The sequence below is a fragment of the Acidiluteibacter sp. genome (assembly GCF_055129545.1).
Window position 1 is genome coordinate 1 of sequence record NZ_JBSRUB010000036.1, and the last position, 57,671, is coordinate 57,671.

52 protein-coding genes and 1 tRNA gene (1 of these 53 running past the window's edge) are annotated in these 57,671 nt (G+C 36.6%); 35 read left to right on the forward strand and 18 right to left on the reverse strand.

What is annotated here, in order from left to right; genetic code table 11:
- The first annotated feature begins 257 nt into the window (after positions 1–257).
- The 4 genes from ACTB0X_RS17270 (at position 258) to ACTB0X_RS17285 (ending at position 5,315) form a co-directional block, all read left to right on the forward strand.
- On the forward strand, positions 258–1,208 hold the full coding sequence (locus tag ACTB0X_RS17270; RefSeq protein WP_463026297.1) for a helix-turn-helix domain-containing protein: 951 nt from the start codon (positions 258–260) through the stop codon (positions 1,206–1,208).
- A gap of 139 nt (positions 1,209–1,347) precedes the next feature.
- Positions 1,348–2,445 carry a T9SS type A sorting domain-containing protein gene (locus tag ACTB0X_RS17275; protein WP_463026298.1) on the forward strand — a complete coding sequence of 366 codons (1,098 nt, stop codon included), beginning with the start codon at positions 1,348–1,350 and terminating at the stop codon, positions 2,443–2,445.
- 251 nt (positions 2,446–2,696) lie between these two features.
- Complete coding sequence (locus ACTB0X_RS17280; protein ID WP_463026299.1) at positions 2,697–3,338, forward strand: hypothetical protein; 642 nt, start codon at positions 2,697–2,699, stop codon at positions 3,336–3,338.
- 102 nt (positions 3,339–3,440) lie between these two features.
- Positions 3,441–5,315, forward strand: coding sequence for a M14 family metallopeptidase (locus ACTB0X_RS17285; protein WP_463026301.1), 1,875 nt, complete (start codon positions 3,441–3,443; stop codon positions 5,313–5,315).
- Positions 5,316–5,635: 320 nt separating this feature from the next.
- Here the strand turns inward: ACTB0X_RS17285 and ACTB0X_RS17290 are convergent, their stop codons facing one another.
- Positions 5,636–6,028, reverse strand: a complete 393-nt coding sequence (locus tag ACTB0X_RS17290; protein WP_463026302.1) for a hypothetical protein — start codon at positions 6,026–6,028, stop codon at positions 5,636–5,638.
- A 145-nt stretch (positions 6,029–6,173) separates the two neighbouring features.
- On the opposite strand from ACTB0X_RS17290, the gene ACTB0X_RS17295 reads away from it, so the two are divergent.
- Positions 6,174–6,755 carry a hypothetical protein gene (locus tag ACTB0X_RS17295; RefSeq protein WP_463026303.1) on the forward strand — a complete coding sequence of 194 codons (582 nt, stop codon included), beginning with the start codon at positions 6,174–6,176 and terminating at the stop codon, positions 6,753–6,755.
- Positions 6,756–6,759: 4 nt separating this feature from the next.
- Positions 6,760–7,098 carry a translation initiation factor gene (locus tag ACTB0X_RS17300; protein ID WP_463026305.1) on the forward strand — a complete coding sequence of 113 codons (339 nt, stop codon included), beginning with the start codon at positions 6,760–6,762 and terminating at the stop codon, positions 7,096–7,098.
- On the opposite strand, the gene ACTB0X_RS17305 is transcribed toward ACTB0X_RS17300, so the two are convergent.
- Positions 7,095–7,331, reverse strand: coding sequence for a hypothetical protein (locus tag ACTB0X_RS17305; RefSeq protein WP_463026307.1), 237 nt, complete (start codon positions 7,329–7,331; stop codon positions 7,095–7,097). The genes ACTB0X_RS17300 and ACTB0X_RS17305 overlap by 4 nt on opposite strands.
- A gap of 40 nt (positions 7,332–7,371) precedes the next feature.
- Between ACTB0X_RS17305 and ACTB0X_RS17310 the strand changes: the two genes are divergently transcribed.
- Complete coding sequence (locus ACTB0X_RS17310) at positions 7,372–8,133, forward strand: TIGR02757 family protein (protein WP_463026308.1); 762 nt, start codon at positions 7,372–7,374, stop codon at positions 8,131–8,133.
- Positions 8,134–8,143: 10 nt separating this feature from the next.
- Here ACTB0X_RS17310 and ACTB0X_RS17315 read toward each other — a convergent pair whose 3' ends face one another.
- Positions 8,144–9,445: a T9SS type A sorting domain-containing protein gene (locus tag ACTB0X_RS17315; RefSeq protein WP_463026309.1), complete on the reverse strand. Its 1,302-nt coding sequence runs from the start codon at positions 9,443–9,445 to the stop codon at positions 8,144–8,146.
- A 192-nt stretch (positions 9,446–9,637) separates the two neighbouring features.
- Between ACTB0X_RS17315 and ACTB0X_RS17320 the strand changes: the two genes are divergently transcribed.
- The gene (locus tag ACTB0X_RS17320; RefSeq protein WP_463026310.1) at positions 9,638–10,039 is read left to right on the forward strand and encodes a VOC family protein; all 402 of its coding nucleotides are present in this window, start codon (positions 9,638–9,640) and stop codon (positions 10,037–10,039) included.
- A 2-nt stretch (positions 10,040–10,041) separates the two neighbouring features.
- A complete protein-coding gene (locus tag ACTB0X_RS17325) occupies positions 10,042–10,416 on the forward strand; it encodes a cupin domain-containing protein (protein WP_463026311.1) in 375 nt (124 codons plus the stop codon).
- On the opposite strand, the gene ACTB0X_RS17330 is transcribed toward ACTB0X_RS17325, so the two are convergent.
- The 4 genes from ACTB0X_RS17330 to glmM are packed head-to-tail and all read right to left on the reverse strand — an operon-like array spanning position 10,413 to position 14,966.
- Complete coding sequence (locus ACTB0X_RS17330; RefSeq protein ID WP_463026312.1) at positions 10,413–11,621, reverse strand: TCR/Tet family MFS transporter; 1,209 nt, start codon at positions 11,619–11,621, stop codon at positions 10,413–10,415. The genes ACTB0X_RS17325 and ACTB0X_RS17330 overlap by 4 nt on opposite strands.
- 12 nt (positions 11,622–11,633) lie before the next feature.
- Complete coding sequence (locus ACTB0X_RS17335; protein ID WP_463026313.1) at positions 11,634–12,410, reverse strand: MBL fold metallo-hydrolase; 777 nt, start codon at positions 12,408–12,410, stop codon at positions 11,634–11,636.
- Positions 12,410–13,549: a cysteine desulfurase family protein gene (locus tag ACTB0X_RS17340; RefSeq protein ID WP_463026314.1), complete on the reverse strand. Its 1,140-nt coding sequence runs from the start codon at positions 13,547–13,549 to the stop codon at positions 12,410–12,412. The genes ACTB0X_RS17335 and ACTB0X_RS17340 overlap by 1 nt, the downstream gene beginning before the upstream one ends.
- A 1-nt stretch (position 13,550) precedes the next feature.
- Positions 13,551–14,966 carry a phosphoglucosamine mutase gene (gene glmM / locus ACTB0X_RS17345; RefSeq protein WP_463026315.1) on the reverse strand — a complete coding sequence of 472 codons (1,416 nt, stop codon included), beginning with the start codon at positions 14,964–14,966 and terminating at the stop codon, positions 13,551–13,553.
- A 164-nt stretch (positions 14,967–15,130) separates the two neighbouring features.
- Between glmM and ACTB0X_RS17350 the strand changes: the two genes are divergently transcribed.
- The 11 genes from ACTB0X_RS17350 to ACTB0X_RS17400 all read left to right on the forward strand — a co-directional run bounded on the left by ACTB0X_RS17350 (position 15,131) and on the right by ACTB0X_RS17400 (position 27,455).
- Positions 15,131–16,543 carry a tetratricopeptide repeat protein gene (locus ACTB0X_RS17350; protein WP_463026316.1) on the forward strand — a complete coding sequence of 471 codons (1,413 nt, stop codon included), beginning with the start codon at positions 15,131–15,133 and terminating at the stop codon, positions 16,541–16,543.
- The gene (locus tag ACTB0X_RS17355) at positions 16,544–17,329 is read left to right on the forward strand and encodes a phosphosulfolactate synthase (RefSeq protein WP_463026317.1); all 786 of its coding nucleotides are present in this window, start codon (positions 16,544–16,546) and stop codon (positions 17,327–17,329) included.
- 5 nt (positions 17,330–17,334) lie between these two features.
- Entirely contained in the window at positions 17,335–17,625 is a 291-nt protein-coding gene (locus ACTB0X_RS17360) for a rhodanese-like domain-containing protein (protein WP_463026319.1), read from the forward strand.
- Between the two features lie 28 nt (positions 17,626–17,653).
- On the forward strand, positions 17,654–18,580 hold the full coding sequence (locus ACTB0X_RS17365; protein WP_463026320.1) for a polyprenyl-phosphate transporter: 927 nt from the start codon (positions 17,654–17,656) through the stop codon (positions 18,578–18,580).
- A 3-nt stretch (positions 18,581–18,583) separates the two neighbouring features.
- Complete coding sequence (locus tag ACTB0X_RS17370) at positions 18,584–19,318, forward strand: shikimate dehydrogenase family protein (RefSeq protein WP_463026321.1); 735 nt, start codon at positions 18,584–18,586, stop codon at positions 19,316–19,318.
- Between the two features lie 52 nt (positions 19,319–19,370).
- Positions 19,371–19,589, forward strand: a complete 219-nt coding sequence (locus ACTB0X_RS17375; RefSeq protein WP_463026322.1) for a hypothetical protein — start codon at positions 19,371–19,373, stop codon at positions 19,587–19,589.
- A gap of 606 nt (positions 19,590–20,195) precedes the next feature.
- Positions 20,196–20,708 (forward strand): RNA polymerase sigma factor, encoded by a 513-nt coding sequence (locus tag ACTB0X_RS17380; RefSeq protein WP_463026323.1) that lies wholly within the window; start codon positions 20,196–20,198, stop codon positions 20,706–20,708.
- 1 nt (position 20,709) lies between these two features.
- Positions 20,710–21,369: a hypothetical protein gene (locus tag ACTB0X_RS17385; protein ID WP_463026324.1), complete on the forward strand. Its 660-nt coding sequence runs from the start codon at positions 20,710–20,712 to the stop codon at positions 21,367–21,369.
- Between the two features lie 84 nt (positions 21,370–21,453).
- Positions 21,454–24,471 (forward strand): 2-dehydropantoate 2-reductase, encoded by a 3,018-nt coding sequence (locus ACTB0X_RS17390; protein ID WP_463026325.1) that lies wholly within the window; start codon positions 21,454–21,456, stop codon positions 24,469–24,471.
- A gap of 128 nt (positions 24,472–24,599) precedes the next feature.
- Positions 24,600–25,724 carry an ATP-binding protein gene (locus tag ACTB0X_RS17395; protein ID WP_463026326.1) on the forward strand — a complete coding sequence of 375 codons (1,125 nt, stop codon included), beginning with the start codon at positions 24,600–24,602 and terminating at the stop codon, positions 25,722–25,724.
- A 75-nt stretch (positions 25,725–25,799) separates the two neighbouring features.
- Positions 25,800–27,455, forward strand: a complete 1,656-nt coding sequence (locus tag ACTB0X_RS17400; RefSeq protein WP_463026327.1) for a serine hydrolase domain-containing protein — start codon at positions 25,800–25,802, stop codon at positions 27,453–27,455.
- A gap of 32 nt (positions 27,456–27,487) precedes the next feature.
- Here ACTB0X_RS17400 and bshA read toward each other — a convergent pair whose 3' ends face one another.
- The gene (bshA, locus tag ACTB0X_RS17405) at positions 27,488–28,621 is read right to left on the reverse strand and encodes an N-acetyl-alpha-D-glucosaminyl L-malate synthase BshA (protein ID WP_463026328.1); all 1,134 of its coding nucleotides are present in this window, start codon (positions 28,619–28,621) and stop codon (positions 27,488–27,490) included.
- Between the two features lie 11 nt (positions 28,622–28,632).
- Positions 28,633–31,623: a glycoside hydrolase family 3 N-terminal domain-containing protein gene (locus tag ACTB0X_RS17410; RefSeq protein WP_463026329.1), complete on the reverse strand. Its 2,991-nt coding sequence runs from the start codon at positions 31,621–31,623 to the stop codon at positions 28,633–28,635.
- Positions 31,624–31,931: 308 nt separating this feature from the next.
- Between ACTB0X_RS17410 and tnpA the strand changes: the two genes are divergently transcribed.
- The 3 genes from tnpA (at position 31,932) to ACTB0X_RS17425 (ending at position 33,902) form a co-directional block, all read left to right on the forward strand.
- Positions 31,932–32,393: an IS200/IS605 family transposase gene (tnpA, locus tag ACTB0X_RS17415; protein WP_463026330.1), complete on the forward strand. Its 462-nt coding sequence runs from the start codon at positions 31,932–31,934 to the stop codon at positions 32,391–32,393.
- Between the two features lie 574 nt (positions 32,394–32,967).
- Positions 32,968–33,345 (forward strand): nuclear transport factor 2 family protein, encoded by a 378-nt coding sequence (locus ACTB0X_RS17420; protein WP_463026331.1) that lies wholly within the window; start codon positions 32,968–32,970, stop codon positions 33,343–33,345.
- Positions 33,346–33,359: 14 nt separating this feature from the next.
- Positions 33,360–33,902, forward strand: coding sequence for a GNAT family N-acetyltransferase (locus tag ACTB0X_RS17425; RefSeq protein WP_463026332.1), 543 nt, complete (start codon positions 33,360–33,362; stop codon positions 33,900–33,902).
- Between the two features lie 185 nt (positions 33,903–34,087).
- Here ACTB0X_RS17425 and ACTB0X_RS17430 read toward each other — a convergent pair.
- Positions 34,088–34,163 (reverse strand) — tRNA-His (locus ACTB0X_RS17430).
- 189 nt (positions 34,164–34,352) lie between these two features.
- Between ACTB0X_RS17430 and ACTB0X_RS17435 the strand changes: the two genes are divergently transcribed.
- Both ACTB0X_RS17435 and ACTB0X_RS17440 read left to right on the forward strand, forming a co-directional pair.
- Entirely contained in the window at positions 34,353–36,485 is a 2,133-nt protein-coding gene (locus ACTB0X_RS17435) for a heavy metal translocating P-type ATPase (RefSeq protein WP_463026334.1), read from the forward strand.
- Positions 36,482–37,558, forward strand: coding sequence for a CaiB/BaiF CoA transferase family protein (locus ACTB0X_RS17440; RefSeq protein WP_463026335.1), 1,077 nt, complete (start codon positions 36,482–36,484; stop codon positions 37,556–37,558). The genes ACTB0X_RS17435 and ACTB0X_RS17440 overlap by 4 nt, the downstream gene beginning before the upstream one ends.
- Here ACTB0X_RS17440 and ACTB0X_RS17445 read toward each other — a convergent pair.
- The gene (locus ACTB0X_RS17445) at positions 37,555–38,109 is read right to left on the reverse strand and encodes a hypothetical protein (protein WP_463026336.1); all 555 of its coding nucleotides are present in this window, start codon (positions 38,107–38,109) and stop codon (positions 37,555–37,557) included. The two genes, ACTB0X_RS17440 and ACTB0X_RS17445, sit on opposite strands and share 4 nt — an antisense overlap.
- Before the next feature lie 117 nt (positions 38,110–38,226).
- Here ACTB0X_RS17445 and ACTB0X_RS17450 point away from each other — a divergent pair, with 117 nt between their 5' ends.
- Positions 38,227–39,063, forward strand: a complete 837-nt coding sequence (locus tag ACTB0X_RS17450) for a hypothetical protein (protein WP_463026337.1) — start codon at positions 38,227–38,229, stop codon at positions 39,061–39,063.
- Positions 39,064–39,129: 66 nt separating this feature from the next.
- Positions 39,130–41,364: a transglycosylase domain-containing protein gene (locus ACTB0X_RS17455; protein WP_463026338.1), complete on the forward strand. Its 2,235-nt coding sequence runs from the start codon at positions 39,130–39,132 to the stop codon at positions 41,362–41,364.
- On the opposite strand, the gene ACTB0X_RS17460 is transcribed toward ACTB0X_RS17455, so the two are convergent.
- Complete coding sequence (locus ACTB0X_RS17460) at positions 41,361–42,134, reverse strand: AMP nucleosidase (protein ID WP_463026339.1); 774 nt, start codon at positions 42,132–42,134, stop codon at positions 41,361–41,363. The two genes, ACTB0X_RS17455 and ACTB0X_RS17460, sit on opposite strands and share 4 nt — an antisense overlap.
- A 187-nt stretch (positions 42,135–42,321) precedes the next feature.
- Here ACTB0X_RS17460 and ACTB0X_RS17465 point away from each other — a divergent pair, with 187 nt between their 5' ends.
- The 6 genes from ACTB0X_RS17465 (at position 42,322) to ACTB0X_RS17490 (ending at position 48,586) form a co-directional block, all read left to right on the forward strand.
- The gene (locus tag ACTB0X_RS17465; RefSeq protein WP_463026340.1) at positions 42,322–43,299 is read left to right on the forward strand and encodes a fasciclin domain-containing protein; all 978 of its coding nucleotides are present in this window, start codon (positions 42,322–42,324) and stop codon (positions 43,297–43,299) included.
- Positions 43,300–43,384: 85 nt separating this feature from the next.
- Positions 43,385–44,716, forward strand: a complete 1,332-nt coding sequence (locus ACTB0X_RS17470; RefSeq protein ID WP_463026342.1) for an MATE family efflux transporter — start codon at positions 43,385–43,387, stop codon at positions 44,714–44,716.
- 296 nt (positions 44,717–45,012) lie between these two features.
- Positions 45,013–45,375 carry a heavy-metal-associated domain-containing protein gene (locus tag ACTB0X_RS17475; protein WP_463026343.1) on the forward strand — a complete coding sequence of 121 codons (363 nt, stop codon included), beginning with the start codon at positions 45,013–45,015 and terminating at the stop codon, positions 45,373–45,375.
- Positions 45,376–45,753: 378 nt separating this feature from the next.
- Positions 45,754–46,566, forward strand: coding sequence for a pyrroline-5-carboxylate reductase (proC, locus tag ACTB0X_RS17480; RefSeq protein WP_463026344.1), 813 nt, complete (start codon positions 45,754–45,756; stop codon positions 46,564–46,566).
- Positions 46,567–46,568: 2 nt separating this feature from the next.
- Positions 46,569–47,363 carry a glutamate 5-kinase gene (gene proB / locus ACTB0X_RS17485; RefSeq protein WP_463026346.1) on the forward strand — a complete coding sequence of 265 codons (795 nt, stop codon included), beginning with the start codon at positions 46,569–46,571 and terminating at the stop codon, positions 47,361–47,363.
- A gap of 23 nt (positions 47,364–47,386) precedes the next feature.
- Positions 47,387–48,586 (forward strand): glutamate-5-semialdehyde dehydrogenase, encoded by a 1,200-nt coding sequence (locus ACTB0X_RS17490; protein WP_463026347.1) that lies wholly within the window; start codon positions 47,387–47,389, stop codon positions 48,584–48,586.
- A gap of 75 nt (positions 48,587–48,661) precedes the next feature.
- Here ACTB0X_RS17490 and ACTB0X_RS17495 read toward each other — a convergent pair whose 3' ends face one another.
- The gene (locus ACTB0X_RS17495) at positions 48,662–49,711 is read right to left on the reverse strand and encodes a CNNM domain-containing protein (protein ID WP_463026348.1); all 1,050 of its coding nucleotides are present in this window, start codon (positions 49,709–49,711) and stop codon (positions 48,662–48,664) included.
- A gap of 80 nt (positions 49,712–49,791) precedes the next feature.
- Positions 49,792–50,883, reverse strand: a complete 1,092-nt coding sequence (locus ACTB0X_RS17500) for a chorismate mutase (RefSeq protein ID WP_463026350.1) — start codon at positions 50,881–50,883, stop codon at positions 49,792–49,794.
- A gap of 221 nt (positions 50,884–51,104) precedes the next feature.
- Between ACTB0X_RS17500 and ACTB0X_RS17505 the strand changes: the two genes are divergently transcribed.
- Complete coding sequence (locus ACTB0X_RS17505) at positions 51,105–52,049, forward strand: threonine ammonia-lyase (protein WP_463026351.1); 945 nt, start codon at positions 51,105–51,107, stop codon at positions 52,047–52,049.
- A 380-nt stretch (positions 52,050–52,429) separates the two neighbouring features.
- Positions 52,430–53,149 carry a 3-ketoacyl-ACP reductase gene (locus tag ACTB0X_RS17510; protein ID WP_463026352.1) on the forward strand — a complete coding sequence of 240 codons (720 nt, stop codon included), beginning with the start codon at positions 52,430–52,432 and terminating at the stop codon, positions 53,147–53,149.
- Between the two features lie 89 nt (positions 53,150–53,238).
- Here the strand turns inward: ACTB0X_RS17510 and ACTB0X_RS17515 are convergent, their stop codons facing one another.
- The 4 genes in view from ACTB0X_RS17515 to iadA are tightly spaced (at most 19 nt apart) and all read right to left on the reverse strand, a layout consistent with a single transcriptional unit that may run on beyond the window.
- Entirely contained in the window at positions 53,239–54,468 is a 1,230-nt protein-coding gene (locus ACTB0X_RS17515) for a hypothetical protein (protein WP_463026353.1), read from the reverse strand.
- Between the two features lie 19 nt (positions 54,469–54,487).
- Positions 54,488–56,029, reverse strand: coding sequence for a M14 family metallopeptidase (locus ACTB0X_RS17520; protein WP_463026354.1), 1,542 nt, complete (start codon positions 56,027–56,029; stop codon positions 54,488–54,490).
- Between the two features lies 1 nt (position 56,030).
- Positions 56,031–57,362, reverse strand: a complete 1,332-nt coding sequence (locus ACTB0X_RS17525) for a porin (protein ID WP_463026355.1) — start codon at positions 57,360–57,362, stop codon at positions 56,031–56,033.
- Positions 57,362–57,671: the 3' end of a beta-aspartyl-peptidase gene (iadA, locus tag ACTB0X_RS17530; protein WP_463026356.1), read on the reverse strand. The gene runs 827 nt beyond the window's last position; only the last 310 of its 1,137 coding nucleotides appear in the window; its start codon lies beyond the right edge, outside the window; its stop codon occupies positions 57,362–57,364. The genes ACTB0X_RS17525 and iadA overlap by 1 nt, the downstream gene beginning before the upstream one ends.

Genomic DNA, 57,671 nt, shown 5'->3' on the forward strand with positions numbered 1-57,671 from the left:
TCAAAAATTCTATATTTACAAAACAGCTAAGTTCGTTTTGAGACGAACTGGCGTTACCAGCAATGTGTCAAGGCATCTCGATCGACAAAAAAATATTTCGCCTAACGAATAATTTGTGCGCCGACAAAACAAGTAAACAAAATAACTTTATCTCAATGGACTTGCAAACATACTCGATTAATCTTACGGCAACACACAACTAAAATGTAATTGCCTTTTGATTTTTATGATTACATTTATTTATGCTCTAGAAAACAATGTATAGACTGATTCAACAAGAAAAACTCATCAAGTTAAATGACTTGCCAAAAGGTGAGAATATGACTAATTTTTCTATCCTGAATGATTTGTATGAGAATCATACTTTCAGGAGTTTCTCTATTAAATACGTTTTTGAGGGCTGTGAGCATTATCAGGTAAACGGCAACAAATACGATGTAAATGCAGGTGAATACCTACTTGCAAATACGTATTGTGAAGGCAAAATTGAAATTGATAGCAATAGCATGGTAAAAGGTATTTGCATAGATGTTTCACCAACATTGTTATCAGAGGTGTTCTTTAGTTACATTGCGCCTGACAGCCCTTCTCCAGAAGTTTTATTAGACAATTTTTTTAATAGTGAAGAATTTCTTGAAAATAAGTATGAAAGCAAAACTACAAAACTTGGAAAGACACTATCGGAACTTAGCAAATACTTCAACAAAAATCCATTCTACAACTATAAACTTGATACTGAATTTTATCTAACGCTAGCTGAAAACATTGTTGAAGATCATTTAACTATAATTAATCAATTATATAGGATAAATTCAATAAAACATAATACCCGAAAAGATTTATACCGAAGGTTAAGCAAAGGGAAAATGTTTTTGGAAAATAATTTTAATGAATCAATCAAAGTAAAAAATGCTTCAGATTATGCTAGCCTTTCTGAATATCATTTTTTCAGATTATTTAAAAACTCATTCGGAATTACGCCTCAACAATACCTGATACAATACCGTCTTTCAAAATCGGCAGAACTTCTTGCCACAGGAAATTATACTATTAGTGAAGCGTCCACTGTAGTTGGGTTCGCAGATGTTTATAGTTTTAGTAAAGCATTCAAAAAGCATTTCGGTATTTCTCCTTCGACTGCAACAAGAAATAAAGCGAACGGTTTTAAATTAAAAGAAATTGATTCTGACATAAATTTTCGCGCCTAATCTATGGGGTAATTTTCTACATATAGTTTTTCATAAATTCTATTTTTTATAAGGTATATTCTTTCCATTTATGCGAATTAGCAGGATTTGACAAATCCTCTTCTTCAAATAATGCTACTATTGTAAAAATTATTTATTTATGAAGACAACCATTCTATTAGCAAGCATTTTAATTATATTTGGCTTTGGTGGTCAAGCACAAGTAGTTTCAACCTTTTTTAATGACCCTTCTAAAAAAATAGATGATGCATTGGTTCTAGATCACCAAGGCAACTTGTACGGTTCTCATTTTATGGGGTCGAATGTTTATAAAATTACCCCTTCAGGTGTTGCAACTGTCTTTGCAAATGGATTTAATACTCCTAACGGCCTCGCTTTTGATTCTCAAAATAATCTTTATGTATGTGATTTATCAGGAAACCGAATTTACAAGTTATCAAGCATGGGTGTGTTTTTAGATACGATATATGTTTCAACGCCTTCAGGCATAATAAAATCTTTTCAAAGTGACACCATGCTTTTTACCCAATATACCGGAAATAAACTCAGTAAATTAGCTCCTGATGGAACGGTTACTTTGGTTGCTAGCGGTGCACCAATGTTAGGTTCAGTAGGTTTAGCATACAATAGTTCAGGTCAACTTTTTGTAGCCAATTTTACCGATAGGAAAATATTTAGTGTTAATTCAAATACGTTTACTTACGTTGCCAAAGTTCCAGGTCCTACAAATGGTGCTTTGGGATTCATCACTTTTGCAAATGGATTTTTGTGGGGAACAGGCTATGATGATTATAAGATTTATAAAATTAACCCTTATTCTATTGATGATGTAGTTGTATATGCTGGAACAAATTTAGGTAATACTGATGGAAGTCTAATGACGGCACAATTTAATCGACCAAACGGCATTATATCAAGTATAAGCGGCGATTCATTGTTCATTTCAGATTTTGGATCGGGAAGAATTCGTGTTATTTCATTTAATGCTATTTCTGGGACATTTGAACACGAAAGCACAATTGGTAACATTAAAATTTATCCTAGTCATACTTCTGACCTTTTAAATATAGATTACAATGGTGAGATTGATCAAATTGACATATATAATAGCCAAGGCAAGCTTATAAATTCTACAATTGAAAGGAAAATTTCAGTGGGTAATTTACCGTCCGGTGTTTACATAATTTCAATTAAAAACAAAACTAAAATAATAAATGGCAGATTTATCAAAAATTAAATTATTAGTTCCATTCGGGCACGGACAAATCCTCTGTGCGACACACAACTGGCAACAGCAAATAAACCCAAGCGGGCTGACTCGGTCATCGTTCGCGCGCAAAATTTCGGCCACTTCGTGACATTTATTTGCGGCTCACTAAAAAACATTTATCTTTAAATAACCTTTGGTCGGTTAAGACAGGTGATGCTTCGTAAGCCCGCCTGGGTCTATTCGCCAAACGTTAGCGCTCCTCAAAAGAATTTAACAGAATGAACAGAGAAATTATTTTACACATCCACTCAATATTAGGTGTCGTTGTATTTGTCACTGGATTTTTACAAATACTACTGAAAAAGGAAGGTTCAAGACATAGAATTACAGGACAAATTTATTTAGGCAGCTGGCTATTACTTCTTATATCAGGAGCTTGTCTTACTGGACTAGTGATAACAATAGTTGGGATATTTGGATTCTATTTTGCACTGACAGGCGCCAGAATCGGGCGATTGAAGAACAAAGAAATTACCTGGTTTGAGAAATCCATTTTTTTAGTAGGCGGATTATCAGCTATAGTCATGATATATTATTCGGTCTCACTTTATTTTAAAGGACAACAATCTTGGCCGATAATCTTGGCTGTCTTTGGAGTGATATTTCTCTGGTCAACATCTGGAGACATTTTTAAATATATCCTTAAAAAGCCTTTCAAAAAACAGATATATGGAAAGTCTGATTGGCTTTTTGAACATTTCACAAGAATGTCGATTTCATTTATTGCAGCTGTAACGGCCTTCACTTCAATCCAGAATGTATTTCAAAACAATACTCTTAACTTTCTATTACCAACAGCGGTCGGAATAATTCTTATTCGACTCACAACCAAATCATATTCAAAGAAATTATTGAAATAAAGCCGAACCGCTAGCAATGAACATGACGGTAGACTTTCTTCGGTCGTCCTCCGAATTTCCTCATCGTTACTAGCAAGTGAACATAAATCGTAAAAACACAGTATGCCAATTCAAAACACGTTAAAGTACTTCACCTTCTTTTTTGTTAGTGCGATAATAAATTCTGTCGCTGCTCAAGCTTTTCTGCCTCCAGTAATGGATTGGAATGGGAAAAGTGAATCATTAATCGCTAAAGCTAATGATCCATGGATAACCCCATCAGAAAAATCAAATTTTACAACGACTCCTAGTTATAATGAAACTGTCGAATGGTTTGAGAAACTAACGGCTGCGTCCCCTTTACTAACTATGGTGAGTATCGGCCAAAGTGCAGAAGGACGTCAAATTTACATGATTATAGCATCTTCAAATACGGATATAAGTCCAGTAGCATTAAAAAACTCTAAAAAACCTCTGATGCTTGCTCAAGCGGGCATTCATTCTGGAGAAATAGATGGAAAAGATGCTGGCATGATGCTTCTTAGAGACATCGCTTTTGGCAAAAAGAAAGAGTTGCTTCATAATGTAAACTTTCTTTTTATTCCGATTTTAAGTGTAGATGCACACGAAAATTCATCAGCCTTTAATAGACCAAACCAAAGAGGCCCAAAAAATATGGGCTGGAGAACCAATTCACAGAATTTAAATTTAAATCGTGATTATGCGAAACTTGATACTGAAGAGATAAGAGCGGTGGTAACCGTAATTAATGAATACAATCCTGTATTGTATATGGATATACACGTTACTGATGGTTCAGATTATCAATATGATATTACCTATACAGGAGCTGGCGTAAAAGGCAATTCCCCCGGAATATCCAATTGGTTAGAAACTAAATTTATGGTAACCGCAGATAAGGATCTAAAAGCCAACGGACATATCCCTGGTCCTTTAATGTTTACGATGAACGATAGAGATTTTTCGGAGGGTATGATCTCATTCGCCGGCAGTCCTAGGTTTTCAGATAGCTATGGAAACCTCCGTCATTTAACCTCTATTCTTGTAGAAAACCACTCTCTAAAACCCTACAAACAAAGAGTTTTGGGAACTTATGTATTGCTTGAAAGCACCTTGAGATTATTAGAAAAGGAAGGCCAGTCACTTCAAGAAATCACTGAGGCCGATAAATCCATAAGGGATGAAAAAATTCCAACAGCTTTTAAGGTTCCTCAAATGAAGAACAAAGTTGATTTTGAATCATCGGCGCTTCCGCAAGCTTCCAATGTAACTGCACCTCCTGATTCATTTTTATTGCTTGGAATAGAATCAAAAATTCACAAATCCACTGTTACAAATTCAGATTATATCGAATGGTTAGGTCAACCAAAAACTATGACAGTGGCATATTATAAACAAACCGAACCTATTGATTGGATCACAAGGCCAAAAGGTTATTGGGTTCCAGCTTCTTGTAAGGACGTCATTGAAAGATTGAAAATACATGGAATTGAAATGGAAGTTATTACTGAATCCAGTGAAGTGGAAGTTGAGATGTATCGGATTGAAGGCGCAAAATTTGAAAATGAAAACCATCAATCACTTCCTTATGAAGGACATATGCAAGTTAGCGGAACAACAAAAACAGAATTTCGCAAAGAGACATTTGCATCCGGTTCAGTTTATATATCTACTGACCAACCTTTGGGAGATTTAGCTATGACTTTATTAGAACCGAAATCAAAGGATTCTTTTTTCAGCTGGGGATTTTTTCTTAACATTTTCCAAAGAACCGAATACATAGAAGCTTATGTCATGGAACCAATGACAAAAAAAATGTTGGAAGATTCTCCAGAATTAAAAAAAGAGTTTGAACAAAAGAAGGAGCAGGATAAAGATTTTGCGAATAATCCGAATGCGATTTTTAGTTGGTTTTACAGCAAAACAAAATATTATGACGACAGGTATTTATTATATCCAGTTGCAAGAGAATTGTAAATCAATATCGATTGAAATCTAATGCCTGCTTCTAATTGAGTAGTTCGCTCCAACTAAAATTGCAGGAGTTCATAATTCGATAAACTCAGCAACCTCGCTTTTTCAAACGTTCAAATGTGATTGTAGTGTCAAAAACTAGATTGATCCAAGAGAGTTATTTTTTGGTTCTGTGAACTTCAATTAACCAAAGACAAAAAACGTCCGATAGCCAATCAGTTTTATAAAGGCTTGGAATTTAACACCTCTCATGAAAGAATGAAAATGCATTTCAAGTATGCATACCGTTCACTCTTACCATTCAAAATAAGCTTGTAAACAAACTATTCTTCATCCTGTTTTGGTGCGGTGATGTCGCTGAAAGTAGGCACATTCGTAGAAATACTCCCTACTCCCTTTTTGTTGATCTTGAAAGTAACATCTTCTGTGATGGTAAAAAGTATAACAGTGAAAAATGGATTTTTCAAATGTTCTTTCAACACATCAAAGGCTTCGTTTAACGACATTTCAGTTTCAATGTCGTCTTTCTCTCTAGATCTGTAGCGTAATTTTAATAACACCTTAAATCCACTTTCAGAATAGACTGGTCTGAGAAAAATATTTTTCAACTCGGGTTTACCAATGGTTTTTGCCATGGTTAACTTGGCGAGTCTGCCTTCCTCAACACTAACCTTTACTTGCTCCCAGAACGCAACAAACACCTCTTCGTAAGACATAATTCAATTATTTTTTTCAAAAATTTCTATTTTCGAAAGTAATACAAATTATTCAATCGGGTGGATGGCGCATCTTAAAAAAGAACCATAAAAAACTATCTTCTACTCCTTTCTTCCTCTCCAAAGCATTTCGTAATTTTAACCCATGTTTATTCTAGATCCAACCAACGAAGTGCCTAAAATTTTTCATTCTGACCTCACTGGTGCTCCTATTTGCCAATGTGCGTTGTGCAAGGCAGATTTGGAGGAAGAGGTGGATTACATTGTCGAAAAAGCCTTTAAGAAAGTTGGAACAGGAGTCACTCATACCCTGTTTGAATATGCTTTGTGTTTTGAATGTTTACCAGTGATGCAAGCAAGAATGAGTGAAGAATCTAAAAAGAACATCACGGAGTTTTTTGAATCAAAAGTTGATTTACAAAAACGATTTCAAGAACAGTTTGATGAAAACCAATTTGATGCTGATAAATGGCTGAACCATTGTGTCGTGACAGGTAAATCAACTAAGGATTTAGAAGAATATCAAGTCTATGGTCAGTTTAAAGGCAATCGCTTGGTTTATAGCCTTTTCCCTTACACTATCTCTGGTGAAGTGTTGGATCAAATTATCCACTTGATTTCAGCAAAATCGCTAGATGAAATGAATGGATTCAAAGACCAAATCATTTCACCTGATCCGACTTTAAAAGAATTATTTCCAACAAGTAGACCACCCATATTAATATAATAAGATGGCTAAGAAAGAAAAAAAGAATGTGGTGTATAGCACCAACCCAAATTTTAGTTACGATTTTGAAGAAAATGAGGAACAAGATACATTGCCTCCTCAGCAACAAGACTTAAAAGTCACTTTAGACAAAAAGCAACGTGCCGGAAAAGCGGTGACGTTGGTGTATAATTTTGTTGGTTCTACTGATGATTTGAATGCTTTGGGTAAAATGCTAAAATCGAAATGTGGTGTAGGTGGTTCTGTAAAAGACGGTGAAATATTAATTCAAGGCGATCACCGAGAAAAGATCTTGGGATTATTACACGCCGCAAAATACAAAGCCAAACGTGTAGGCGGCTAAAGGTTATCCAAATAGGTATCTAGTGTTGAATTATTTTTAACCAACTCTATCCAATGGACTTGATTGAGTCCGATGACTCTGAATACTTCTACATAAAACCCATCGAACGCAAATAAATGACAAAGGTGCCCGCCATGTTGGCGAGAAGCGATAAAGTTGCCTCTTTCCTTCAATAAATTGTATTTATTTAGGAGGGACATTTTGCTAAACTCTTCTGGTTTTATCTTGTTCATTTAAAAACATAATTAGACATTTAAAATTAACTATTGTTTCATGACCTTATCTATTTCAGACGTAAAAGCACTCATGGATCAAAAAGTAGATGAATTTAATCGACCTGATTTCATTCAGGATGATCCGATTCTTATTCCACATGAATTTTCTAAAAAAGAAAACATTGAAATCGCTGGTTTCTTAGCTGCTACCATCGCTTGGGGACAGCGGAAAAGCATCATCAAAAATGCGAAACACATCCTTGATATTATGGATGGTGCTCCCCATGATTTTATTCTGAATCATAAAAAATCAGATCTAAAACGAACGGAAGGGTTTGTGCACAGGACTTTCAATGCTCAAGATTTAGGGCAGTTTTTTCAATCGCTTCAGAACATTTATAAGTACCATGGAGGATTGGAAAATGCATTAACCAAAACAACTGATGTTGCAAAAAATATTGCCGATTTCAAGCAAATTTTCTTCGAAAAAGCTGAAAGTTTAAGAACCTACAAGCACGTTTCTGATCCTGTAAAAGGCTCCTCAGCTAAACGCATCAATATGTATTTGAGGTGGATGGTAAGAAATGACAACTGTGGAGTTGATTTTGGAATTTGGAATAAAATTTCACCTGCTCATTTAAAATTGCCATTGGATGTTCATACTGGAAATGTCAGTCGGAAGTTAGAATTGCTTCAACGCAAACAAAACGACTGGCGTGCTGTGGAGGAAATTTCAAACAAATTAGTTGAGCTTGATCCTGCTGATCCTATAAAATACGATTTTGCTTTATTTGGGTTAGGTGCAATTGATGGATTTTAGTTCATCCAGACTATTGTTTTGCAAACTTTTGAATATAACTCTTTTCTTCAGTTGTAATTTTTACAACATAAATTCCTGAATTAAATGCAGTAAGATCCACCCATTGAACGGCATTTGTGGTCACAAACTCTTTCACAAATTTACCAGAGATACTGAATATTGTAATCTTTGAAACCTCAAGAGAGGTTAACCCTTTAATAATTATATGACTTCTAGCGGGATTAGGATAAATTACGACATCAGAAAACTCCTCAACAGTAAATTCTATACCCAACGAATCAGTTATATCTGGAACATATACATTATGATAACTCTCGCATACGTTACAACTTAATTGATCATAAAAAAAATTTCTCATCTCTACTAAGAATTGAACACCTATTGGCCGAGAGAGAACGTCATGTATGGTATCTTCAATTTCATTCAATTGAATGCAATTTGAACTTTTGAATTGAATATTATTATCCATCATACATTTTGGACCGCATATTGGCTTAATTAATGATCCTTCGAAAAAGTCTGGTAATCCTGAATCAAAGGGTACAATACTATCTTTATTAGAATGAATAAAAAGCATTGGAAGGTTCACATTATTTACTTTCGATTGAAAAAAAGCTGCATTAGGCGATGCTGTACTTATTCCAGCGAAAGCTTTTATAGATACACGTCTATTTGGAAATAAACTTTCCACATTTAACGCAATATTGTCAATAGAGATCATCGATGGAATTTCTTCCGAAACGAATTGACCATCAACATCTGAAAAAATAGCTCCTAATCCTGCTATACCTCCAGCACTTTCGCCAATAATAAATATATTGTTTGTGTCAATTCTAAAAGCCTCTGAAAACCCAGACATAAATTGAATGGAAGCATATACATCCTTCATTGCTTCATGCATTACTCCATTAAATTTAGTGGCTGAGCTATAAGGATCAGGCACTCTGTAATAATCTACTACTGCAACCGCATATCCTTTTTGGGCAAAATAAAGTGCCTTTGAATTTGCTGCATCTGAATTTTTAGGATTAACACCCAAATCTATGAATCCACTTCCAGGAAGATAAATCACTAGTGGTCTAGCCTTACAAGAATCATCGAAACTATAAAAATCTAATGTTCTCGGATTAACAGTCAAAGAATCTGCGTAAATAATATCCGAAGTTCTATTTATACCTTCAATTGGAAATACATTCACCAAAAATCGTCCACTTGGTGAATTACATGGTTGGCAAATTGTTTGCGATTTCACACTAGTGTAGAAACCAAGCAACATCATTAATAAAAATAAATAGGGAAGGTTCGACCTCATCAATAAAATTTAATGTGTAATACACTCAATAAAAACAACTTCAATTAAATTTCTTCAATCGAACTTATACTTACAGTGCAAGCAAAATGCCATTGAATTCAAACTGCCAAGATAATTCAAAAGGTGATGATGACACACTCGTTTTAAAAATTACTTTTGAAGGATATTCACACAATAAATTATTTTTCAAATATGAATATCAACATTCAACAAATCAGCTTAGTTGTAAAAGACTACGACGAAGCGATAGCCTTTTATACTCAAAAACTACCTTTCGAATTGGTGGAAGATACCCAACGGTCTCCAACTAAAAGGTGGGTAAGAATTAAACCTATTGGAGAGGGCGAGGTGACCCTACTTTTAGCACTTGCTAAAGACGAGGAACAATTGTCAAGAGTCGGAAATCAAACTGGGAATAGAGTCGCTCTATTTTTGTATACCGATGACATTGAACGAGATTTAAAAAACATGACTCAAAACGGAGTAAAAATAAAACGCCTACTTTCTAAAGAATCATTTGGTAAAGTATTACTATTTGAAGATTTATATGGCAATATTTGGGATTTAATTCAACCAAATCCAACACCTTTATAATTATGGAAAAAGAAATTAAAGTTGTTAATTTAAAAGAGAAATTCGATTCATTTCAAGATTGTTGGAATCCTCGAATTGTTGGTCAACTCAATGGACAGCATGTAAAAGTGGCCAAATTGAAAGATGAGTTTGTCACGCACCAACACGAAAACGAAGACGAACTATTTTTGGTGATTGAAGGCCAATTAGAAATGGTATTGGATGATAAAATCCTTAAAATTAACCCTGGAGAATTCGTAATTATCCCAAGAGGAACCAATCATCTACCTAAAGCAATTGGAGAAGTAAAGGTGCTGTTGTTTGAACCTGAATCAACAGTAAATACAGGAAATCAACTCAAAAGCAATTTTACAAAAACTGATTTAGATTCGATTTAAACCAATTTATTCAATGCTTTCCGCGACAGTAAGAAACTCACAAATACTAAAACTGCTCCCCATGCAAAAGGAGCTCCCGGAAAATGAAAAGGGGCATCTTCTTGAGTAAACACGTAGAACAAATTGGTCATCACCAAGGGGCCAATAATCGCTGATAAACTCATTGTGGCAGTTAACGCTCCCTGCAATTCACCCTGTTCGTTATCTGCCACCTGATTAGATACCACTCCTTGTAACGTTGGCGAAGCGATTCCGCCCAAACAATAGGGCAATAGAAAAACAAACAACATCCAACCTTCTGTGGCTACTGCAAACAAAATAAGCCCGATAATCCATAATAGATACCCTCGATAAATGGTTTTCTTTTCGCCCCACCATTTCACCGCATATTTCACCAATCCACCTTGCACAATCGCCACTATCACTCCCACTACCCCTAAGGAATAGCCGACCATGGCTTCATCCCAATCAAACTTATACATACTGTAATAGGTCCAAGTGGTTTGCACCGCTTGACTTGCCATGTATAACAAGAAAAAAGAAGTAATTAACCCAATAACTATCGGGTATTTTCGGATCAGCTTCAAAGAACCGATTGGATTTGCTCGTTTCAAATCAAAGTCTCTTCTTTTTTCTGGAGCTAATGATTCCGGCAAAACAAAGTATCCATAAATCAAGTTTAGGAATGTCAATCCTGCGGAAATAAAGAAAGGATATTGCACATCAATTTTACCGGCAATTCCACCGATCACAGGTCCAATAATGAATCCTAAACCAAAGGCAGCCCCTACCATTCCAAAGTTCTGCGCTTTGTTTTCTGGCGTACTAATGTCGGCAATGTATGCATTGGCAACTGTTAAGCTAGCGCCTGTGATTCCTGCTAAAACCCGACCGACTAATAACCAACCAATTGTTGGCGCATACGCATGAAAAATGTAGTCAATTCCCAACCCTAGAAGTGATAAAAGCAAAACAGGTCTTCTCCCGTATTTGTCGCTCAAAATTCCCATTAGGGGAGCAAACAGAAACTGCATGATGGCGAAAGCAAAAATTAACCAACCTCCTATTCTGGAAGCCTCACTTAATCCTCCTCCACTTAATTTTTCTATTAATGAAGGAATCACAGGAATAATGATTCCAATTCCAATGACATCTACTAAAATTGTAATGAAGATGAATGCCAAAGAGGCTTTTCTATTTTTCAAATGTGTGAGTTATTAAATGGTCAATTTTAATTCATCATAAGCCAATTCTATCCCTTTGGGCAATAGTGGCATTTCATCAGCGTACTTGCCCATATAGTGACTAATATGTATCAAATAAGCGTGTTCTACTTTCAACTCTTTTACCAATGCAATGGCTTCTTCTAAGTTGAAGTGAGAAATGTGTTTTTCTTTTCTTAAGGCATCAATCACCAATACTTTCGTTCCTTTTATCTTTTCCTTTTCAGTCTCAGAAATGTAATTACAGTCAGTGATGTAAGTAAAATCTTTGATTCTAAATCCCAATACTGGCATTTTGTAATGCATCACTTCAATCGGAATTAGTTCCAACCCATTTATTTCAAACGGTTGATTTGAAATGGTATTCAACTTTACTTGAGGCACACCGGGGTACTTGGTATCTGAAAAGATATAAGGAAATTCTCGTTTGATGGCTTCTTGAACTCTTGGCGTCGCATAGATGTTCATGTCCTCTCGTTGTTTAAAATTAAACGCTCGAATATCGTCCATTCCTGCCACGTGATCTTTGTGTTCATGTGTGAAAACAACGGCATCTAGTCGTTGCACATTTTCCCGAAGCATCTGCTGACGAAAATCTGGTCCAGTATCTATCACAATATTCTGCTCTGAAGTGGTTACCATAATTGAGGTTCTCAATCGTTGGTCTTTGGGGTCATCAGACTGACAAACGGCACAATCACACGCAATAACAGGAACACCTTGCGATGTTCCTGTTCCTAAAAATGTTATTGTGATCTCGTTTGATTTCATTAGGCTGGTACTGCGTATAATTCTTTCAACACGTTCACTACATGATCAATTTCTTCTTTGGTACTAAACCTAGAAAAGGAGAAACGAATAGAAGGACGCTCCATTACTGAACCAATCGCTCTTAGTACATGAGAGCCTACATTACTTCCTGATGAGCATGCACTTCCGCCGCTAGCACAAATTCCTTCGATATCCAAGTTGTATAAAAACATCTCGCCCATATCATTCGGAGGAAAACAAACACTTAATACGGTATATAAAGAATCTTTAGTAGCCGACTTTCCGTTAAAAGCAACACCTGGAATAATCGCTTTTAACTGATCCACCATGTATAACTTTAAATCAGTTACATATTCTTGATGGTGTTCCATTTCTGCATGTGCAATTTCAATCGCTTTTGCTAAGCCTACAATCCCGTGAATATTTTCTGTTCCCGCACGAACATTTCGTTCTTGTGCTCCACCAGTAATCATTGGATTAAACTTAAAATTCGAATCAACATACATAAATCCAACTCCTTTTGGTCCATGGAATTTATGCGCTGCACAGGTTGCAAAATGCACATTTAATTTCTTAAAATCCAATCGATAGTGACACATGGTTTGCACTGTATCACTGTGAAATAATGCATTGTGCGTTTTGCACATCTCACCAACAGTCTCCAAAGGCAAAAGATTGGCAATCTCATTGTTACCATGCATCAATGAAACCAATGTTTTATGCGATTCGTCTTCCAACAATGTCTTCAAATGATTCAAATCAACAGAACCATCTGCATCTAAATTCACTAACTCAAAATGAACGCCATTTGTTTTTGCCAATTCCTCGGCAGTATGTAACACCGCATGGTGTTCAATGGCTGAAGTAATGATACGAGTCACCCCCAAATCGTTCACCGCACATCTGATAATCATATTGTCGGCTTCTGTCCCTCCAGAAGTAAAGAAAAACTCTGCTGGAGAAGCATTGAAATACTTTGCTATCGACTTCCTCGACATTTCGATTAATGCTTTCGCTTCCCTCCCTTTGGCATGGATAGAAGATGGATTTCCGTATGTATTGGCCAAAACTGGCACCATTGCTTCAACTACTTTAGGATCCACAGGTGTGGTAGCAGCATTGTCAAGATAAACTCTCATGTTAGTTTTCTTTTAATATTTCTTTAATATCTGATATAATCTTTCCAGCTAAGTGGTCTGCAGTTGATGCAGTCTCGCTCTCAGAATAGATTCGAATGATTGGTTCTGTATTCGATTTTCGCAAATGTACCCACTCTTTATCAAATTCAATTTTCACCCCATCAATTGTGGAGATCGGTTGTTTTTTATACTTGTCGTGAATCCGTTGAAGAATCATATCCACATCAATGTCTGGAGTTAATTCAATTTTATTTTTAGAGATGTAATAGTTCGTGTAGGTCGATCTTAGTTTAGAACAACATTTGGTGCAATTCTCGTCGTTAAAATTCGCTAAATGCGACAAGAACAAAGCGATACCAACTAGTGCATCTCTGCCATAATGTAACTCAGGATAAATTACCCCACCATTTCCTTCACCACCGATGATGGCGTTAGTCGCCTTCATCATCTCTACTACATTCACTTCGCCCACAGAAGAAGCATTGTATTCACAACCAAACTTTTCAGTCACATCTTTCAATGCTCTTGTACTTGATAAATTGGAAACCGTATTTCCTTTCGTTTTACTCAACACATAATCAGCAACAGCGACCAATGTATATTCTTCACCGAACATATCTCCATCTTCGCATACAATTGCCAAACGGTCTACATCAGGATCTACAACTAGACCTAAATCTGCGTTATGCTTATTGACAGCTGCTGAAATTTCAGTTAAATTTTCAGGTAATGGTTCTGGGTTGTGCGGGAAGTGTCCAGTTGGCTCGCAATACAATTCTACGATATCTTCCACTCCTAGCGCTCTTAATAAAGCAGGAACAAAAATCCCTCCCGTACTATTCACACAATCAATCACTATTTTGAAGTTCTTTTTTGCGATTGCTTCTTTATCAACCAACGGTAGATTCAAGATCATATCGATGTGCTTTTTCAAATAAGTATCATCAAAAGTCAATTGACCCAAATGAGTCACCGAAGCATACGTCATATTGCCTGACTCAGCAATTTCTAATATATCAGCTCCGTCTTGTGCACTTACAAATTCGCCTTTTTCATTCAGAAGCTTTAAAGCATTCCATTCTTTTGGATTGTGACTTGCCGTAATGATGATTCCACCATTGGCAAATTCTGCTGTCACTGCCACTTCCACTGTTGGTGTAGTAGACAATCCTAAATCAATTACATCAATACCCAATCCCATTAAGGTTCCAGATACGATATTGGTCACCATTTCACCTGAGATTCTAGCATCTCTTCCGATCACGACTTTTGCTTTTAATTTTGGATCTAATCGTCGCGAAAGCAACCAAGTTCCATAAGCCGAAGCAAATTTTACAATGTCTAATGGGCTTAATCCATCTCCAGATTTACCTCCAATAGTTCCTCTAATTCCTGAAATTGATTTAATTAATGTCATTCTTCTAAAAAAAGTTTTACGCCACAAAAGTAGCAATTTTATAAAGCACAATCTTGTTTAAATCTTTGTGTAAAACAATACGGGATTCCCCCTATTCTTTGCCGTTTATTAATAACTTTGCAATAACTTAAAGCAGGCAAACTGTTTTAATTTATTTACCGCCTATGGAAGAGAGCAATAGTCGCTTTAACGAAGAGGATTCACAATACTTTTCAGTTAAACGATTCGAAGAGATGGTTTCCAATGAGGAGTCGCTGTATTTTGATGTCGACGAATTCGAGGAGATGGTAGAGTATTATTTAGACCATAACAATCCAAAACAAGCATTGAAAGTGATTGATTTTGGGTTACTTCAACACCCTAAATCCAGCACTTTATTGGTGAGCAAAGCGCAAGTTTTTGTGTCGATGCACAAACCCAACCAAGCGTTGAAATTTTTGTCGCAAGCTGAAGCGTTGGAGCCTTACAACATAGATTTATTTCAATTAAAAGCAAGTACATACAGTCAATTGCGTCAAGCAGAAAAGGCCATTGACAATTACAAAAAAGCATTGGAATACGCCGACGAACACGAGCGTGAAGAAATGTTGATGAGCATTGCTTTTGAGTATGAAAACCTAAATAAATACGACTTAGCCATCGAGTATTTAAGTTTGATTTTGAAGGAATTTCCTGAAAATGAAATTGCGCTTTATGAACTATACTTCTGTTTTGAGGTGAGTAATAAAGTAGAAGAAGCGATTGCATTCTTCTCTAACTACGTCGACAGTGATCCTTATTCTCATTTGGGTTGGTACAATTTAGGCGCTGCTTTTATGAAACAAGATTTGTTTGAAAAAGCGATTGACTCATTTGATTTTTCGATTGCTATTCGAGAAGATTTTGCCTCCGCCTATTACAGCAAAGCAATTTGTCTGGAAAACATGGAAATGTATTTGGAAGCCATTGCTTGTTTCAAAGAAACGTTCGATCACGAATCTCCCGAATCGCTGACTTATTACTACATTGGAGAATGTTACGAAAAGTTGGAAGATAACCAGCAATCGTTGTATTATTACAAAAAAGCGACTCAGTTGGATCCATTTTGTGCAGAGGCTTGGGTTGGCATGGGTGCCATTTACAATGAGTTGGGACACCTTCATGAAGCGATTCATTACATCAAAAAAGGACTTGATTTAGATGAATTTAATCCTGAATTCCACTATGTTTTTGGTGATGTACAAGCCAAGTTGGGCTTTTTAGAAGAAGCTTTATTAGCTTATGAAAAAGTAAAAGAGTTGGACCCAGAGAACCAAGACATTTGGTCAGACGTAGCTTGGATGTTTGAACAGTTGGGCAATGTAACTTCTGCTTTAATTACATTCCAAGAAGGCATTGCAATTCAAGAACAAAATGATAAATTGCTCTACAGTTTTGGAGCATTCTTAATAAAACATGGTCGGAAAGAGGAAGCTCTTTTCAACTTAGATAAAGCACTTGCATTAAATTTTGATGGACACGACTTCTTATTTGAGATTTATCCTGAAATCAAAGAAAATTCAAGCGTATTAGAACTAATCGATTATTATAAATCATAGATGAAAAATTTTGACCTACCGTTCATTCCAGAGAGAACGGCGAAACCGAGAGAGAATGGCTTGACCATGATGATGGACAAAGGACTGAGCTTAAGACAAGCTGAAGACTTTATAGAAGTATCTGGAGAGTTAACAGATGTAGTCAAATTAGGATTTGGAACTTCTTTTGTTTCTAATAATTTAGAGCAGAAAATTAAATTGTACCACGACGCTGGATTAAAAGTTTATTTAGGAGGAACGCTATTTGAATCATTCATTATCAGAGGAATGTTTGATGATTATAGAAAGTTGATGGATAAACTAAAACTTCAAATGTGCGAAGTTTCTGATGGTTCTATTGTCATGAATCACGAAGTGAAATGTAAATACATTAGCACTTTAGCAAAAGATTATACTGTTTTATCTGAAGTGGGTTCTAAGGAAGAAGGCATTTTAATTAGTCCAGGAAAATGGATTAGCATGATGAATAACGAATTAGAAGCTGGTTCGTGGAAAGTAATTGCTGAAGCTAGAGAAAGTGGAACCGTAGGAATCTATCGACCAAATGGTACTGCACACAGCGCACTGGTAAATAAGATTTTGAAAAAAGTTCCTATGGATAAAATCCTTTGGGAAGCTCCTATAAAAGCACAGCAAGTTTGGTTTATCAAATTATTGGGTCCTAATGTAAACTTAGGAAATATCGGTTACGATGAAGTAATTCCTTTAGAGACATTGAGAATCGGTTTAAGAGGAGATACCTTTTTCCAATATTTGTCTGATGAAATGATTACTGAATTTAAATAAAGAACATGCAAACGATTAGCCCAACCGAACTAAAAGCTGCGATGCAAAACAGCGACATCCAACTCATTGACGTCAGAGAATCTTATGAATTCGAAGATTACAGTATTGGTGGGATCAATATCCCATTGGATGAAGTGTTGAGTTCTGTAGATAAAATAGACACGTCTAAAAAAGTCGTTTTTTGTTGCCAAAGTGGAAAGCGTTCTTCTGCAATCATTATGACATTGGAACGAAAATTCAAATTGGAAAACTTACACACACTTGTTGGTGGTGTAACAGCTTTCAAAGAAGCTTAATCTCAATTAACTACTACAATAGATTGTCATGAAAAGAAGTTGGAAAGACTACGCCATTATCTCATTAAAAGGAATGGGAATGGGTGCCGCAGACATAGTACCAGGTGTTTCAGGCGGAACCATCGCACTGATTGCGGGAATCTATGAAGAGTTTGTAAACACATTAAAATCATTCAATTTAAGTGCGATAAAAGCACTTAAAGAAGAAGGATTTAAAGGCTTTTGGGCACACATTAACGGAAGTTTTTTGGTGGCATTGGTAGTTGGTATCGGCATCAGTTTGGTAAGTATGGTTAAACTAATCAAATACTTATTAGAAGTTCATCCAGTCTTAATTTGGTCATTTTTCTTTGGGTTAATTGTCGCTTCAGCGATTTTCGTTGCCAAAACCATTACTAAATGGAATGTGGCCAACATCATTGGATTAATCGGCGGTACCGTTTTAATTTATTGGATTACCTCTATTGTTCCTGAAGCTACACCGAACACTTGGTGGGCAGTTTTAATTAGTGGAGCCATCGCCATTTGTGCTATGATATTACCAGGGATTTCCGGATCGTTTATCTTGGTTTTATTGGGAAAATACGCTTACATCATCGATTCATTGAGTCAATTTAAATTGGATGTGATTGCTTTGTTTGGTGTTGGATGTGTGACTGGTTTGTTGAGCTTTTCACATTTACTTTCTTGGTTATTGAAAAGCTACCACAACCTAACAATGGCGATTTTAACTGGGTTCATGATTGGCTCATTGAACAAAATATGGCCTTGGAAAGAAACGTTGAGCTATATGACGGATCGTCATGGTGAGCAAAAACCTTTAGAGCAAATCAATTTGTTGCCCCAAAATTTTGAAGGTGACAATCAATTGGGTTTTGCAGTGGTATTGGCGATTGTTGGTTTTGCATTGATCTTTGTTTTAGAAGGATTGGGCAAGAGATTTTCAAAAGCCTAATCCATGAGACAATTTGGTTTAATCGGAAAAACCCTCTCCCACTCATTCTCTAAACAATATTTCGAACAAAAGTTTGAGAAAGAAGGAATCTCTGATGCATCCTATTCTTTATTTGAATTGCGGGAGATTGCCGAGTTCACTGCATTGGTGCAAGAGAACCAACTTTCCGGATTAAACGTTACCATCCCTTATAAAGAGGCTATTCTCCCCTTTTTGGATGAAATAGATGAGGAAGCGAAAACAATTGGTGCAGTCAATACCATTCAGTTTACAAAAAGTGGTTTGAAAGGCTACAATACTGATGTGATTGGTTTCAGAAACAGCATCAAACCATTCTTAGAAAACATCCATACCAGAGCATTAATTTTGGGCACCGGAGGCGCAGCAAAAGCGGTAGCTTTTGTATTGGAGAAATTAGGAATCAAGATCACCTACGTTAGTCGAAACCCCAAGGCTGAAAACGAATTAAGCTATGCCGATATCAATAGCTTTGTGATGAAGCACCATTTATTGATTGTCAACACTACGCCGATTGGCACTTTCCCGAATATTACGGAAGCTCCAGAACTTCCCTACGAATACCTGACCGAACAACATTTCTTATACGATTTAGTCTACAACCCTTCTGAAACGCAATTTCTACAACACGCCAAAGCAGCAGGAGCTATTGCCATCAATGGTGAGCAAATGCTGAAAATTCAAGCGGAAGAAGCTTGGAAGATTTGGGAGAGAGGTTGAGAAACATACCTACAATATTTTTTTGTAAATTTGGTATAAATCATTTCAAGTCATGGATATCCAAACAACAAAATTAGAATTACTTAGAACCATTTTGGAGAATGAGAATGCCGAATTTATTCAACGAGTAGCTGACTTTGTCAAAAAAGAAAAGTCTGACTTTTGGGATGAATTGTCACTATCTGAACAAGAGGACATTAAAAAAGGGATTGAGGATTTAGATAATTACAAAAGAGTCTCTTATGATTCATTTTTAAAGAAGATTTCATAATGAAGGTGTTCTTATCTGAACATGCTGAATTAAAACTACTTCAATTAAACAGCTACCTATTAGAAAAATGGAATCAGAAAACTCGTGATAAGTTCATCTCGAAACTGACTGAAAAGTTTAATCAAATATCCTCTTTACCATACAGCTGCCCCAAATCAAGCAAATTTCAAGGTTTGTACAAATGCGTGGTTACAAAACAAACTACTTTCTATTATCGCGTTTTGACTAGCTCAAATGAAATCGAAATAATTACTATTTTCGATACTAGGCAAGATCCTCAAAAATTGAAGGAAAGTCTTTGATATTTTTCAATCTAATTATTACATCACAAAAAATAAATAATTCCTTAAAAAAAACACCCCAAACTGTGATATTTTGGCACCTCATGCGAATAATGGATTAAATAGACGATTTAATTCCTAAAATATTTATTCATGAGGAACTTAAAAAAATGCATCTTTGGGTTGTTAGTAACACTCACACTTTTTTTAGTTACGGATTGTAGTATTTCTGTAACTCGAAATTATTATTCAAGTCCAAAACAAAAGGTCGAATCAAAAAGTCTTGAGTCATACTTTAAAATGGATCAACTGAATACAGTTAGCAATGGAAAATTCTAATCCTTCTGATTCTTTCATTTCTGTTATTCAATCGAATAAGGGCATCCTTTATAAGGTAGCCAACTCCTATTGTCAAAACATAGAAGACCGAAAAGACCTTGTTCAAGAAATTATCATTCAACTCTGGAAGTCGTTTGATAAATATGACTCCAATTTCAAGTATTCCACTTGGATGTATCGGATTTCATTAAATGTGGCTATTTCGTTTTATCGCAAGGAAAGTACTCGAAAAACGATTTCCAATCCTTTAACAGATAGCATCATTGATTTTACACACAATGAAATGCAAGATGATAAAGAATCGGACTTAGGACTGCTACAACAAGTTATTCTGGAATTGAAGCAATTGGACAAAGCGGTCATCTTACTTTATTTGGAAGAGAAAAGTCATAAAGAAATTTCGGCTATTATAGGAATCACTGAAACTAACGTCGCGACTAAGATTGGTCGGATCAAACTCCTTATCAAACAAAAAATCACACAATTAAAAAATCAATAAAATGGAAAATATAGAATTGATCAATATCTGGAAAGAACAAAACAGCAAGATTGAGAAAACACTCCGAATCAATCAAGTTCTTTTAAAAGAGACCATAAATACTAAGGCTCAGAATTCCTTAAAGTCTTTGATTCGATTAAAAACGTCTGGAATTATTGCTTTTGTTTTTTACCTGTTGTTATTGGGGTACGCCTTGACTTATTCAATAACGAACTACAGCACTTCTTTGAATTATTTCATTGGCTCAGTTTCTATCATTGCCTTGATTAATGTAAAAGGGTTTGCAGATTACATCAAACACCTCACTTGGACAAATACCATTAATTACGACGGAAGTGTTCTTGAAATTCAGCAACAGTTGTCCAAATTGCAATTGTCGATTATCAATCACTCCAAAATAATGTGCTTACAATTTCCATTTTTCACCACCTTCTATTTATCCAACAACTGGTTTCCGAATGAAGTAGGAATAGGTTATCTCATTTTTCAATCTATTTTGACACTATCATTCATCTATTTAAGCTATTGGCTGTATAAGCAGCATACCATTGAAAACTTAAATAAAGCATGGTTTAGAAACATGATAGCCGGATCTGGTGGAAAATCTGTGATGAAAGCCATTCAATTCTATAACGAAATGGAAGAATTTAAAAAAGAATAGAATTTTGAATACAAGTCGATTATATGGGTTAAAAACATTCAACTTATATCACTATTTTTATAAGTAAGAAATCTTTTCTTTCCCATGAAAATCTGTCTCGCCCAACTTCAAGCTAGTAAAGGAAATATTCAAACGAACATACAACATCATATTCGATTGATTAAGCGAGCAATTCAACTGAAAGCCGATTTAATTGTGTTTCCTGAATTGTCCATTACCGGTTACGAACCTGAATTGGCCAAGAAGTTGGCTGTGTCAATCGATGATGAACTATTTGATCCAATTCAGAAGTTATCAGATCAAAATAAGATTACTATCGGAGTTGGCATGCCCACTCCATCTGCTAATGGAGTTAGAATAAGTCTTCTGATTTTTCAACCCAACAAAGATCGGTTGGTCTATTCCAAGCAAATCCTGCACGATGACGAGTTGCCCTATTTTGTGCAAGGAGACACTCAAGAATATATCACCATTGATCAGACCAAAATAGCCTTTGGAATTTGCTATGAATCACTGCAACGAGAACATTTTATAAATACTCATAATAACGGAGCAGAACTATATATTTCAAGTGTGTCTAAACCAAATCGTGGAATTGAAAAAGCCAACTCCCACTTCCCTTCCATCTCAAAGGAATTTAACACTCCAGTTTTAATGGTGAATAGCATTGGCTTTTGTGAAAACTTTATGAGTGCAGGCCAAAGTGCGATTTGGAATAGTAATGGAGCTCTTTTTGCACAATTGGATAAAGAGAATGAAGGTCTGATTGTGTACAACACCAATACAGAGACAGCTATAGTTGATCAAATCAATATAATAAAGGGAACTGTTTCTGATGCAGACATACTGTTTAAAATTTACTTAGCTGCAAAGGCCGAATTGGAACGAAACTCTATTTTTCAATGGACGGATAACTATCCCACCAAGTCGATTATTGAGGATGATTTAAAGAAAGGTTATTTATATGTACTAACGGTTGATAATGGAATCATAGGAGCAATAAACATCAGCGAAATTCAAGAAGCAGTTTATAATAGGGTGGATTGGCAATTTGATGATTCAAAAATACTAGTCATCCATCGATTGGTCGTGAACCCACTTCATCAACGAAATGGTTATGCGACTAAAATGATGGATTTTGCCGAGCAATATGCAGCAGACAATAGTTATACTTCTATCCGATTAGATGTCTATAGTCAGAACAAAAAGGTGATTGAGTTCTATAAAAAAAGAGCGTATCACCTCCGAGGAGTAGTCCGATTTCCGGAACGAGAATTTGAATTTTATTGCATGGAGAAAAGTATGGTGAATAAAGATAAAAGTACAATTAAGATACTGGTCGTTGGTATTGGAGGAGTTGGAGGGTTTTTCGGTGGACTACTCGCCAAAGCCTATGAAAATAGCTCCGAAGTTGAAATTTCCTTTTTAGCAAGAGGCTCACATTTAAGCGCAATAAAAGAAAATGGACTCCATGTAAAATGGGGAGAAAACTCATTTGTCACACATCCAAAATTAGCTACAGATAACATTCTTGAAATTGGAAAAGTAGATTATGTATTGCTTTGTACTAAATCTTATGATTTAGAAGCTGTTTGTCATCAAATAGCGCCTTTAATCAAAGAAGACACTGTGATTCTTCCCCTTTTAAATGGTGTAAATAATGTTGAAAAAGTTGAGCAATTATTCCCGAACAATCTAGTTTTGAATGGCTGTGTATACATTGTCTCCAGTATTATTGGGGAAGGACAAATCGAAAACTCAGGGAATATACAGTCGCTTTACTTTGGTAAAGAGGATACTGTAGATGAACGAATTATTCAACTAGAACGTATATTTAATCAAGCGAATATAGAAGCGACTCTTTCTAATTCTTCTTTAAAAGTTTGTTGGGAGAAATTCATTTTCTTGGCATCTATCGCTACAGCCACTTCTTATTTTGACTATACCATTGGAGAATTATTAGCGGATGAAAGTAGAACAATAACGCTCCATCAATTGGTTCAAGAAGTCATCGGATTTGCGAAAGCGAAACATATTGATTTAGATGCAGATATTCTGCAGAAAACCATTCAAAAGTTTAACACCCTCCCTCCACATATCACCTCATCATTGCACAGAGACTTTCGGAATAAAAACGTTCAAACTGAGTTAGACTCATTAACTGGTTATGTGGTTGAAGAAGCGAATAAGCTAAATTGCTCCACTCCTACTTTTAAAAAGCTCTACAACAAACTAAAAACCAACACTTCCATGAATCAACGAATCGCTCCAATTATAAACCTGGAGGAATTAGTACAATTAAAAAACAATCAAAACTTAGTTTTAATCGATGCGAGAAATAGTAAAGAAGCGAAGGCTGATTATGCGAAAGAACACCTTGATGGAGCCATTCACGTAGATTTAAATAGTCAGTTGTCCAACATAAAAGAAAATGCAGCCAATGGTGGCCGACATCCATTACCAGAAGTGAGTGATTTTGTGAAAACACTGTCAGAGCTAGGCATTTCAACAGACAGTCATGTAGTGGTCTATGATGATACAAATGGAGCTAATTCTGCAGCGAGACTTTGGTGGATGCTCCGATCAATCGGACATGATAAAGTACAAGTTTTGAATGGAGGATTTCAAACTGCAATCAAGAATGGTTTTCTGACTAACGATAAAGTAGTCCTTCCGAATAAAGTAGAATCTTATCCAGCTGATAAATGGTTTCTCCCAATGGCAACTATTGAAGAGGTGGAGGTTGTTTCCAAAATGGAAGATTATGCAGTAATTGACGTCAGAGAATCATACCGATTTCGAGGAGAATCAGAACCTATAGACCCAATTGCTGGTCATATACCAGGTGCGATTAATATACCTTTAGCAAATAATCTAGATGAAAATGGATTGTTCCGCTCACCAGAAGATTTAAGAAAGCAGTATGAATCTATCCTTCAGAATAAGAATGCTGATCACACTATCATTCATTGCGGTTCAGGTGTAACGGCTTGCCACACAATCTTAGCGATGGACTATGCCGGATTAGAAATTCCTAAATTATACGTGGGTTCATGGAGTGAATGGTGCCGAAATGACAAAGAAATTGGAGTTGAAAAATAGAGAATAAATCCCAAAAAACATAATAATAGTGGAATGAAATCCCAAAAAAACATAATAATAATGGAATACAATCCAAAAAAAACATAATAATAGTGGAATTTGGAGTATCTTTGTAGAAATTTGACAAGATGTTTAAGCGATTACAAGTATCAGAGGCAAAGAATTATTTATTCAAAAAAAAGGCATTAATTGTCTTTGGTGCTCGACAAGTTGGTAAGTCAACTTTTGTAGAATTGCTGCTAAATGAAATTACAGCAAAAGTATTGTATTTAAATGGCGACAATTTCTATACCAGAGATGCCCTTTCAAAACCAAACGTTTCTCTGCTTAAAAACATCATCGGAGAGCACGATGTCCTTTTCATAGATGAGGCTCAACGTATTCCAAATATTGGTATACTAATAAAAATAATTGTAGACCAAATTAAAGAAGTCCAAATCATTGCAACTGGTTCTTCCGCTTTTGATCTAGCAAACCACTTGAACGAACCTTTAACTGGGAGAAAATACGAAATACAATTACATCCATTTTCCTATAAAGAGTTGGTTGATCATTTGGGCTTTTTAGAAGAACAAAGAAACTTGGAGCAACGACTGCTTTTCGGAAGTTATCCTGAAATTGTAATTGATCCAACCAATGCAAAAAAACACCTCAACCTCATTACAAACAGTTATTTATATAAAGATTTATTTGAATTAGAACAACTTAAAAAAACAACTCCATTACAAAAGCTAGTGAAAGCATTAGCGCTGCAAATTGGCAGCGAAGTCAATGCAAATGAGCTGAGTCAACTGATTGGTGTAAGCAACAAAACAGTTGAGAAGTATTTGATGCTATTGGAGAATGCATTTGTCATTTTTTCTCTTCCTTCATTGAGTAAAAATGTGCGGAACGAATTGAAAAAAAGCCGTAAAGTGTATTTTTATGACAATGGCGTAATCAATTCAGCAATCGGCAATTTTAATCCACTTCAGAATCGCAATGATGTTGGTGCTTTATGGGAAAACTATCTAATCAGTGAACGTCGAAAATGGTTGGCAATCACTGAAAAAGAAGTCGAATGTTATTTTTGGCGAACAACCCAACAGCAAGAGATTGATTACATTGAAGTAGATGCAAACAATATCAATGCGTTTGAATTTAAATGGAACAATAAAGGAAAAAACTATTTTCCAAAAACCTTCACTCGTGCTTATCCAGAGGCAACCACTCAGTTTTTAGATCAAGAAAATTATCACGAGTTTTTGAGTTGATGGAAACAGAATTTTAGACAATATCTAACCAAAGAAGAACTGACTTCACAATCGAATTATAAACCAACCAACATTATGAAAATTAGATACACTTCTCTACTAATAACTTTACTCTTTTCATTCTTTTCGAATGCCCAAAACATGGCCGACTATACGAATAATTGGGAAGGTGAGATAACCAATCCAAAGGCATTTAACTTAACAGTAGAAATTGAAAATATAGGAACAGAAAATAGTCGCTTAAAAATTTCTAACGAGAATAGTATAATCGATTTTTCTTTTCAATCTGGTAATTCTAACCAGTTCTCAATTCCATTCGGTGAGAAAATACGTTTTGAAGGAACGTTATCGGCTGATAAAAAGGAAATCAATGGCTTTATTCAATCAGGATTATTACTATATCACCTTAAATTGAAGCAGTCCACCAAGAATTCATTTAAGGGAGTTTGGAATATTTTGATGGTAGATGAGTTGAAAGCACAGCAAATTTATTTGAGTTTAGAAAATGGATCGGACGAAAAGTATGAAGCCTACCCGATCTTTTCAGATGACCGATTTACAGGAACTTGGTGCGGGAATTTTCAAAAGAAAAACGATCACATTTCATTCATCGATTTCAAAACCGGATTGCAGTTTCAAGGTCACTTATTATCCGAAAAGATACAATTGGGAATTTATTTAGACAATCATTTATTGACAAAAGTTGACTTAAAAAAATCGACAACAGATTGGAAAATTGGTGGAATCAATAGTGATATTAATAAAAATAGTCTTTCACTAACCAAGATGGAATCGCAAATAGCATCTGACTCTTTAATAAATACTCATGCAGTTTTAGTTTCTCAAAGAGGCACAATAATTTATGAGAACTATTTTAATGGATACAACGCCAAAATTCCACACGATATGCGCTCGGCTTCGAAAAGCATTTCATCTGCTATGGTGGGAATTGCAAGAGATCAGTCATTATTCAACAGCCTAAACCAATCTATTTTCGACTTCTTACCTAATAACTATCAAATATATAAAGACAGTGCGTCGAGTCAAGTAGATTTAAAAAGTCTTTTGACAATGAGTTCCGGTTTTGATGCAGTTGATTTTGGAACGAAGCGAAAATCTTTAGCTTCAGAAAATAATTATCAACCAACTCCCGATTGGACAAAAACCATTTTAGAAGCCCCAATGATTGGTAAACCTAACTTACATGCCATTTATGGATCTGCCAATCCTTATCTTCTTGGTGTCGCAATGGATTCCATGGTGAATGGTTCTTTAGCACTTTACATTCATCAGCATTTATTTGAACAATTGGACATTCCCAACTACATCATTCAGACTGATATGACTGGCCGTCCGTATTTTGGTGGTGGAATGTATCTTACACCAAGTGATATGCTCAAGTTTGGAGAACTCTATCTCAACCAAGGAATATGGAATGGAAAACAAATCATTTCGAAAAAGTGGATCAAAGAATCATTTGTAAACTACCGCGTTTTAGAAAATACCACCGATAAAAATGGATATGGATATTTGTGGTGGCACCACAGTTATGAAATAAAGGGCCAAACCATACAATCTATAGAAGCCCGAGGCGCAGGTGGTCAATACATCTTTGTACTTCCTGAATTAGAAACTGTGGCAGTGATTACTTCAGGAAATTATAGAAGTATCAAAAACAATCAACCTGAGTTGATATTTGAACAGTTTATTCTTCCGAATCTTAAGGATTGATTATACCTAGCTAGAGATAAACCTTAAGTTAGTTACAAATGCCTGTGCAGCACTCTTTCATATAAAGCCTCGTACTGTGGTAAGATCTTTCCTAAATCAAAACGCTTGGCTTGCTCAAAAGCATCTCTTTTAAAACGACTCAATGTTTCATCGTCTTTTAAAATTTTCAAGGCGTTTGTAGACATGTCATCTACGTCTCCGATATTACTCATATAGCCAGTAACTCCATCAATATTCACTTCAGGAATTCCGCCAGTATTGGTCGAAATAACTGGTGTTTTTGCAGCCATCGCTTCCAAGGCAGCTAATCCAAAACTTTCTGACTCTGATGGTAGAATAAACAAATCGGCAACAGAAAGTACTCGAATCGTGTCATTCACCTTTCCCATCATTTGCAAATCGCCACACAAACCTAATGTTCTGCACATTTGCTCAATTTTATTCCGCTCTGGTCCATCACCTACCATGACCAATTTAGCTGGCATTTTCGCCCTGATTTGAGCAAATACTTTCACCACATCAGTCACCCGTTTTACTTTTCGAAAGTTGGAGATGTGAATGATGATGCGCTCACCATTAGGAGCAATGGATTCTCTTAAACCGTGATCAATCTTCACATCTTCATATTGTTGGATACAAATAAAGTTTGGGATCACATCAATGCCATTTTGTATTTTAAAATGCTCGTAAGTCTCTTTTTTCAAGCTCTCAGAAACAGCAGTCACCCCATCCGATTGATTGATGGCGAAAGTAATGACTGGTTCAAAAGAAGCGTCCTTCCCTACTAATGTAATATCAGTACCGTGCAGTGTTGTGATAAACGGAATTTCTATTCCTTCAGTTCTCAAAATTTGCTGCGCCATATAGGCTGCTGATGCATGAGGAATCGCATAATGAACGTGCAATAAATCTAATTTCTCATATTTTACAACATCCACCAATTTACTCGCTAACACCAATTCGTAAGGCGGATAATCAAATAAGGGATAATCGGAAACCCGAACTTCGTGGTAAGAGATGTTTGCGGTAAACTCCTCCAGCTTTACTGGTTGTCTATAAGTGATAAAATGAATTTTGTGTCCTTTGTCGGCCAATGCCTTTCCTAACTCTGTTCCAACTACTCCGCTTCCTCCATAGGTAGGATAAAGTACTATTCCGATGTTCATATTTCTGTCAATTAGTTGATCAATTTCGTTTTAGATGCTTTAATGGCATCGTAGATACGCTCTTGAATATCTGTTCTTATATTTAACTGCAAAAGCTTTTTATTGTTCGCGTCAGGGTAAACACGGTTCGACAAAAATATGTAAACTATTTGAGCATCGGGGTCGGCCCAAGCGTATGTTCCAGTAAAACCTGAATGTCCGAAACTCGCATAGCTGATGCAATCACAAGTTGGTCCAGGTTCACCATGAAATGCTGGTTTATCAAAGCCTGCAGCTCTTCTATTTTCATTCCCATTCTTTGGAGCATCATCTTTGCAAAACTGACATTTAGTAAACTCCTTCACTACCGCAGCATCTAAGTATTGCTTACCTCCATAGTTCCCATTATTCAAGTACAATTGCATCAATTTGGCGAGGTCATTCGAAGTTGAAAACAAGCCGGCGTGACCACCTACACCACCCAACATCGCAGCACCTGGATCGTGAACATCGCCCCAAACCAATTGCTTTCTATAAGTTCTGTCATCCTCAGTTGGGATAATTTCGGCTCTACAGAATTTGTTCATTGGATTAAAAGTCGTTCTACTCATTCCCAAAGGACCATAAAAATTAGCTTGCAAATAGTCTTCTATCGGCATATCTGTAATTCGTTCTACAATTTCTTTCATAAAATAATAGCCCACATCACTGTATCGGTATTCCTTTTTAGGATTCACTTTAGCTCGATGAACAATTCGGTAAAAAATAGTATCCTCATAAGCTGCAGTAATGTACATACTATCAGCTACTCTTACTGAAAATTCTTCCGATTGAAATTTACTATATAAATCTGCTCTTGGCTCTCCACCTTCAAGTGTCTTGATATAAAAAGGAATCCATGCGGCTAAACCTGCTTGATGGGCTAGAATTTCTCTCAATTTTAAGTCTGCATAATCAGTATTCTTCACCAATTTCCCCAAGTGTTTTCCTAAGTTGTCGTCTAAACTCAATTTGTCTTTCGACACTAAATCCATCACCGCCAACAATGTCGCTGAAATTTTAGTCACCGAAGCAATATCGTATAAATCGGTTGGTTGAATCGCTTGATTGGACTCATAGGTTGAATGTCCAAATTGCTTGTCGTAAATAATTTTTCCATCCTTTGCCACCAATACCTGACAACCAGGATAAGCTCCTTTATTCACCCCATCTTGTGCGATGATATCGATTTGATTCAACAACTCTGTTGATAAACCTAACTCTTCCGGAATTTCTCTATAAAGGATGTTTGAAGTTTCATTACTAAGTCCCGCTCCTATTGGAAACGTTCTAGAAATTCCAACAGGCAACTTCCCTTTAGCAGATCGAGCGCCAAAAATCACCTCGGCAGATATTTCTTGAGCGGCATCTGAATTCTGATAAGACATCAAGAAGCCATCCACATATTCAGTAGCTAAGAAATTTCGCATGGAATATGGATTCATAAATACATCCAAAATGACTTTCTTCTTTAATCGCAAAATATTTAAAAACCCTTTTAAGTCATCAGAAACATCGTACTTCACCCACGGATGTTTATCACTTCGATGCATTCCGATTATAATCACATCATAAGGCATTAGGCTATCCATCATTGCTTTTTGATCTCCGACAGGAATATCATTCCCTGAATTAAAAAACTTCACGTTGGCATAACTCGCAATTCGCTTTTGAAATGCGGTTACTTCCTTAGACCCAATGGATAAAACAGCTATTTTTTCAGTTCCAGTTGACAAAGGAATGATATTGTCATTGCGCAATAAAGTAACAGAGGCTGCAGTCAGTTTGTGATTCAGCGCTGTGTACTTTGGAGTATTTAAATCTTCATACAATTGATTTAAATCAGCTGGTTCATATTTATCAAGCTCCATCCATTGCTTGGCTCTCAATATCTTTAAAACTGAAGCTTCAATTGCTTCTTGAGTCAATAGACTATCCAATAATGCTTGCTTGATGGCTTCTACTCCTTTTTCAACATCTCGAGATAATAACAAAATATCATTTCCAGCTTTAATCGCTTCTACGTCCACTTCAGGAGATGTTAATCGGGCAGCAACTCCAGCCATATTTAATCCATCTGTAAAAGTCAACCCTTTAAAATTCAATTCATCTTTTAATAAATCAGTCACCACAGAAGGGGTCAACGAAGAAGGATAGGTTGATTCTCTGGTGTAAGCAGGAATATTTAGGTGTGCAATCATAACACTACCGACTCCCTTTTTTATCAGTTGTTTAAATGGATACAATTCCAATGAATCTAACTGTTCTTTTGTCTTATCAATCATTGGAAGCGCCTTATGGGAATCCATATCTGTATCACCGTGCCCAGGAAAATGCTTTGCTGAAGCCAATACTTTTCCATCTTGCAATCCTTGCATGTATGCCACTCCTTTTCGAGCTACGTTCTTTTTGTCTTCACCAAAAGATCGGGCATTTATGATCGGATTATCCGGATTATTATTGACATCCACCACAGGAGAAAAACTCACATTCACCCCAATTCGTCGCATTTGTTGCGCAATGTCTTTTCCCATTTTGTAAATCAATTCTTCATCCTGAATAGCGCCCAACGTCATTTGCCATGGATATTTCATCACGCTATCTATTCGCATCGCCATTCCCCATTCGGCATCCATCGCCACCATCAAAGGCACTTTAGATACAGATTGAAAATAGTTCGTCATTTCAGCTTGCTTATAAATGGAGCCTTGAAAGAATGTCAACCCACCTATGTGGTATTTTTGAATCAACTCCTCCACTTCCTTTCTATTCATTTTCTCATTGCTATAGGCAGCCACATTGAACAGTTGTCCAATCTTTTCATCAATACTCATGGTATTCAGAATAGAATCTGCCCAAACATGATTCCCTTTTAGATAGGGAATCTTTTTAGGTTCAGCAGCATCTGAATCATTGGTTGGAAGGTGAAAAGAGCTCAACAAAAGCAATGAAAATAGAAAAATTGGCAAGAGCGTAAGCCGCATAAATTGGAGTTTAAAAAAGTGAACGATTTCTAATATAACGAGCTTCTAAATTAAAGATTATGCTTGCCTCACCTATTAGTTGCAGCAATACTTTTAAACAGTTGAACGTTTATTAAATCAATCCATTTCTTACAAATCCCAAACCAAAAAAGCCAGATATAGAGTGTTTCAAAAATTTGTGGTTGTGTTTTAACTTTCTTTGGGAATTATGGGTTTGATTGGAGTTCTACTTCACTCTAATAAATTGACTTCTTCCATAATTAAGAATGATTATCTTTCAATTATATACAAACTAAATCTAAAACAGAATGGCCAATACATATTCTCAACTATATATCCAATTTGTCTTTTCCGTTAAAGGAAGAGAGAGTTTAATTTTTGAAAGGATTAGGGAAGAATTAGAAAAAGTCATCAGTGGAATTATTACCAATCAAAAATGTAAAATGCACGCCATTTATTGCAATCCCGACCACACCCACCTTTTTGTTAGCATGCACCCAACTTTATCCCCTTCTAAATTAATGGAACATGTCAAATCTGGTTCATCAAAGTGGATCAATGAAAAGAAATATGTAAAAGGTAAATTTCGTTGGCAAGACGGATTTGGAGCATTTACTTACTCCAAGTCACAAATTGATCAAGTAGTAAAGTATATTTTAAATCAACCTGAACACCATAAGAAGCAATCATTTAAAGATGAATATTTATTGTTGTTGGAGAAATTTGACATCAGTTATGATGAGAGATATTTATTTGATTGGAATGATTGATTAAAATGTCAGGGCTAACGCCCTTTGACAAAAGATCACAATCTAACCTATTAAAATATCAAGACTACGTCCCTTGACAGTATGAACTACTATTTGAGCAATTGAGATTTCATTACTAAATCAATAAGTTTAATGTTTCTATTTCTCTTTAAGAGTCTAAAAACAAATATATCCTTATCTATTTATTCATAAGAATCTACAATTAAGGGGCGTTAGCCCTGAAATCTTAATAACAATAAACAATCGAGACAATCAGAGGGGCGCTAGCCCTGAAATCTAAATTGCATTGGGGAATATCGTGGCTACGCCCCTAAACACTAAAACCATAAATTATCTTATTAAAATTACAGGACTACGTCCCTATGTTTGATGGTTGTTTAAATTGAATAAAAAATTGGTATTCAAAAATTTAAATCAACTTTTTGTTTTTGTAAATATCAATTCTATTAGAGGGGCAGAGCCCTGAAATTTTAATAACAGGTGAATAATTCATAAAAAAAGGGGCGCTAGCCCTGAAATATTAAAACGTGTTACCACAACTTTAGTTAACTTTATTTCGTAAAAATTACCATGAATGAATATTAACCAAAACAAAGAAAACGCCATTTCTTTTTACAGAACAGCCTACGAAGGCAACCCCAAACTAGCAGTTGAAACATACGTTGGTCAAGAATACATTCAGCACAATCCTGATGTTGAAAATGGCACAAAGGGGTTCATCGAATATTTTGAAAGAATGCAAAAAGAATATCCTGAAAAGTCCATTGAATTTGTAAGGTGCATTGCAGAAGGAGATCTAGTGGCACTGCATACCCACCAAACATGGCCAGGTAATGATCAATATGTGACGATGGACTTTTTTAGATTTGATTCTGAAGGAAAGATTTGCGAGCATTGGGATGCGATTCAACAAATTCCGGAGAAATCAGCGAACCCAAACACCATGTATTAATCTGTTTTTTTTTAATGACTCTAACTACTACTTCATCTCCTGAACTGACTATTCGGAAAGTTACTTTAGATGATTTATCGACACTTTCAGAGTTGGGTCAAATTACCTTTATTGAATCGCATGGACATAGTGCTCCTAAAAATGACATAGCCCAATACATTCGTCTTAACTATACTGTTGAAAAATTCAAGGAAGAATTGGCAAACACAGAGAATCACTACTATTTGATCTTTATCGAAAATACAGCTGTCGGATTCTCTAAGGTGTGTCTAAATTGCGAACACGACTCATTAGATCAATCCAATATCGCAAAGCTAGAACGAATTTATATACTTCAAGCGTATCATGGACAAACTATCGGTTTTCAATTATTTAACTTTAATCTTGACTTTTGCAAACAGCACAAGCAATCAGGCATTTGGCTAAATGTATGGACTGAGAATACAAGAGCGATTAATTTTTACAAAAAAGTTGGTTTTGAATTTTTTGGTGAATACAATTTTAAAATATCATCGACTCATAGTAATCCGAATCACCAGTTGCTTCTAAAATTCTGATTTAATGGATATAAATCGACAACTATACTCTGAATAATAGGTTTTCCCTGAATAATTTTAGAGCCTTCAAAGTTGAAAGCTTCAATTGTTGCATAATTGGGCATTCTTTATATCATTCAATTTTGAAGTAAACTTGAATTGAAGGCATAAAAAAAGCCTCGTCATTCGACGAAGCTTTAATTTTTGGGTGAATGATGGGATTCGAACCCACGACCCCCGGCACCACAAACCAGTGCTCTAACCAACTGAGCTACAATCACCGTATAATTCCCATTATTCAAACAATATATATCGTTTTCCTAACGGGCTGCAAATATAAAACTTTTTATTTGACTGCTACATTTTCTTTACAAAATTTCACAGCTTTTTTTATCCACTACTTTTCAACTATTAAAGAACATTAACGCTCGTCAACATAAGTGTATTGAATGATTGATTAATTTTGTATTCATGGAAAATTCTGAAAAAAATCTACTTCATGTTGAAGGAATGACCTGTTCAAATTGTGCACTCGGTGTTACTAAAAGATTAGAAAAAAGAGGATTGAAGGACGTTGACGTCAACTTCGCCACAGGTGAGGTTCGTTTTAACAAGTCTTCAGATATTACGCTTGAAATCGTTGAATCAGATATAAAATCGCTTGGCTACTCCATTAAGTCTGATGAAGGAAACTCAAATAGCAAAAAACAACTGTCGATCGATCAAAAATTTTACATCAGTTTGTTGTTTTCTATTCCTCTATTCGCACATATGTTTATATCGTGGGCGCCATTGCACAACCCATTGGTTCAATTCTTCTTGTGTTTGCCAGTGTTTGCGCTCGGATTCTACCATTTTGGTAAAAGTGGATTGGGCTCCCTCAAATCTGGTGTTCCGAATATGGATGTGCTGATTTTTATTGGTGCGACAGCCGCTTTTGGGTATTCTGTAACTGGAATGATTCTGCATTGGGGGGAACCTGAAGCAGCCAACTTCTTATTCTTCGAAACGGCTGCCACCATCATTACTTTAGTATTCTTAGGTAATTTGATTGAACATCGATCAGTAAAACAAACAACCTCATCTATTCAGGAGCTAACTGCCTTACAAGTAGAAAAAGCCAACAAAATAACATTGTTAAATGGGGAAGAACACATCGAAGAAATAGAAGCGAAAGACATTCGAGTTGGCGATACTTTACTAGTTAGAAATGGAGATAAAATTCCAACTGATGGAAAAATAAAAGATGGCTCCGCAAAAATTGATGAAGCCATGATTAGTGGTGAAGCAGAAGCCGTAAAAAAGAATGCAGGTGATGAAGTTATAGGTGGAACCATTATTTTGGATGGCAGCATTAAAATGACAGTTTTAAAGGTTGGTCACCAAACAGTATTGTCTCAAATTATAGAATTGGTAAAGACCGCTCAAGGTCAGAAACCAACCATCCAAAAGTTAGGCGATAAAGTCGCAGGAATCTTTGTCCCCATCGTTGTTGGAATCTCAGTACTCACCTTTATAGTGTGGTATTTTGCTATTGGAGTCGATTTTAGAATTGCTATTTTGAATGCAATTGCTGTCCTAGTTATCTCTTGTCCTTGTGCGATGGGACTAGCCACGCCAACAGCAGTAATGGTCGGAATTAGTCGAGCAGCCCGAAATGGAATTTTAATCAAGGGCGGTTCCAGTTTAGAAATCTTTGCGAAAGTAAAACAGATCGTTTTTGATAAAACAGGAACCATTACAACAGGTGATTTTAGTATCAAAAACATAGTGCTTTATGATGATCTTTATTCCGAAGATAAAGTTCAATCTATTCTACTCAGTTTGGAGATGTATTCCGCTCACCCCATTGCAAAGTCGATCTTGAAACAGCTAAAAGGAAAAGTAAAAATGACTCCTTTGATGGGTATTAAAGAAGAAAAGGCATTGGGAATGTTTGGAAAGGATTCTGAGGGTAAACAATTGGCCCTTGGCTCTTATAAATTATTGAAATCTGAACCAAAAAATTCCCATTCATTGTATCTACTAGAAAATGAGGTATTGGTTGCTGGAATTGATTTAGAAGATGAAATCCGAGAAGATACCATAGAAACCATTTCAAAATTTGAAAGTGCAGGGATTCCTACTTATATGCTTAGTGGCGATAAGGAAGAAAAAGTAAGAGCAATGGCTGAAAAGTGTGGAATAGAAAACTACGAAAGTGAGCAATCGCCTGAACAGAAATTGGCAAAGATTGAAGCACTAAACAAAGATGGATATACAGTGATGGTAGGGGATGGAATTAATGATGCCCCTGCCCTAGCAAAAGCAAGCATAGGGGTAAGTTTAAGTTCGGCTACTCAAGTGGCCATTAATAGTGCTGAGATTGTATTATTGAATAAATCATCGCTAAAATCAGCATGGGATGCATACAACATCAGTCAGCACACTTATTTAACCATCAAACAGAACTTATTTTGGGCATTTGCTTACAATGCTGTTGCGATTCCCATTGCTGCAATGGGATTCTTAAATCCGATGGTGGCAGCGCTTTCAATGGCTTTCTCTGATGTAATTGTTATTGGAAATTCCATCCGTTTACGCTATAAAAATATTGACAAATGAGCCAACCATTTGAAGGATTAAAGGTCGTAGAATTGGCAGCAGTTTTAGCAGGACCAGCTGTAGGAACTTTTTTTGCAGAACTAGGGGCTACAGTCCTAAAAATTGAGAACAAATCTACCCATGGAGACGTCACTCGAAGCTGGCGATTATCTTCTGAGTCAATGGGAAATCCTGTTTCGGCGTATTATTCTGCGGTGAATTATGGCAAAAAATCGCTTCAACTTGATCTTAAAAACAAAGCAGATATCGACCTGGTTTTAAATGAAATAAAAAGCGCTGACGTTCTCATTTCTAACTTCAAAAAAGGCGACGATATCAAATATGGATTAGATTACGAAACACTGAAAATACTATATCCAAGGTTGATTTATGCAACTATCAATGGGTTTGGAGCCGAAAGTAATAAAGTAGCTTTTGATGTGGTTCTACAAGCAGAAACTGGATTGATGTCGATGAATGGAAACGATGAAAATATGCCGGTTAAAATGCCAATCGCTTTTATTGATTTGTTTGCTGCCCACCAATTAAAAGAAGGAGTTTTGGTTGCATTGATTCAACGGGGAAAAACTGGGAAAGGGTACTCTGTATCCGTTTCACTATACGATGCAGCTTTAGCTTCGTTGGCCAATCAAGCGACCAATTATTTGATGAATAATCACATCCCAAAACCAATGGGCAGTTTGCATCCAAACATTGCTCCTTATGGCGAGATGGTGACTTCTAAAGATGGAATAAAGTATGTTCTGGCTGTAGGAACCAATCGTCAATTTCAGGAATTATGTAAGCAAATCGGCCGAAAAGATTTATTAACAGATGAGCGCTATAATAGCAATCAAAATCGGGTGCAAAATCGCGAGAAGCTGCACCAAGAACTAATAGAGAGTTTTAAGAGTCTTCAAGGTGAAGTCATTTATCAGCAACTAATTGACTCCAATGTTCCAATTGGAATGATTAAAAACTTGCAGGAAGTTTTTAAAGACGAACAAGCTCAACGTTTGATTTTACGAGAGGAGATTGAAGGAATGAATACCAAAAGAGTAGCTACTGCAATTTTTAAGATTACTGATTACTAGGCTTTAACTCGCTTAGCAATTTCTTGTTGCACCAATTTAAGTACTCGTCCTATTTCTTTGTCCGACAAACGCAAGCCGAACATAATCAGTTTCCCTCTATAAGTGATACAAAGTTGCTCGTTAGAAATCATCCAGTAGGATTCATTCATACTTTTCACAAAATCATTGCTCTCGTTGACAAATTTTCGAGGCAATTGTACTTCTTTTAATGGGTAAGCTTTAGGAATTCCTCTTTCCCCGTATCGACGCCCAATGTAGATATACTGATCATCAATTTCTATCACTTCTTTCCCACTGCGTCTCCACCTCCATGTTCTCAACATTTTGTAGACAAAGTAGGCCCAAAATATTCCAAACACGAATATCATCAATTTCATCTCGCTATTATCAGAAGTAAATAGCTGTGAAAGGATTGCAATTCCACAAAGAATGAAAGCTCCCAACCAAACACTAAAAAACTTTTGCTTGTCCTCCTCAAAGTAAGCATCTATTGTAAGTATAAATTTCCCATCTTCTTGAGTGTTATTTATACGTCCGGAATTGTTCTTCATCTCACTAAAATTTAGTCAAAATTAATATTAATTTCAAGCATTAATTGGTAAATATCTTATCTTCGTTGATACTTGGTACAAGATTTGTAATTTCACGAAACCAAATTAAACGCAGTTATGAAAAAAAGTCTATTTACACTATTACTATTCGTTGCTTTTCTAGGCACGTTAATCGCTCAAGAAGAAGATAAAAAATTGAGTAAAATCGCCTTCTTGATGGTAGATGGAAAAATTGAAGATGCGGCGGCTAAAGCTGAGAAATTGACAGAAGATCCAGAGTATAGAAGAAACCCAAGCACCTATCTTTATTTGGCTCAAGCATATTTTGAAATAGCTCGTAAGCCGGAATTACAAGAGGATTATCCAAATTCAATAAAAGAATCGTTGAAGGCTGCCTACAAAATGGTGAAGTATGCCAATAAAGAAGAAAACGAGAAAATTTTACAAGTAAATAATGACTTCTTAACCTTGTTAAAAGATACAGTGATAAAGATTTCAGAAATCTATTACGACAACGACAATCCACGAAAAGCGGCTTATTACATGGGTAAAATTGTAAAATTTGATCCAGACGATTATGCGGTTTGGTTGATGAAAGGTGTTTATGAAATAAAAGCTCGAAACATCGGGGAGGGTGTAAAAAGCATTAAACTAGCAATGGAAAATATTAACGGAGACTACGTACCTGATGAGATTTCAGCACAGACGCTAGTAAATGGATTAGAAGAATGGGCGACTTTAGTAAAAAATGGGGAATACAATAAATATTTCGCTGCCTACAAATTTGAAGTAAAAGAAAGCCAAGCTCCTGAAATTTTAGCTATGAGTAAAGACATGGAGAAATACTTAATCGGCGAAAAAGTAGATCCTGCATCTAGAAAGAAAGAATCTGAGGTGATTTATAAATCATTTAAAAGTGATGATACAGAAGACGAAAGTGATGATGATGAGTAACCTTCTTAAATAATAAAACTCAAAGGGACTTGTTTACAAATCCCTTTTTTTATTCCTCTATTCGCCATGAAAAAAAAATTAATAAAAACCCTCCTTTTTTTAATTGGAGTCCCTTCACTTCTATTCATTCTATTTGTCTTGAGCATTTATGCAGGTCTTTTTGGCAAAATCCCTTCCCAAGATGATTTAAGAGCATTTCAATTGGAAAATGCATCGATTATCTATTCCTCTGATGGAAAACAACTCTCTAAGATTTACACCCTTAATAGAACGGATGTCCCATTTGAGGAAATGCCTTTGCACCTGCAGCATGCCTTAATTGCCACCGAAGATGTTCGATTTTATGAACATGAAGGAATTGACACTCGGAGTATAATCCGAGTAATCATAAAAAGTATATTCCTGGGCGACAATAGTTCAGGTGGTGGGAGCACCATTAGTCAGCAGCTAGCAAAAAATATGTTTGGTCGGGAGCAATACGAGTTTGGTAGTATTGCTTTTAACAAAGTCAAGGAAATCATCCTAGCGAAGCGAATAGAAGACATCTATTCCAAAGAAGAGATCCTTGCGCTTTACCTGAATACGGTGCCTTTTGGGGAAAATTTATACGGAATCGAATCTGCTGCTCAACGTTTTTTTAATACCACGACGAAAGAATTAACCATTGCTCAATCAGCAACACTTATTGGACTTTTAAAAGCGAATTCATACTACAACCCAAGATTGCATCCTGAGCGCTCGCAAATCAGAAGAAATGTGGTTTTGGCTCAAATGGCCAAATATGAATTCATCAGTCAAGATGAGAAAACAGAAAACCAAGCTTTGCCAATTGAATTGGATTATTACGATATTAAGTCACGAGGAATCGCCAATTATTATGCTGATGTTGTCCGTAAAATAGCTGAAGAAAAAGTAACAGCATACAATCAAGCCAATCAAACTGAAATCTCATTGCAAAAAGATGGTTTGAAAGTATATACCACTTTAAACTATGAAATTCAAAAAAGCCAATACGAAGCACTAAAAGAGCACCTTTCAAAGATGCATGCTTTATTGCAGAAGCAATATTCCAAAGGTTATTATTCAAAAGAATTAGACAAGTTGGCCAACAACTTTGCCGCACAACAATCCATTTCATTAGAAAATGACACAATTAAAAAAACAGAGTTTCAGACGTGGGATGGCCCACAAGTATTTGATAAAACCATTCTAGACAGCATCAAATATGAATTGACTCAATTGCATGCTGCTATGCTTACTCTGGATGTAAAAACAGGTGCAATACTCGCTTATCAAGGAGGAATTAATCAACAGATTCATCCTTATGATCAAGTGATGGCTAAACGACAATTGGCTTCAAGCTTTAAACCTATGGTCTATTTAGCAGCGTTGGAGGAAGGTTATTCCCCATGTGATTATTTGGAAAATGATTCCATACAGCTCTCCGATTTTGAAGAGTGGAGCCCACAAAACTACGACCTTCAAACTGGCGGAAAATACAGTTTAGCAGCGGCTTTGGCATTTTCTAAAAATATACCTACAGTGAATTTATTCTTTGAAGTAGGTTATGAAAAATTAAAATCCATTTGGACAAAATTGGGTTTTCAATCGGATTTACCCGATGAACCATCGACAGCTTTAGGAGCAGCTTCAGCCAGTGTTTTTGAGTTAGCTAGAGCTTACGCTACTTTTGGAAATGGTGGTTATTCTGTCACCCCATACTACATCGACTCTATTGTTTCAGACAAGGGTAAAATCATCTATTCTCATCAAAAGGAAAAGAGCAAAAAACTACTTAACGGTGAAGCAGTCAATCTGTTGAACATCATCTTACAAAAAGCGATCAAAGAAGGAACAGGAGCTTCAATGGCTGGAACATACGGAGTTCGTATTCCGTTAGCCGGAAAGACAGGAACCTCACAGGACTTTGCTGATGCTTGGTTTACTGCATACAACCCGAAAGTCATTACGGTGGCTCGGGTGGGTGCAACACTGCCTAAAATTCACTTTTCAGGCGGAGGAAACGGTTCTGCAAGTCGCTTAGCGCTGCCATTGGTAGGATTGAGCTACAGTAAATTGCAGAAAGAGGCCACAAATAGAAAATTAATTTCGAAATCATTTCCTGAAATCACCGAAGACCAACTCGCCTTATTCGATTGCCCAGATTTCAAAGAAGACTCTCAATTTGAAGAATTCTTAGACATCTTTGGAGATAAAGAAGAAACCTTGGACGAAAGACTCGAACGTTCTGAAAAAAGAAAAAATCGAAAAACCTTTTTTAATAAGCTATTCGGAAATTAAACATAACGCAGGTGCTTTACTGACTCTCCGGAATCTCTCAGTTCAATCAACGCGTCAATGCCTATCTGCAAATGGGCGTTCACAAAGTTTGAGGTCACTTTCTTATCACTATCAGAAGTCTTAACACCTTCTGCAATCATTGGGTTGTCAGACACTAATAACAAAGCTCCATGAGGAATTTCATTGACAAAAGCGACTGTAAAAATAGTAGCTGTTTCCATGTCAATTCCCATTGCTCTGATTTCTCTTAAATAGTTCTTAAAGTCCTCATCGTGTTCCCAAACTCTTCGATTCGTGGTATAAACAGTACCAGTCCAATAATCCAACTGGTGTTTTTTAATCATAGATGAAACAGAACGCTGCAGGCGAAATGATGGCAAAGCTGGTACCTCTGGTGGCATGTAGTCATCACTCGTTCCTTCTCCCCTTATTGCGGCAATCGGTAAAATCATATCACCGATTTGAGTTTTCTTTTTCAATCCACCGCATTTCCCAAGAAACAATACTGCTTTTGGCATAATCGCCGACAATAAATCCATTACTGTGGCTGCCATTGGGCTTCCCATACCAAAATTTATAATGGTAATGTTATTGGCTGTAGCCGTTTGCATGGGTTTATCCATCCCGATAATCGGAACATCAAACTCCTCAGCAAACATATTGACATAATTCCCAAAATTGGTCAACAATATATATTCTCCAAAACTTTCAATTGGCGTTCCAGTGTACCTCGGTAGCCAGTTTTTTACTATTTCTTCTTTCGTTTTCATATCATTTTACGCTTTATCAATAATACACATTTTTAACTTCCATCCCACTATTTACAATGACTTTAGCAAAAAATAAAAACCGTAAAATTAAAAGAGAATCTTATTCTGTTTAGTAATTAACACTTTTTAATAAACAAAACTATATGATTAGTGTTTCTAATTCTACAAACACATAAAAACATTAACTATGAAAAATTTAAACAAGGCGGTTATGGCCGCACTAATTTTAAGTACATCCTTAATTGCATGTGATAAAGATGACGATGATGAATTGACACCTACACCAACACCAACAGTTCAGAATATTGCAGAGATTGCTTCTGCTGACAGTCGGACTGACAGTTTAGTTGTTGCACTATCTGCAGCTGATTTAGTTGCAACATTCCAAGGTAGTGGAACATTTACTGTTTTTGCGCCTACCAACGAAGCGTTTAGAAATTTATTAGCTACTAACGCTGCATGGGATAGAGTATCGGATATTGATAAAGCAACATTAACCAGTGTATTAACTTATCACGTTTTAGGTAGTGTTGTAAAATCGTCAGACCTTTCTAACGACATGTATGCAACAACCATCAATACAGCTGGCCCTGCAGGAGTAAATACTTCTTTGTTCATTGAAACAGACAATGGAGTGATGATTAACAATTTTGCAATGGTAAGTCAAGCTGATATTATGGCATCAAATGGAGTAATTCATGTAATCGATAAAGTATTGTTGCCTCCTAATGTTGTTGACATCGCTTTAGCAGATGATCGTTTTTCAAGCCTTGTAGCCGCCTTAACAGCATATAACTTTTCTTATACAACTGTTTTAGCCGGTTCAGGTCCATTCACCATTTTTGCTCCTACTAATGCTGCATTTACTGCATTATTGAATTCAAATTCCTCTTGGAATACCTTGAGTGATATTCCTGAGGCTACTTTACAAGCGGTTTTGGAATATCATGTTGTATCAGGAGCTAATGTACAGGCAGCTCAGCTAAGTCAAGGACAGGTTGTTTCTACTTTGGGTGGATCTGATTTAACAGTAGATCTATCTAGTGGAGCACAATTACAAACAGAAGAACCAAGTCAAGGAAATGTGAATATAATTATTACTGATGTACAAGGTACAAACGGTGTTGTGCATGCAGTAGACCAAGTTTTATTACCCCAACTGTAGTTGGTTAGTTTTAGGTTTGGGGGTCTTCTGAAAGGAAGGCCCTTTTTTTTGCTTTTATCCAAACAGAAACTGCTTTCTTTGTAGCATGATTCGTGAAGAGATCACTTTTAAGAACATTAATAAAATTGCGATTCCTGCTTTATTGGCTAGTATTGCAGAACCATTGCTCTCCTCTACCGATGCTGCCGTTGTCGGAAATTTAGATCTCAATGCAACAGAGGCATTGGCTGCTGTTGGAATAGTTGGAGCATTTCTTTCGATGTTAATTTGGATCTTGGGACAAACGAGAAGTTCTATTTCTGCGCTCATCTCACAACACCTTGGCGCTAATAAATTATTGGACATCCAATCATTGCCTGCTCAAGCGATATTCTTTAATTTGATTTTATCGGTCATTGTTTTGGTCGCAACATCCATTTTTATTGAACCCATTTTTCGTTTATTAAATGCGGATGGGCAGGTTTTAGACTACTGCATTCAATATTATAAAATAAGGGTTTGGGGATTTCCATTGACGTTGTTCACGTTTGCCATTTTTGGAATCTTTAGAGGGTTGCAAAACACGACCTGGCCCATGGTAATTGCAATCGTAGGCGCTTTCACCAATATAGGCTTGGACTTTTTACTCGTTTATGGTTGGGAAGGATACATTGCACCGATGCATATCGAAGGAGCGGCCTATGCAAGTTTAATCGCCCAATTTATAATGGCCATTCTTGCTTATGTTCTATTACGTCAAAAAACATCCATTTCACTAAAGCTGTCTTTTCCCATTCATCCTGAGATAAAAACCTTAGCGATAATGACACTCAACTTATTTGTGCGAACGTTGGCTTTAAACATCGCATTCATTCTAGCGGTTAGGGTGGCTACCGATTTAGGGAAAGTGGTGATTGCAGCCCATACCATTGCCATTAATATTTGGCTGTTTTCTGCCTTCTTTTTGGACGGATATGCTTCTGCAGGAAATATTTTAGGAGGCAAACTGTATGGGGCAAACGACATATGCTCACTGCGTATTTTAACCAAACGCTGCGTCAATTATGGCTTAATGATGGCCTGTTTGCTATTGGTAATAGGTATGATATTCTATAGCAGTTTTGGCACCATTTTTAGCAAAGAACCTGAAGTACTGGAGCTATTCAATCAATTCTTTTTTATAGTGTTAATTAGCTTACCTATCAACGGAGTGGCCTTTATTTATGACGGAATTTTTAAAGGCTTGGGCAAAATGAAGTATTTACGTAACGTGTTACTGGTTTCCACTTTCGTGGGATTTGTTCCTGCACTTTACATTACGCAATATTTTGATTTGGGCATATTTGGAATCTGGATTGCCTTTCTGGTTTGGATGATTTTTAGAGCAGTCGCACTGGTTTGGAAATTCAATGCTGATTTTGGGAAATCAACTACTTAGCAACCCCTTGATTTTACTAGAATAAATTAATTGTTAGACTAAATCTCTTAAAATAATTCTGTTAACTTCAAAATGGCGTTTCTTTTTTAGTTAATTTAGGTCGCTAACTACCAACGCCCTAAACCTATGAAAAGAATTCTACTTATTATACCTCATAGATATTTCTACTGACAATGGTGTTGTGACGAAGCGATTGATTAAGGAGTAATACATTTTATACTATTACCCTAAAAACAATGAATAAATTGAATTAAAACAGTGATATTTGTGTTTATCCAATTAAAACTTGAAGAATTATGAAAAGATTATTAATCATGCTAACTTTTATGTTTGCGTTGAATACTGCTCAAAGTCAATCGAAAGATAAAATAGAAACAGCAACTATTAGTACGGAAATTTTCTGTGACCACTGCGATAAATGCGGTTCTTGTGGGGGAAACATCTACAATAAGATTAAAGCAAACAAAGGAATTAAGTCAGTGGATATTGACAGTAAAACCAATTCAATTATTGTAAAATACAATACTGAACAAGTCACAATAGCAGAAATTGAAAAAGCAATTTCTGACGCAGGATATAAAGCAAATGATCTACAGGCAAATGTTGAAGGCTATGAAAAATTAGACAATTGTTGTAAGAAAAAGGCACCAACTCAATAACAACCAGAAAAGCGAAGTGATAATCACTTCGCTTTTTTTATGCCTTTCTATATTCGATTTTTATTTTACAGTATTCAAATCGCTATATCATTTCTAAAATTGAGCTCTTTTATTTTCTAAATAAGCTAACTCCTGATTCTCATAAATTCCACAACTTGTTGATTTTTTGACACAGCAATATCCAATAGACAGTAAATTAAAAAATCATCTAATTTTCTATCATTAAAACTGTTATGAAATAACCAACTGATTAGAAGACAAGAACTAAATAATTCGATAAGTTATATTGATACCTTGAAAAGGGAATCAAAAAAACAAGCTCCTGCATCATGTTTGTACCAACTTGATTAAATAAATCGATTTAATTAAACAAACAGTATGAAAGTATTAGTAATTGGTGCAGGAAATATGGGGTTAGCATATGCTAAAGCCCTTGTAAAGTCAGAGTATTTGAGTAAATCCAACTTGATGATTTCCGATACCAATCCAGAGACAACAGAAAAACTTAAGAAAATCAGTCGATTTGATGTTTACACCAACCTCAAAGATTGTTTACCGAAAGCAGACATCGTTTTTATTGCTGTGAAGCCTTTTCACACAGATGAACTTTTCAAGGAATTGAAGCCGATGACAAAAAAAGATCAAGTGATTGTTTCCTTGATGGCTGGTGTTACTATAAAAAGCATTCAAGACGGTTTGGGAATCGTAAAAGTAGTTCGAGCCATGCCTAATTTACCCGCACAAGTGGGAAAGGGACTGACTTCCTACACGACCTCCAAAGAAGTTTCCCGATTGGAAACTTCAACTGTAGAACAATTATTAAATACCACTGGAAAGTCTGTTCATTTAGATACTGAAAATGACATTGATGCTTCTACTGGAATTTCGGGAAGTGGTCCTGCCTATGTTTTTTACTTCATGCAATCCATGATGGAAGCAGCTAAAAAGATGGGCTTTTCAGATCATGATTCCAAAGTATTGGTGAGTCAAACCTTCGAAGGTGCAGTGGAACTATTTAACCAATCCGATTTGTCACCTAATTCGTGGATGAACAAAGTGGCCTCAAAAGGTGGAACGACCAGAGCGGCACTAGATTCCATGGACGACAACAATGTTAAAGAATTAATTGAAGAAGCTGCTTATGCGGCTTTTAACAGAGCAGTTGAACTAGGAAAAGAAGGAAATAAATAGTTATGCAGTACAAGAAAAGAGTTGTAATTAAAGTAGGAACCAATGTAATGGTCAATAAAGATAACCGCATTGTGGTTCCTATCTTGAAAAAATTAGTCGATCAAATTGCTCGATTGTATGAAGAGGATATTATCACGGTTTTAATTTCTTCCGGTTCTGTCATAGCTGGGAAAGAGGTTTTAGACCATAATGATATAGAAGACGAAACCATTCGACGACAAGTCTATTCAGCAGTAGGTCAACCAAGAATGATGCGTCATTATTACAGTATTTTCCATGATTATGGAATGCGCTGCGCTCAGGTTTTGGCCACCAAACGTGATTTTGACGAAGGAAAACACCGACTTAACATGATCAATTGCTATGAGGGTTTATTGAGTCAGGGCATTGTGCCAATCGCCAATGAAGACGACGCGGTGTCACTTTCTATGTCGATGTTTACCGACAATGATGAATTGGCCAGCCTAGTCGCTGAATTAATCCATGCAGACATGCTGATTTTATTAACAGATACAGATGGGTTATTTGACGGCCATCCCGATGATGATGATTCTCGATTAATTAAATCAGTAACCACCGATCAAAACGTAGAACAGTTTATTCAAACTTCTCGAAAAAAAGAAGGAGAAGGTCGTGGAGGCATGGGTTCTAAATTAAGTGTAGCAAAGAAAACAGCTGCAAAAAACATCCCAACCTACATTGCCAATGGCAAACAAGACGATAGCATCATTGATATCGTACACGGAAAAGATGTTGGAACGAGAATTTTCAATGATGATTCTGATTCAGAAGTATAATGATAAATCAAAAATGAAAGCACATGAAACTATTAACGACCAATAAAAAAGACGAAGTACTACAATCAATGATTGATGAATTGGATAAAAACAGAGCATCAATTATTGAAGCCAATCAAAAAGATTTAAACGCTTTTAAAGGAGAAGACCAAGCCTTATACGATCGACTAGTGGTGAATGAAGCCAAAGTTGATGATATGATTCGAGCTGTAATTGAGGTGAAATCACAAGCGGATCCTGTTGGCAACATAATCAGTGAAGATACCTTGGCGAATGGGTTAAACATCACCAACAAAACAGCTCCTTTTGGCACCATCATGATCATTTATGAATCTCGTCCTGATGTGACCATAGAAGCGGCAGTATTGGCTTTTAAAGCCAACAATAAGATCCTTTTAAAAGGTGGAAAAGAAGCCCACAATAGTAATGAGGCACTTGTCAAATGTTGGCACAATGCATTGGAAGCAAATGGCCTAAATAAAGACTGGATTCAATATTTGAAAATGGATAGGGAAGCGACTCAAGCCTTCTTAAGAAATCCAGATCAACCATTGGATTTGATTGTTCCAAGAGGTGGAGAACGACTGATTAATTTTGTAAAAGAACACGCCAAGTGCGCAGTGTTAGTCAGTGGTAGAGGAAATAACTTTGCTTATGTAGCACCTGATGCCGATACCGAAAAAGTAATTCCAGTCATTGTAAATGCAAAAACGGATAAGATTTCTGGCTGCAATGCGTTGGATAAAATCTTAATCGATAGCAATCATCCTCATTTTAATGATATTGCACGTAAAATTGAGTCTGAATTGACTAAACACGATATTCAAATCGTTGCGACAAATGATTTATTGGATGTTCTAGAAACGACAACCGGAATCACTGATACTGGAGTATGGAGAGAAGAATTTTTAGCAAAGAAAGCAGCCATGGGAACTGTGGACGGATTGGAGAATGCAATTGATTTTATCAATACCTTTTCTGGAGGACACTCCAATATCATTCTGACAGAAAACACAAATGATGCCGCTACTTTTATGGAACAAGTAGATAGTGCAGCAGTGTATCACAATGCCTCTACCCGTTTTACGGATGGCGGTCAAATGGGAGTTGGTGCTGAACTGGCTATCAGTACTGATAAATTGCACCACCGAGGCCCATTGGGATTAAAACAATTGGTGACCAACAAATATCACGTCCAAGGAAACGGACAAATAAGAGTTTAAGCATCTAATTTAAAAGAGCATCAAGCGATTTCGCTTGATGCTCTTTTTTTTGCCCTTTTTATTCTAGAAATGGTGTTATTTCTTCGATTCAGATTTCTTAATCAATGACTGTAAGTCAGCGACCTGATCGGTTTCATCTAAGATTTCATACCCAAGAATGGTCTCCAATACATCTTCCAATGTAACTAAACCTGTCACACTGCTGTATTGGTCTTGAACGACATAAAGGTGTTCTTTGTTCTTTTGGCCGTCCTTGAAAAATTCTCCCAACAACTCTTTCTCGTTGATTGTCTTAACAGGTCTTTTTAGTTCACTCACCTTCATTTGGCGATTGCCTTCTATGATTTCATTCAATAAATCACTTTTAAGAACAATCCCGATGACCACCTCTTTCTCATCATCGAAAACAGGAATTCGAGAAAATTGCTGAAACCGCTCAGAAGCATAAACTTCTTCAATGGAGTCAGAGGCCAAGGCAGAAAACATAGCTCTTCGTGGCGTCATGATATCTTCTATACTTTTATTTGGAAGGTTCAACACATTTCGAATTAACAAACTCTCAGAATGATTGATGTGACCATCCTCGGAGACAGCCCTCGTCATTGCAGCCAAATCTGATCGACTCAAGACACTCTTGTTCTTTTCGTTTTTCAACCCCCGAGTAATTCGTTGACTTAACCAAACCAATGGCGTCAATAGTTTAATCATAACTTTTAGGGTACTGACTGTTGCAGGAGCCAGTTTTTGCCAATTATTTGCGCCCAAGGTTTTTGGGATAATTTCACTTAAAATCAAAATCCCCAAGGTCATCAATGTTGCAATAATCGATTCTGCTGAAAGTGTAAATAGATGAAAGTCTACTGCAGTTTCTCCAAATACATTGCTAGCTTGCACACCCACACCGATGGCACCAACCGTATGTGCAATAGTATTTAAAGTTAAAATGGCCGATAAGGGACGATCGATATCTTCCTTGAAGAAATTGAGGTCTTTAAATAATTGGAGGTTTTCTTTCTCTTGTTTTCTGATAAAGGATGGTGTAATACTCAGTAGAACAGCTTCCAATATGCTGCATAAAAAGGAAATACTTATGCTCAACAAAAAGAAAACAATCAATAACGCCATAAATAATAATTTAGATTTTAAAGGTAACGAAGTTGACCCACTTCACTAAAATAGCCTTGAAGAAAATCAGTTCAGCAATTCTATTTTTCTTGATTCATCATCTCTGTTTGTTGCCTGATTGATTCATCATGAATCACATTAAACAATCCATTGATAAATTCTTGTGTTAAGCCCATTGGATTGCCCATCGCATTGGTTCGATGCAATATGGCTTTCCATCGTTCCAACTGAAAAACAGTGACTTTATTTTCCTTTTTGTAGGTTCCGATACTTTTTACCAATTCCATTCGATTGGCCATTAATTCTATCAGCTGATCGTCTAACTTATCAATGTCGCACCTCAATTCTTCCAGTTTATTGGTAAAATTGATGTTGTCGATTGAGTCAACTGGGTGAGTTAAATTTGAAATTATTTCTTTGAGTAAGGCAGGTGTTACTTGCTGTTTGGCATCACTTAAAGCTTGTTCTGGATGAATGTGTGTTTCTATCATCAATCCATCCATATTCAGGTCCAATGATTTTTGTGCAACCGATGGAATTAATCTAGGTATTCCTGAAATGTGACTTGCATCACAAACGATTGGTAGATTGCTAAACATTCTTTTTAGCTCTAAAGCGATTTGCCATTTTGGAGAATTCCGATAAATCGAATTGTTCCCATCGTGAAAACCTCGGTGAATAGCCCCTAGTTTTGTAATCCCAACTTGATTGATTCGCTCCAAAGCGCCAACCCACAATGACAAATCGGCGTGAATGGGATTCTTGACAAATACTGGAACATTCACTCCCCTTAAGGCTTCCGCTATTTCTTGTACCGAAAATGGATTCACGGTAGTTCTTGCGCCAATCCACAAAATATCGACTCCTGCTTCTAGTGCTAATTCTACATGCTTTGCATTGGCGACTTCTGTGGCGGTTTGATAACCATATTGATCTTTTACAGCTTTCAGCCATTGCAACCCAACAGATCCGATACCTTCGAAGGTATTGGGTCGTGTACGCGGTTTCCAGATGCCTGCTCTGAAAATACTTTCACTTGAAAATTGAGATAACTCTTTAGCCGTCGCAAGCATTTGTGCCAATGATTCCGCACTACAAGGTCCAAAAAAATTAAACGGCTGTTGCTTTAGCCACTCTTTATCTATTACTAAGCTGGAGTTTTCTGACATCATTCTATTAAGTGTTCAACTATTCATTGAATTAAATTCAACTGCTAACAAAGGTAAAACCTATATTGGGATTGATTTGTTTTAACTGATTATTTATTCCAAAGATTTCAAACAAAACATTTTTATTCTTCATGAATTTTATTGGCTGTCCATTTAAATTAGTCCATTTAAACTATCCTAAAATAGCTATTTTTAGGTTTTAATTTTATCTGTTAAATTCACTCATGTCTACTCTTCACCAAACAGCCATTGAATCTGCCCAAGAAAGAATTCATCCTTTTATCCATCAAACGCCCATATTGAGTTCTGAAAGCATCAATCAACTTGCCGGTGCTACACTACTTTTTAAGTGTGAGAATTTTCAAAAGATTGGCGCCTTTAAAATTCGTGGAGCTGCGAATGCCATTCTTCAGCTGAAAGGTGATGCATCAATCAAAGGAATTACGACCCACTCTAGCGGAAACCATGCACAAGCTGTTGCTTTGGCAGCTAAAAAGGCAGGCTTTAAAGCCAAAATAGTGATGCCGAGTAATGCGCCAAAAGTGAAAGTGGCAGCCGTAAAAGGCTACGGAGCAGAAGTGGTATTGTGCGAGCCCACCTTGCAAGCGCGGGAAGATGGAGTAGAGAAAATCATCAAGGAAGATGGTTTTGCATTTGTGCATCCATACGACAATTGGGAAGTAATTTATGGACAAGCGACCTGTGCAAAAGAAATTTATCAAACGGAAAAAAACATTGATTATATCTTGGTTCCCATTGGTGGTGGTGGATTGATGGCAGGAAGTATTTTAAGTACCTTGGCTTTCTCTCCTTCTAGTAAAGTGATTGGTTGCGAGCCCAAAGGAGCTGATGATGCCTACCAATCTTGGAAAAGTGGAAAACACATTCCACAAACAAATCCACAAACGATTGCCGATGGATTAAAGACGTCGGTTGGAACAATCAACTTCCCCATCATTATGGAAAATGTGACGGATATTTTTACGGTGACCGATGAGGAAACTATTGCTGCAATGCGAATTATCTATGAGCGATTGAAAATTGTTATCGAACCTTCATGTGCTGTTCCGCTTGCAGTGGTGTTGGCCAACAAGGATTATTTTAAAGGCAAGCGACTGGCTTTAATTCTAACCGGCGGCAATGTAGATTTGGCTGAATTGCCGTTTTGAGTGGCTAATACTTTCCACTAATATTATTTAATTACTTCTGATAAAATACTTAATCGGAATCTTGAAAGTAATAGTCATGACCAAAAATTTTAGGTCACTCTTTAACCTGTTATTGTAAAGACTTTTGTTGCTTCAAAATTGCCCCCTATTCATATTTATTAACCATAAGAATCAATCATTTTTTTTGGGAGGATAAGTAAATATTATTTTTTTTAGAGTAAATAAATCCACTTCCCCAGTCTTAAAAAATCCAAATTTTGGCTTTCCTTTTTGTGATCTCACTCGTCCCTTTTTCTCAGTAATCCTAACTTTACAGAACAATCGACAGAATAGATTTGTCTGATTTAGTTGAATAGAAATTCTATAAAAAAAACATCGAAATGAATAAATTGAAAGGGAAAAAAGCCATCATTACAGGTGGTGGTAGAGGATTAGGAAAAGCAACAGCAATTGCATTTGCAAAAGAAGGAATTGACGTAGCTATCACTGGCAGAAATGAAGCGGTAATGAAAGAAACGGTTGCTGAATTAGAAACGCTCGGAGTAAAAGCATTTTACACTGTATTTGATGTCACCAATTTCGAGGCAGTAAAAAGTGGCATCAAAAGTACCATCAGTAATTTAGGTGGTGTTGACATATTGGTAAACAATGCAGGAATCGCTGCTTTTGGCACGTTTAACGATATGCAAGTGGATCAATGGAGCAACATTATCCAAACAAACCTGATGGGCATGTATTATGTGACCAAGGAAGTTTTACCACATTTGATCCAACAAAACGAAGGGGAAATTATCAATGTAGCCTCTACAGCTGGATTAACTGGGAATGCCAATACTTCAGCGTATTCTGCATCCAAGTTCGCAGTAATTGGAATGTCTCAATCGTTGATGAAAGAAGTGCGAAAGAACAATATTCGAGTGTGTACTTTAACACCAAGCACCATTGCTTCAGACATGTCTATTGAATTGGGAATTGCCACTAAAGATTCTCAAGATAGCGTATTACAACCAGAAGATTTTGCAGAATTAGTAGTAGCCGGATTGAAACTCAATAAAAGAGCGATGCTTGCAAATGCTTCACTTTGGTCGACTAATCCGTAAAACAATCCATTAAATTTTAGAATACAACCCCTCGTGGAATCGTTGCGAGCAATGGATTTACGAGGGGTTTTTAACAATCATCCATTAACCTAAAAAATCAACTGCAGCACCAATTCACCTCTTAACCTATTGACGGTAGAAACTCCTGAATTGTCATTGATAGAAGAAACTGCTGCTTGCAATTTCAAATCGTTGTTTTTAAAGTATTTTGACAACCCTAACGTTACTGCATCTTTATCTCTCAACTGAGAATTGGCATTGTCTCCAAACTCAGGAGTGGTGGTAGAATATCTAAAGTCGGCACCAAATCCGCTTTTCGTAACATATCCCAATTGAACATTTAGTGCATCTCCCAACAATAAAAACTCGCTAATTTGGGTGCGAGCCATTTCATTGGCACCTGCCACATCGGTAAAGGTTCCGTCTAAATTAGTTGCTGAAGCAACCACATATTCACCCAACAGTGAGAATCCTTTGTACTTCACCAAAATGTCGGTGTACACTTGTCTGTAATCCGGTTGTTGCTGATTACCCAATGCATTGTACAATAGAAAATCGCCATGTCCTTCTCCTACTCCATTGCTAGCTCCATCATTAAAGCTCGCTGCAGCACCAATCACCATTTTCAGTTGTTGTTCGTGTGCCAAGTCTGCCACTAAGTCATCGTTGCCTTTTGTAAACGTTCCCAATGGATAAACATCCAATCGAGCGGCATATTTAAATCCACCATAATCCACGTCTCTAGAATCAGCTCCAAATGAATTTCTACCATCTCCAGAAGTTACAGCAATTTGTGGAACAATGGCAAACTTCTCAGATCCAAAAGTGTAATCAACAAATAACCCAAACTCACGACCAGAATTGCTCAACGAAGTGCTCAACAATGACCGATCAGGAAATTGAAGCTTGGTTTCCATTATCAATAACTCCCTGTTGTTTCCGATGGTTTGCTTCTGTCCAAATGTAATGTTCAGCTTATTGGTCGGATGAAATGCCACCCAAGCATCTAGCAAAGGCGTACTCAAACTAAAATCCGTTTGAATGAAGAAACTCACTTTCTCTTTCAGCGCTTTTCCTGAAATGTTGAAATACGTTCGTTTGGCATTCATAAAGTAATCGGCATCGGCGTCTTCTATCTTTTCAAATGCGATGGATGGCTGAACCATTCCACTTATTTTAAACTGATAGTTGCCTTCATTAAAGCTAAAATTGAGGCCATTTCCCAACTCGAAGTCTACATTGGTCGTTGGCGTTGCTTCCTGAGCGTTCAACTGGAGTGCTGAAAAAAGTAAACAGCAATAAATTAATTTCTTAAACATGGTGTTGATCATTTTAGTGTTACAGAACTTCTGTCTTTAAATATCTATAAATGGGCAATGTGTCGCCCTCTTTGGTCTCAATTACTTCAAAAGTCACAAAGCTATTTTGCACTTCTGGTTCCAATACTTCCATCGCCAAATTGGCATTCGATTGATTCATATAAACGACGGCCGTACCCATTGGAAAAGTCTTTTTAATCAATTCTAATTTCACCGTCACGGTCTGTCGGTTGACACCTTCATATTTCTCCGCTTCTTGCTCATAGGTTTCAATCCGGTATTGCTCTACTTCCACTTCGGTCGCCTTTTCCAATACTTGTATCTCTAGTCCTAAGATTTTTAATTTTTCAATAACCGCTGATTGCTCTGGCAAAATCAAATAGGCTGCTGCTCTTGCTCGGGTATTAATAGGCGTCAATTGCAAGGCATCTCGAATGGTTACTTCCAAGTTCATTAATTCTGATTTATCTAAATCAATGACTTGAATGGACTGTTCCGACACTTGTTTTTTGGTTTTCAGCACTGCTTCTCCTTTGGCGGCTTCTGCTTTTTGTATTTCAGCTTTCACCTCAGCGCCATTTTCATACGCTGTTTTGATATAAGAAATAGCAATAATAAACGCTGTGTTGATTCTCCGTTTAAAAGAGGTTCGCCCTAAATCTATACCGCGAACCTCAATTAAACTAGAAATACAATTGGTTAAAGCGTATGAAGTAGCACTTGACCTCGAATTCTCAGATCCTTGATTAAAATGGATCGAACCCAAATGCTTTGTTGTCGAAATGTAATCGTGGTGGCTTAAACCTGCCGCATCTAATGCTGTTTGTGCCTGAGAAACAAAACGAGTTTTGGTGTATTTTCGAAGGCTTTCTGGAACATTTAAATTGCCTGAATACAAAAACATAACGTCATAATATCCTGCTATTCCGAACGTACTAAAAGAAGAAAAATCTTTCCGATACGGTTTGTACTCGTGAAAATCTAACGCTACCTCAGCTTTAAAATCGCTAAAAGCTTGTTTGAGGAATACACTTTCTTGCACATTCAATTTGGTTTGATCTCGATTCAAATCCAATCCATTGGCAGCATACCGATCTTCTTTTTCATAGCCATCAATATTGGCCATCGGGACAATCCCCAAAACGATTCGGTTTAATAAATAAGCGTATTCTTGATTGTTGAGTATTTGCTCAATAAGATACAATACACTTTCAGAGCTGCCCATTTCATTGCCGTGCAAACCGCCTTGAATCCAAACTTTCACTTTGGGTTCCTTACTCGTCTTATTATCTAGCACCACCATCGGTACTTTCTTTCCTTTCTGGCTTTCTCCTAAATAGCTCAAAGTGATTATTTCAGGATGCTCAGCAGTCTGTTTTTCCAAAAATGCAATCAATTCTTCGTGAGAAGTAAATCCCTTTTTCTTTTGAAAAGCAGGCGTGTTAATTGTCAACTCTGGGTCGGGATAGTATTTTTCGGTAATCTTTTTGGTTTGTGGAATGGGTTGGGCTTTGCAAGCCATCACACAAATGATCAAAACGATAGTTAGTAGATTCCTCATCTTAAAATGCGATTGATGTCATTAATCGAACAGACCACTCATTTCCACTAATCGGGTTTCCATAAATGTCATTTGAACCTGCTGCCAAATCAGTATAAGTAATGTCTCCTTGTATTTTAACACCGTAACTTCTGTCCAAATATTTTGTTGCCCCTATTGTATAGTGATTTGGTCGATTGTAAAATGTACCGTTATTCAAGAAAGAATTGTCATCGGCTTCCAAATGGGTGTATCGTGCATCGATGGACCATAAACTCTTGAAAAGGTATCCCATCTGAAGGTTGTATCCTTTCCCCAACATCATTCTACCCCTCACGTAATTCTTCACATCTTCCGTTCCGTCTACATCAAAAGTAGTAGCTATACTTCCATCCGTTCTCACTCGCTGTGTGATTGATTTCGGCACATAAGATTCAGTGCCTACAAATTCTCCAATCATAGAAAACCCCCTGTACTTGAATAAGAAATCAATTCCATACTTGGTGTAATCTGGCAGTGTTTCTTCACCGTCATTGTTCAAATATAAAATGGCTCCACTGTTTCGGCCTCTTCTACTGCTCATCCCATCGTTGTAACTGTAGGTAGCTCCGATCAACAACTTCGGAATATTCTCACGTGCCATGTCTGCTTGACGGTATTGACCATACCTAGTGAACAATCCAAATGGTAAGAAATCGACTCTAGCGCCGTATTTAAAACCACCATGATCAACCCCATAAACATTTAGTCCATCACCATTGGTTATGGCAATAGAAGGGCGCAAATAAGAACTTCCACCTGTTTTAAAAGAACCATCGATAAATATTCCGAACTCTCTAATACTACTGAAAGCAGAAGTCAATCTGCTTCTTTCAACCAATTGCAAGGTTTGTGAACCCATTGATAATTCCAAATTATCTGTCGGTGTGGTTTTTTGACCGAAGGAGATGCTGATTTGTTTGGTTAACCCATATCTGATCCAAGCATCCAATAGCAAACTGGCTTGATCATCTCCCACTTCTGAACTTCCGCTTAAATCAAATTGAAACCGATAGTCTAACTTATATTTCTTGATGTCTCCTGTCAATCTCAATCGAGCTCTTCGCATTCGAAAACGAGTCAGGTTATCCTTCTCATCATTGCCATTGTAGTTCAACACTTCCATCATTGGCTGAATGTATCCCCTTAAATTGATGGAATATTCGTCCTTATTTGAAAAAGTCAATCCTTCTCCAAAGGTATATTCGTTCAGCTTTGGTCCGTTTTGAGCATGACCAACAAGGCTACTGCACAGAAAAAGCAGCAGACCCATTGCCAAATGCTGACCAATACTCAAGTTGTTGGTTTTATTCATCAGAAGTTATCTTTTACAAGTAAATTGGAATTGGAAAGCATGTGTTTTCCTTTCGCGAAAACATCAGTTAAGGTTAAATCTTCCGTTAACCCACAGAAATCTGCATCGTAACCTACTTTGATGTGGCCCTTATTCTTCAATCCTAAATTCTTAGCCGGATTAGAAGTAATGATTTTAAAAGCGTCTGAAATGGACACCTTATTCTTTTGCACCAATTGCACGACTTGTGCAAAATTTTGATCAATGGGTGCTCGTCTAAATCCGATCATCTTTCCGTTTTCATCCAACTTTTCTAATCCTGCATTTCCA

What these genes read in the sequence shown, in the direction of transcription:
- ACTB0X_RS17270 (WP_463026297.1), top strand. Translation starts at nt 258, where the DNA reads ATGTATAGACTGATTCAACAAGAAAAACTCATCAAGTTAAATGACTTG.
- ACTB0X_RS17275 (WP_463026298.1), top strand. Translation starts at nt 1,348, where the DNA reads ATGAAGACAACCATTCTATTAGCAAGCATTTTAATTATATTTGGCTTT.
- ACTB0X_RS17280 (WP_463026299.1), top strand. Translation starts at nt 2,697, where the DNA reads ATGAACAGAGAAATTATTTTACACATCCACTCAATATTAGGTGTCGTT.
- ACTB0X_RS17285 (WP_463026301.1), top strand. Translation starts at nt 3,441, where the DNA reads ATGCCAATTCAAAACACGTTAAAGTACTTCACCTTCTTTTTTGTTAGT.
- ACTB0X_RS17290 (WP_463026302.1), bottom strand. Translation starts at nt 6,028, where the DNA reads ATGTCTTACGAAGAGGTGTTTGTTGCGTTCTGGGAGCAAGTAAAGGTT.
- ACTB0X_RS17295 (WP_463026303.1), top strand. Translation starts at nt 6,174, where the DNA reads ATGTTTATTCTAGATCCAACCAACGAAGTGCCTAAAATTTTTCATTCT.
- ACTB0X_RS17300 (WP_463026305.1), top strand. Translation starts at nt 6,760, where the DNA reads ATGGCTAAGAAAGAAAAAAAGAATGTGGTGTATAGCACCAACCCAAAT.
- ACTB0X_RS17305 (WP_463026307.1), bottom strand. Translation starts at nt 7,331, where the DNA reads ATGAACAAGATAAAACCAGAAGAGTTTAGCAAAATGTCCCTCCTAAAT.
- ACTB0X_RS17310 (WP_463026308.1), top strand. Translation starts at nt 7,372, where the DNA reads ATGACCTTATCTATTTCAGACGTAAAAGCACTCATGGATCAAAAAGTA.
- ACTB0X_RS17315 (WP_463026309.1), bottom strand. Translation starts at nt 9,445, where the DNA reads ATGAGGTCGAACCTTCCCTATTTATTTTTATTAATGATGTTGCTTGGT.
- ACTB0X_RS17320 (WP_463026310.1), top strand. Translation starts at nt 9,638, where the DNA reads ATGAATATCAACATTCAACAAATCAGCTTAGTTGTAAAAGACTACGAC.
- ACTB0X_RS17325 (WP_463026311.1), top strand. Translation starts at nt 10,042, where the DNA reads ATGGAAAAAGAAATTAAAGTTGTTAATTTAAAAGAGAAATTCGATTCA.
- ACTB0X_RS17335 (WP_463026313.1), bottom strand. Translation starts at nt 12,410, where the DNA reads ATGAAATCAAACGAGATCACAATAACATTTTTAGGAACAGGAACATCG.
- ACTB0X_RS17340 (WP_463026314.1), bottom strand. Translation starts at nt 13,549, where the DNA reads ATGAGAGTTTATCTTGACAATGCTGCTACCACACCTGTGGATCCTAAA.
- glmM (WP_463026315.1), bottom strand. Translation starts at nt 14,966, where the DNA reads ATGACATTAATTAAATCAATTTCAGGAATTAGAGGAACTATTGGAGGT.
- ACTB0X_RS17350 (WP_463026316.1), top strand. Translation starts at nt 15,131, where the DNA reads ATGGAAGAGAGCAATAGTCGCTTTAACGAAGAGGATTCACAATACTTT.
- ACTB0X_RS17355 (WP_463026317.1), top strand. Translation starts at nt 16,544, where the DNA reads ATGAAAAATTTTGACCTACCGTTCATTCCAGAGAGAACGGCGAAACCG.
- ACTB0X_RS17360 (WP_463026319.1), top strand. Translation starts at nt 17,335, where the DNA reads ATGCAAACGATTAGCCCAACCGAACTAAAAGCTGCGATGCAAAACAGC.
- ACTB0X_RS17365 (WP_463026320.1), top strand. Translation starts at nt 17,654, where the DNA reads ATGAAAAGAAGTTGGAAAGACTACGCCATTATCTCATTAAAAGGAATG.
- ACTB0X_RS17370 (WP_463026321.1), top strand. Translation starts at nt 18,584, where the DNA reads ATGAGACAATTTGGTTTAATCGGAAAAACCCTCTCCCACTCATTCTCT.
- ACTB0X_RS17375 (WP_463026322.1), top strand. Translation starts at nt 19,371, where the DNA reads ATGGATATCCAAACAACAAAATTAGAATTACTTAGAACCATTTTGGAG.
- ACTB0X_RS17380 (WP_463026323.1), top strand. Translation starts at nt 20,196, where the DNA reads ATGGAAAATTCTAATCCTTCTGATTCTTTCATTTCTGTTATTCAATCG.
- ACTB0X_RS17385 (WP_463026324.1), top strand. Translation starts at nt 20,710, where the DNA reads ATGGAAAATATAGAATTGATCAATATCTGGAAAGAACAAAACAGCAAG.
- ACTB0X_RS17390 (WP_463026325.1), top strand. Translation starts at nt 21,454, where the DNA reads ATGAAAATCTGTCTCGCCCAACTTCAAGCTAGTAAAGGAAATATTCAA.
- ACTB0X_RS17395 (WP_463026326.1), top strand. Translation starts at nt 24,600, where the DNA reads ATGTTTAAGCGATTACAAGTATCAGAGGCAAAGAATTATTTATTCAAA.
- ACTB0X_RS17400 (WP_463026327.1), top strand. Translation starts at nt 25,800, where the DNA reads ATGAAAATTAGATACACTTCTCTACTAATAACTTTACTCTTTTCATTC.
- bshA (WP_463026328.1), bottom strand. Translation starts at nt 28,621, where the DNA reads ATGAACATCGGAATAGTACTTTATCCTACCTATGGAGGAAGCGGAGTA.
- ACTB0X_RS17410 (WP_463026329.1), bottom strand. Translation starts at nt 31,623, where the DNA reads ATGCGGCTTACGCTCTTGCCAATTTTTCTATTTTCATTGCTTTTGTTG.
- tnpA (WP_463026330.1), top strand. Translation starts at nt 31,932, where the DNA reads ATGGCCAATACATATTCTCAACTATATATCCAATTTGTCTTTTCCGTT.
- ACTB0X_RS17420 (WP_463026331.1), top strand. Translation starts at nt 32,968, where the DNA reads ATGAATATTAACCAAAACAAAGAAAACGCCATTTCTTTTTACAGAACA.
- ACTB0X_RS17425 (WP_463026332.1), top strand. Translation starts at nt 33,360, where the DNA reads ATGACTCTAACTACTACTTCATCTCCTGAACTGACTATTCGGAAAGTT.
- ACTB0X_RS17435 (WP_463026334.1), top strand. Translation starts at nt 34,353, where the DNA reads ATGGAAAATTCTGAAAAAAATCTACTTCATGTTGAAGGAATGACCTGT.
- ACTB0X_RS17440 (WP_463026335.1), top strand. Translation starts at nt 36,482, where the DNA reads ATGAGCCAACCATTTGAAGGATTAAAGGTCGTAGAATTGGCAGCAGTT.
- ACTB0X_RS17445 (WP_463026336.1), bottom strand. Translation starts at nt 38,109, where the DNA reads ATGAAGAACAATTCCGGACGTATAAATAACACTCAAGAAGATGGGAAA.
- ACTB0X_RS17450 (WP_463026337.1), top strand. Translation starts at nt 38,227, where the DNA reads ATGAAAAAAAGTCTATTTACACTATTACTATTCGTTGCTTTTCTAGGC.
- ACTB0X_RS17455 (WP_463026338.1), top strand. Translation starts at nt 39,130, where the DNA reads ATGAAAAAAAAATTAATAAAAACCCTCCTTTTTTTAATTGGAGTCCCT.
- ACTB0X_RS17460 (WP_463026339.1), bottom strand. Translation starts at nt 42,134, where the DNA reads ATGAAAACGAAAGAAGAAATAGTAAAAAACTGGCTACCGAGGTACACT.
- ACTB0X_RS17465 (WP_463026340.1), top strand. Translation starts at nt 42,322, where the DNA reads ATGAAAAATTTAAACAAGGCGGTTATGGCCGCACTAATTTTAAGTACA.
- ACTB0X_RS17470 (WP_463026342.1), top strand. Translation starts at nt 43,385, where the DNA reads ATGATTCGTGAAGAGATCACTTTTAAGAACATTAATAAAATTGCGATT.
- ACTB0X_RS17475 (WP_463026343.1), top strand. Translation starts at nt 45,013, where the DNA reads ATGAAAAGATTATTAATCATGCTAACTTTTATGTTTGCGTTGAATACT.
- proC (WP_463026344.1), top strand. Translation starts at nt 45,754, where the DNA reads ATGAAAGTATTAGTAATTGGTGCAGGAAATATGGGGTTAGCATATGCT.
- proB (WP_463026346.1), top strand. Translation starts at nt 46,569, where the DNA reads ATGCAGTACAAGAAAAGAGTTGTAATTAAAGTAGGAACCAATGTAATG.
- ACTB0X_RS17490 (WP_463026347.1), top strand. Translation starts at nt 47,387, where the DNA reads ATGAAACTATTAACGACCAATAAAAAAGACGAAGTACTACAATCAATG.
- ACTB0X_RS17495 (WP_463026348.1), bottom strand. Translation starts at nt 49,711, where the DNA reads ATGGCGTTATTGATTGTTTTCTTTTTGTTGAGCATAAGTATTTCCTTT.
- ACTB0X_RS17500 (WP_463026350.1), bottom strand. Translation starts at nt 50,883, where the DNA reads ATGATGTCAGAAAACTCCAGCTTAGTAATAGATAAAGAGTGGCTAAAG.
- ACTB0X_RS17505 (WP_463026351.1), top strand. Translation starts at nt 51,105, where the DNA reads ATGTCTACTCTTCACCAAACAGCCATTGAATCTGCCCAAGAAAGAATT.
- ACTB0X_RS17510 (WP_463026352.1), top strand. Translation starts at nt 52,430, where the DNA reads ATGAATAAATTGAAAGGGAAAAAAGCCATCATTACAGGTGGTGGTAGA.
- ACTB0X_RS17515 (WP_463026353.1), bottom strand. Translation starts at nt 54,468, where the DNA reads ATGTTTAAGAAATTAATTTATTGCTGTTTACTTTTTTCAGCACTCCAG.
- ACTB0X_RS17520 (WP_463026354.1), bottom strand. Translation starts at nt 56,029, where the DNA reads ATGAGGAATCTACTAACTATCGTTTTGATCATTTGTGTGATGGCTTGC.
- ACTB0X_RS17525 (WP_463026355.1), bottom strand. Translation starts at nt 57,362, where the DNA reads ATGAATAAAACCAACAACTTGAGTATTGGTCAGCATTTGGCAATGGGT.